General features: G+C 52.8%; 46 protein-coding genes (2 of these 46 cut by a window edge). 21 read left to right on the forward strand and 25 right to left on the reverse strand.

Translation table 11 applies throughout. The annotated features are described in order from the left end of the window. From EDI29_RS10545 to EDI29_RS10580, 8 genes are all read right to left on the reverse strand, one after another. On the reverse strand, positions 1-292 hold the start of the coding sequence (locus tag EDI29_RS10545) for a beta-galactosidase (protein ID WP_137740874.1). It extends 2831 nt beyond the left edge of the window; 292 of the gene's 3123 nt are visible here — the first part of the coding sequence; the start codon lies at positions 290-292; the stop codon falls past the left edge of the window. Positions 293-605: 313 nt separating this feature from the next. Continuing rightward, positions 606-1682, reverse strand: coding sequence for a LacI family DNA-binding transcriptional regulator (locus EDI29_RS10550; RefSeq protein WP_137740875.1), 1077 nt, complete (start codon positions 1680-1682; stop codon positions 606-608). A gap of 205 nt (positions 1683-1887) precedes the next feature. Next, a complete protein-coding gene (gene fbpC / locus EDI29_RS10555) occupies positions 1888-2946 on the reverse strand; it encodes a ferric ABC transporter ATP-binding protein (RefSeq protein ID WP_193555656.1) in 1059 nt (352 codons plus the stop codon). A gap of 5 nt (positions 2947-2951) precedes the next feature. After that, complete coding sequence (locus tag EDI29_RS10560) at positions 2952-5030, reverse strand: ABC transporter permease (protein ID WP_137740877.1); 2079 nt, start codon at positions 5028-5030, stop codon at positions 2952-2954. A 186-nt stretch (positions 5031-5216) separates the two neighbouring features. Continuing rightward, the gene (locus EDI29_RS10565) at positions 5217-6251 is read right to left on the reverse strand and encodes an ABC transporter substrate-binding protein (protein WP_137740878.1); all 1035 of its coding nucleotides are present in this window, start codon (positions 6249-6251) and stop codon (positions 5217-5219) included. A gap of 37 nt (positions 6252-6288) precedes the next feature. After that, positions 6289-7614, reverse strand: a complete 1326-nt coding sequence (uhpC, locus tag EDI29_RS10570; protein WP_010307031.1) for an MFS transporter family glucose-6-phosphate receptor UhpC — start codon at positions 7612-7614, stop codon at positions 6289-6291. Between the two features lie 89 nt (positions 7615-7703). Further along, complete coding sequence (locus EDI29_RS10575; RefSeq protein WP_137740879.1) at positions 7704-9281, reverse strand: MASE1 domain-containing sensor histidine kinase; 1578 nt, start codon at positions 9279-9281, stop codon at positions 7704-7706. A gap of 3 nt (positions 9282-9284) precedes the next feature. Further along, positions 9285-9914 (reverse strand): response regulator transcription factor, encoded by a 630-nt coding sequence (locus tag EDI29_RS10580; RefSeq protein ID WP_010285873.1) that lies wholly within the window; start codon positions 9912-9914, stop codon positions 9285-9287. Positions 9915-10410: 496 nt separating this feature from the next. On the opposite strand from EDI29_RS10580, the gene EDI29_RS10585 reads away from it, so the two are divergent. Then, complete coding sequence (locus EDI29_RS10585) at positions 10411-11226, forward strand: MetQ/NlpA family lipoprotein (protein WP_137740880.1); 816 nt, start codon at positions 10411-10413, stop codon at positions 11224-11226. Between the two features lie 225 nt (positions 11227-11451). Next, positions 11452-12396, forward strand: a complete 945-nt coding sequence (locus EDI29_RS10590; RefSeq protein WP_137740881.1) for a pectate lyase family protein — start codon at positions 11452-11454, stop codon at positions 12394-12396. Positions 12397-12565: 169 nt separating this feature from the next. Here EDI29_RS10590 and cuyB (EDI29_RS10595) read toward each other — a convergent pair whose 3' ends face one another. After that, a complete protein-coding gene (gene cuyB, locus EDI29_RS10595; RefSeq protein ID WP_137740882.1) occupies positions 12566-13282 on the reverse strand; it encodes a cysteate racemase in 717 nt (238 codons plus the stop codon). A 222-nt stretch (positions 13283-13504) separates the two neighbouring features. Here cuyB (EDI29_RS10595) and hypT point away from each other — a divergent pair, with 222 nt between their 5' ends. Then, on the forward strand, positions 13505-14404 hold the full coding sequence (gene hypT / locus EDI29_RS10600) for a hypochlorite stress DNA-binding transcriptional regulator HypT (protein ID WP_137740883.1): 900 nt from the start codon (positions 13505-13507) through the stop codon (positions 14402-14404). A 74-nt stretch (positions 14405-14478) separates the two neighbouring features. Here hypT and EDI29_RS10605 read toward each other — a convergent pair whose 3' ends face one another. Both EDI29_RS10605 and fdhF read right to left on the reverse strand, forming a co-directional pair. Beyond that, positions 14479-15786 (reverse strand): dicarboxylate/amino acid:cation symporter, encoded by a 1308-nt coding sequence (locus EDI29_RS10605; RefSeq protein WP_137740884.1) that lies wholly within the window; start codon positions 15784-15786, stop codon positions 14479-14481. A gap of 926 nt (positions 15787-16712) precedes the next feature. Continuing rightward, entirely contained in the window at positions 16713-18863 is a 2151-nt protein-coding gene (gene fdhF, locus EDI29_RS10610) for a formate dehydrogenase subunit alpha (RefSeq protein WP_137740885.1), read from the reverse strand. A gap of 537 nt (positions 18864-19400) precedes the next feature. On the opposite strand from fdhF, the gene EDI29_RS10615 reads away from it, so the two are divergent. The 8 genes from EDI29_RS10615 (at position 19401) to EDI29_RS10650 (ending at position 29386) form a co-directional block, all read left to right on the forward strand. After that, positions 19401-21080 carry a methyl-accepting chemotaxis protein gene (locus EDI29_RS10615; RefSeq protein ID WP_137740886.1) on the forward strand — a complete coding sequence of 560 codons (1680 nt, stop codon included), beginning with the start codon at positions 19401-19403 and terminating at the stop codon, positions 21078-21080. 549 nt (positions 21081-21629) lie between these two features. Further along, positions 21630-23534: an FTR1 family iron permease gene (locus tag EDI29_RS10620; RefSeq protein ID WP_137740887.1), complete on the forward strand. Its 1905-nt coding sequence runs from the start codon at positions 21630-21632 to the stop codon at positions 23532-23534. 123 nt (positions 23535-23657) lie between these two features. Continuing rightward, positions 23658-24185, forward strand: a complete 528-nt coding sequence (locus EDI29_RS10625) for an iron transporter (protein WP_025918878.1) — start codon at positions 23658-23660, stop codon at positions 24183-24185. Between the two features lie 177 nt (positions 24186-24362). After that, complete coding sequence (locus EDI29_RS10630) at positions 24363-25760, forward strand: Fe-S-containing protein (RefSeq protein WP_137740888.1); 1398 nt, start codon at positions 24363-24365, stop codon at positions 25758-25760. 2 nt (positions 25761-25762) lie between these two features. Continuing rightward, the gene (locus EDI29_RS10635; protein WP_137740889.1) at positions 25763-27052 is read left to right on the forward strand and encodes an ABC transporter permease; all 1290 of its coding nucleotides are present in this window, start codon (positions 25763-25765) and stop codon (positions 27050-27052) included. Then, entirely contained in the window at positions 27042-28181 is a 1140-nt protein-coding gene (locus EDI29_RS10640; protein WP_167494500.1) for an FtsX-like permease family protein, read from the forward strand. Before EDI29_RS10635 ends, EDI29_RS10640 begins: the two co-directional genes overlap by 11 nt. 4 nt (positions 28182-28185) lie before the next feature. Beyond that, positions 28186-28902 (forward strand): ABC transporter ATP-binding protein, encoded by a 717-nt coding sequence (locus EDI29_RS10645; RefSeq protein ID WP_137740890.1) that lies wholly within the window; start codon positions 28186-28188, stop codon positions 28900-28902. After that, entirely contained in the window at positions 28889-29386 is a 498-nt protein-coding gene (locus EDI29_RS10650) for a TlpA family protein disulfide reductase (RefSeq protein ID WP_137740891.1), read from the forward strand. The genes EDI29_RS10645 and EDI29_RS10650 overlap by 14 nt, the downstream gene beginning before the upstream one ends. A gap of 31 nt (positions 29387-29417) precedes the next feature. Here EDI29_RS10650 and EDI29_RS10655 read toward each other — a convergent pair whose 3' ends face one another. Together EDI29_RS10655 and EDI29_RS10660 are read right to left on the reverse strand one after the other, a co-directional pair. After that, positions 29418-30395 carry a DMT family transporter gene (locus EDI29_RS10655; RefSeq protein ID WP_137740892.1) on the reverse strand — a complete coding sequence of 326 codons (978 nt, stop codon included), beginning with the start codon at positions 30393-30395 and terminating at the stop codon, positions 29418-29420. Positions 30396-30491: 96 nt separating this feature from the next. Beyond that, on the reverse strand, positions 30492-31325 hold the full coding sequence (locus tag EDI29_RS10660; protein ID WP_137740893.1) for an AraC family transcriptional regulator: 834 nt from the start codon (positions 31323-31325) through the stop codon (positions 30492-30494). A 360-nt stretch (positions 31326-31685) separates the two neighbouring features. On the opposite strand from EDI29_RS10660, the gene cbl reads away from it, so the two are divergent. Continuing rightward, positions 31686-32639 carry an HTH-type transcriptional regulator Cbl gene (cbl, locus tag EDI29_RS10665; RefSeq protein WP_137740894.1) on the forward strand — a complete coding sequence of 318 codons (954 nt, stop codon included), beginning with the start codon at positions 31686-31688 and terminating at the stop codon, positions 32637-32639. Between the two features lie 423 nt (positions 32640-33062). After that, on the forward strand, positions 33063-34379 hold the full coding sequence (gltP, locus tag EDI29_RS10670) for a glutamate/aspartate:proton symporter GltP (RefSeq protein ID WP_137740895.1): 1317 nt from the start codon (positions 33063-33065) through the stop codon (positions 34377-34379). A gap of 92 nt (positions 34380-34471) precedes the next feature. Here gltP and EDI29_RS10675 read toward each other — a convergent pair whose 3' ends face one another. From EDI29_RS10675 to EDI29_RS10690, 4 genes are all read right to left on the reverse strand, one after another. Beyond that, positions 34472-35575: an iron-containing alcohol dehydrogenase family protein gene (locus tag EDI29_RS10675; protein WP_137740896.1), complete on the reverse strand. Its 1104-nt coding sequence runs from the start codon at positions 35573-35575 to the stop codon at positions 34472-34474. 128 nt (positions 35576-35703) lie between these two features. Further along, a complete protein-coding gene (locus EDI29_RS10680) occupies positions 35704-36570 on the reverse strand; it encodes an ABC transporter permease (protein WP_010298413.1) in 867 nt (288 codons plus the stop codon). After that, positions 36530-37396 (reverse strand): ABC transporter ATP-binding protein, encoded by an 867-nt coding sequence (locus EDI29_RS10685; protein ID WP_130621994.1) that lies wholly within the window; start codon positions 37394-37396, stop codon positions 36530-36532. The genes EDI29_RS10680 and EDI29_RS10685 overlap by 41 nt, the downstream gene beginning before the upstream one ends. A gap of 56 nt (positions 37397-37452) precedes the next feature. After that, the gene (locus tag EDI29_RS10690) at positions 37453-38475 is read right to left on the reverse strand and encodes an ABC transporter substrate-binding protein (protein ID WP_137740897.1); all 1023 of its coding nucleotides are present in this window, start codon (positions 38473-38475) and stop codon (positions 37453-37455) included. 319 nt (positions 38476-38794) lie between these two features. On the opposite strand from EDI29_RS10690, the gene EDI29_RS10695 reads away from it, so the two are divergent. From EDI29_RS10695 to cuyB (EDI29_RS10720), 6 genes are all read left to right on the forward strand, one after another. Continuing rightward, positions 38795-39817: a malate/lactate/ureidoglycolate dehydrogenase gene (locus EDI29_RS10695; RefSeq protein WP_137740898.1), complete on the forward strand. Its 1023-nt coding sequence runs from the start codon at positions 38795-38797 to the stop codon at positions 39815-39817. 65 nt (positions 39818-39882) lie between these two features. Next, on the forward strand, positions 39883-40896 hold the full coding sequence (locus tag EDI29_RS10700) for a taurine ABC transporter substrate-binding protein (RefSeq protein WP_039540783.1): 1014 nt from the start codon (positions 39883-39885) through the stop codon (positions 40894-40896). A 6-nt stretch (positions 40897-40902) separates the two neighbouring features. Next, complete coding sequence (locus tag EDI29_RS10705) at positions 40903-41676, forward strand: ABC transporter permease (protein ID WP_137740899.1); 774 nt, start codon at positions 40903-40905, stop codon at positions 41674-41676. Next, entirely contained in the window at positions 41673-42476 is an 804-nt protein-coding gene (locus EDI29_RS10710; RefSeq protein ID WP_137740900.1) for an ABC transporter ATP-binding protein, read from the forward strand. The genes EDI29_RS10705 and EDI29_RS10710 overlap by 4 nt, the downstream gene beginning before the upstream one ends. A 21-nt stretch (positions 42477-42497) precedes the next feature. Next, positions 42498-43511 carry a D-cysteate sulfo-lyase gene (gene cuyA, locus EDI29_RS10715; protein ID WP_130621990.1) on the forward strand — a complete coding sequence of 338 codons (1014 nt, stop codon included), beginning with the start codon at positions 42498-42500 and terminating at the stop codon, positions 43509-43511. Beyond that, positions 43508-44224 carry a cysteate racemase gene (gene cuyB, locus EDI29_RS10720; RefSeq protein WP_137740901.1) on the forward strand — a complete coding sequence of 239 codons (717 nt, stop codon included), beginning with the start codon at positions 43508-43510 and terminating at the stop codon, positions 44222-44224. Before cuyA ends, cuyB (EDI29_RS10720) begins: the two co-directional genes overlap by 4 nt. A gap of 43 nt (positions 44225-44267) precedes the next feature. On the opposite strand, the gene EDI29_RS10725 is transcribed toward cuyB (EDI29_RS10720), so the two are convergent. The 8 genes from EDI29_RS10725 to EDI29_RS10760 all read right to left on the reverse strand — a co-directional run bounded on the left by EDI29_RS10725 (position 44268) and on the right by EDI29_RS10760 (position 56477). After that, the gene (locus EDI29_RS10725; protein ID WP_137740902.1) at positions 44268-45608 is read right to left on the reverse strand and encodes an anaerobic C4-dicarboxylate transporter; all 1341 of its coding nucleotides are present in this window, start codon (positions 45606-45608) and stop codon (positions 44268-44270) included. Between the two features lie 738 nt (positions 45609-46346). Further along, positions 46347-47702, reverse strand: coding sequence for a TolC family outer membrane protein (locus EDI29_RS10730; RefSeq protein WP_137740903.1), 1356 nt, complete (start codon positions 47700-47702; stop codon positions 46347-46349). Between the two features lie 2 nt (positions 47703-47704). Further along, positions 47705-49063 carry an HlyD family type I secretion periplasmic adaptor subunit gene (locus tag EDI29_RS10735; RefSeq protein WP_137740904.1) on the reverse strand — a complete coding sequence of 453 codons (1359 nt, stop codon included), beginning with the start codon at positions 49061-49063 and terminating at the stop codon, positions 47705-47707. 64 nt (positions 49064-49127) lie between these two features. Further along, on the reverse strand, positions 49128-50966 hold the full coding sequence (locus tag EDI29_RS10740; protein WP_137740905.1) for a type I secretion system permease/ATPase: 1839 nt from the start codon (positions 50964-50966) through the stop codon (positions 49128-49130). A 258-nt stretch (positions 50967-51224) separates the two neighbouring features. Next, entirely contained in the window at positions 51225-51842 is a 618-nt protein-coding gene (locus tag EDI29_RS10745) for a heme acquisition protein HasA (protein ID WP_137740906.1), read from the reverse strand. A gap of 117 nt (positions 51843-51959) precedes the next feature. Beyond that, on the reverse strand, positions 51960-54638 hold the full coding sequence (locus tag EDI29_RS10750; RefSeq protein WP_137740907.1) for a TonB-dependent receptor: 2679 nt from the start codon (positions 54636-54638) through the stop codon (positions 51960-51962). 276 nt (positions 54639-54914) lie between these two features. Next, positions 54915-55868, reverse strand: a complete 954-nt coding sequence (locus tag EDI29_RS10755; RefSeq protein ID WP_137740908.1) for a FecR family protein — start codon at positions 55866-55868, stop codon at positions 54915-54917. 99 nt (positions 55869-55967) lie between these two features. Then, positions 55968-56477, reverse strand: coding sequence for an RNA polymerase sigma factor (locus EDI29_RS10760; protein ID WP_137740909.1), 510 nt, complete (start codon positions 56475-56477; stop codon positions 55968-55970). A gap of 501 nt (positions 56478-56978) precedes the next feature. Here EDI29_RS10760 and EDI29_RS22740 point away from each other — a divergent pair. Further along, positions 56979-57140: a hypothetical protein gene (locus EDI29_RS22740; protein ID WP_167494501.1), complete on the forward strand. Its 162-nt coding sequence runs from the start codon at positions 56979-56981 to the stop codon at positions 57138-57140. Positions 57141-57260: 120 nt separating this feature from the next. Further along, positions 57261-57671: the start of an aminobutyraldehyde dehydrogenase gene (gene patD / locus EDI29_RS10765; protein ID WP_137740910.1), read on the forward strand. 1014 nt of this gene lie beyond the right edge of the window; only the first 411 of its 1425 coding nucleotides appear in the window; it begins with the start codon at positions 57261-57263; its stop codon lies beyond the right edge, outside the window.

The following is a 57671-nucleotide window of genomic DNA, read 5'->3' on the forward strand; positions in this document are numbered from 1 at the left end:
TGGCAGGCACCGGAATGGTGTCTGAATCAGGCAGATCCTGCTGTAACCAGCTTTCTGGTACGGCTTCCGGGCGGGTGAAATAGCTAAACGTCCATTCGCCATTCAGACGACGCAGCCGCTGAGAAGGCTCATCTTGCTGTGCGGCAGCCACGCTGCGCCAGCTGTTGAACGGTGGGTGAGCAGGGAGCCGCTGATAGTGAGTACAGGCTGGGTTTTCCCAATCACGTCGGGCAAGAATTTCTTGCAGCGTGGCGCGATGGCGTGCTGGATACGGTAAAACGGTATCGCTCATGATGGCTTGGCTCCTGAACGTCTTGAGTCTGTTTCTGTGATTGGATATTTAAATTGTTATCCGCTCACAATTTATGTTGCTCATAACATATCGACTCGTTATGGCGAGTAAAGTGGCATGTGATAATAAAGTGGAAGCGATCACAAAGATCGTTTGTAAAATGAATGGGAATACATTGAATTTGGAAAGCGCTGCGCAATAAATCAACGAGAGATGATAAATAACTTATTGTTTATCATCTTATTTTGTTAGGGTTTGGCATCGGTGGTGAAAAAGATGCTGTTGTGTAATGGGTTACAAAAAATGTAAAGGGCTACAGCCTTTGTAGCTGGCGTGTAATGTCCAACAGGTTTTTGGTGAGTTCTTGCAGGGAGGCATGGGTTGATGAATGTACGGCGGTGCTATGGCGTACGATCAGTTCGGTGGGTAATAGCAGTGAGGTGCTTTGGGCAGGATCGCGCAGCGTGGCGAGCAAACGAGTGACGCCCTCTTTACCTAATAGCCTGAAATCCTGGCGAATGGTCGTTAGCGGTGGGGTGTAATACGCGCTGTCCTGAGTATCGTCAAAGCCGATCACTGACATCTGCTCCGGTACGCGAAGGCCATATTCGTGCAGCGCGCGCAGGACGCCAAGCGCCATTTGATCGTTCGCCACAACAATGGCGGAGACGCGCAGAGATTGTCCGAGTAGTGCCAGCGTTTGATGGTAACCGGATGCGGCGCTCCAGTCACCGTGTAGCACCGAAGCGGGGGGGAACTGCTGTTTCTCCAGCTCGGCCAACCAGCCTTCATAACGCAGGCGGGCGGAGATCGACGTCATTGGTCCGGTCAACAGGGCGATGTGTCGATGCCCCAACTGTACCAGATGCGTGATGGCTAAACGTGCGCCGTGCTCGGGGTCGAACATAACGTTGAGTATGTCGGTATGCGGATCGGCATCCATAAACAGGACGGGCGTGTCGGCACAGGTTTGGCTAATGTGGGCGACGTCATCCGTGGAGAGCGGAACGTTCACGATAACGCCGCTGACACGCTGAGAAAGCAGGTCGTTAACCGCGTTATTGCAGGTGTTGACATCTGGGCTGCTCAGCATGGACATCACGATGTTAATGCCTAGCTGACTGGCGGTGCTCTTAATTGCCGCGGCAATTTGTGAAGGCGCGTGCAGAGAAAGATCGGTAGTGACCAGCCCCAGCGTGGTGATGGTTTTCCCTGCCAGCTGCTGGGCGACGCGATTAGGCGTGTAGCTAAGCGCCGCCATCGCCTGTTCCACTTTACTGCGAGTACGGGATGAAACATGAGGCGCTTGGTTCAACACGCGGGAAACCGTCTGATAGGAAACCCCAGCGTACTCAGCGACATCGTTTAAGGTTATGGGTTTCTGTTTCATCGCGGCGATTCCGTGCGTGATTATGTACTTGAAAGAGCATTATCATAACAAATCGCGCAGGGAATCCGTAATCGGTGTGCGTATTCCGGCGTAATCAACGCAGGCCGAAGAGAAACTGACGCTTGTCGGCTTTTTAGGTGTTTGTAGAAAGTAAAATCGGGAGCAAGCGCTCCCGGTTTGTGGTGGATAGTGAGTTATCCGATGTTTACTGCTCGGACAACACAAACATGCCGTAAGGGTGAATTTGCAGATAGTAGCTGTCGCCCGGATTCGGCTGAAGCTGGGTTGCGTTAACCTGCAACAGCATCGACTGACCGTGCCAGTCCACCTGCACTTCATACTGTGGCCCCATGTAGGCAACCTGCGTGATGGTGCAGCGCTGGCTTTCGTCACCCTGATGGCTGAGCGTAATGGCTTCCGGGCGAATACCGACGACGGATTCGCTTAATCCGGCAGCAAAACCCTGCGGACGTGGAATGAGGTAGCCGTAGATATTCACGCTATCAGCCGTGAAGGTGGCAGGGAAAATGTTGGCATCCCCCATAAAGCTAGCCATGAAGCGGGAGGCTGGCTGGCGATAAAGCTCCTGCGGTGCACCCAACTGCATGATTTTGCCTTTGTTCATTACCAGAACCATGTCGGACACCGCAAAGGCTTCGCTCTGATCGTGCGTCACATACAGCGAGGTGATGTTGAACTGCTGCTGAAGCTCACGGATTTTCTCACGCATGCTGCGGCGCAGGTTGGCATCAAGGTTACTCAGCGGCTCATCGAACAGCAGAACTTTAGGTTTGAGGATCAGCGCACGCGCCAGAGCGACACGCTGTTGCTGTCCACCAGAAATCTGGTCGACGTAACGATCTTCAAACCCTTCCAAATCGACCAGCGCCAGCGCTTCTTTTACGCGTTGATTGATTTCCGCCTTCGGGCGACCGAGCATTTTCAGCCCGTAGCCGATGTTTTCCCCCAGCGACATGTGCGGGAAGAGGGCGTAAGACTGGAACACCATGCAGATATCACGCTGTTGAATCGAGCGCTCGGTGACGTCTTCGCCATCGATGAAAATTTGACCTTCCGTTGGTTTTTCCAGACCGGCAACGGCGCGGAGTACCGTGGTTTTACCGCAGCCAGATGGCCCCAGCAGCGTGACCATTTTTCCCTGTGGGATCGCCAGATTCAAATCATCAATGACGGTGTTGTTGCCGAAACGTTTAGTGACGTGCTTCAGTTCAACAAAGTTTTTTTCAGTATTCAAGGTAATCACTCCGCTTAGTCACTATTCTTGGCTTTGGTGCGAGAAACCCGCGCTTCACCGACCAGATAATCGAACAGGAAAATAATGGCCAGCATGACCACAATCAGGATGGAACCGTAGGCAATCGCCATACCGTATTCACCGTCTTCCACGCGGTTAAGAATGTAAGACGTGGCGACGCGAGTATCTGGCGTAACCAGGAAGATAATGGCGCTGACGGTGGTAATGGCACGCACGAAGCTGTAAATCAGCGCAGACAAAATGGCTGGACGCAGCAGCGGGAGCAGAATATAGAACACCGTTCGCATCGAACCTGCGCGCAGGCTGAGCGACGCCTCATCAAGTGATTTATCCAACTGTCCCAGTCCGGCAATACCCGCACGGATACCAACCGGCACGTTACGCATGACCATCGACATGATGACAATCACCGCTGTTCCCGTTAAGTAAACCGGCGCGCTGTTAAAGGCCAGAATGTAAGACACACCGGCAACCGTGCCCGGTACCGCAAAGCACAGCATGGTGGTGAACTCGATAGCCTTCTTGCCGTAGAACTGCTGGCGCACCACGATGTAGGCGATAAGCAGCCCGAACAGTGCCGTAATTGGTGCGGCGATGCCCGCGAACAACAGCGTATCCAGCAGGGAAGGCCAGGCGCCGTCGCTAAAGCCTTGTCCGAACAGTTTGCTGAAGTTATCCAGCGTCAGGGTGTAATCCACGCCCCAGTTAACGGTAAAGCTGCCGTAGAAAATGCTGCCGTACAGCAGAACGTTAAACGCAATCCAGACATAGAGCAGGATGCTGACGATCCACACCAGTGAAACAGGCAGCGGCTGCACATCACCCCGGTAGGATTTACCGGAAATCGTGACGTAGGAACGTTTACCGATCCACAGATATTGCACGCAGAACACAGCCAGTGAGAACACCAGTAGGACAACGCCGAGCGTACTGGCTGACTGGTAATCCAACTGTGCGCCAGTAATGTAGAAGTAAATCTGGGTCGCGAGTACGTCGAAGTTGCCGCCTAGCACCAGTGGGTTACTGAAGTCGGCCAGCGACTGGACGATCACGATCAGGAACGAGTTGGCGAGCGCTGGTTTCAGCAAGGGCAGGAAAACCCGCTGAAAGGTTTGATAGCGGTTGGCACGCAGAGTGTACGACGCTTCTTCCAGCGACGGATGAATCGTCTTCATCGCGCCTTCCAGAATCATAAACGACATTGGTGTGAAGGCGAGCACCTGCGCCAGCCAGATACCGGTGAAACCGTACAGCCAGTTGGTGTTGGTCAGTCCGAACCAATCCACCATTAGCTCGGTCATGTAACCGGAGCGGCCCATCATCAGCGTCACGCCTAGCCCAACGACAAACGGGGGGGTAACGATAGGCAGAATGGAGAAGATACGGCCGATAATCGCAGAGCGGCGGGCGATACGCGAGGTGTAAATCGCCAGCACCATGCCGAAGAAGGTGCAGCCGATACCGACGGCAACCGACAGCAGGAATGAGTTCCAGATCACCCGTAAGATATGCGCCTGACCCAAAATCTGCATAAATGACAGCGGCGCGAACTCACCGCTGTCGTTGGTGAACATCGGGATGAAGATGGCGATGCTGGGGTAAAGGATAAAGACGCCAATCAGCGCGATGATGCTGATGAGCGAGCCGATGACGAAGCGATCGCCACCCAGCCAGTCCAGTCTGGATAGCGCCAGCGTAATAATCGCACTCAGCGCGACAAACAGCGCGATAGTGCCATAGCCCATTCCGCGTCCTTCAACCGTGGCACTGATGACCACGAAAAGGGCACAGAACAACGCGTAAGCTGCATCAAAACGGTGGCGGCCACGCTGTTCCCGACCGGGCGTCAGCAGCGGACGCGCCAGCAACCCTACTGGGAGCAGGAACCACAGCAGGCTGATATTCAGGCTCGACCAGCTGTAGGCCGCCAGCAGTTCATCGCGTGAGGCATCCAACAGGCCGTAATCCAGGCTCCACGCTGGCAGCAGCAAAAAGGTTGCTGCAATCAGCGCCAGCCACAGGAAAACGGGGTCCCGCTTAGGCGTTGGTGAAAGAGTTAGTGTGTGTGACATGATGGTTCCCTGGTGCGTGCAAGTTTTATAAAGTTGTTTTATGAGATTGAATCGTCACAGGTATTGGTTGGTGAGTAATATTGAGTAATGGTTAATTAGCGATGCTGAGAACACGGCGTTAGGCGAGTAAGCTTTGTCGCCGTGTTCCCGTTATTTTTGCAATCAATGAAGGTCAATGAATCGAGATTATTGGCCCATTTTGACTTCGTTAACCCACTTGGAAATCAGCTCTTTACGCACGTCTGCCGCGCCGTATTTGTCCATGTCGTAGTTGATCAGTTTCAGATCCTGCAACTTCAGCGACAGCGGAGAGGCTTCGGCGGTGGTGTTGGTCAGAATCTGGTAGGACTGGCCTTTCTTCCAGGAGAGTTCCTGTGCTTCTTTTGACAGCGCCCAGTCAACGAACAGCTTGGCGTTATCCATATTGCGCGCGCCTTTCAGGATGCTGACGCCGCCAATTTCATAGCCGGTGCCTTCACACGGGGAGATCAGCGTCAGCGGTGCGCCTTTCTCTTTTTCCAGCGAGTAGTCATGCAGGAAGCCGATGCCGATAGCGGTTTCGCCACGTGCGGCGTTACGTGCCGGGGCAATACCGGACTTGGTGTACTGCGACACGTTGGCATTCAGTTTTTTCAGGTAATCAAAGGCCTGATCCTGACCCCACAACTGGGAGAAGGTCGCCAGTGCGGTATAGGCCGTACCGGAACTTTGTGGGTCAGCAATCTGAATTTCGCCTTTGTAGACCGGATTGGTCAGATCTTTCCAGCACTGTGGCACTGGCAGGTTTTTCTCTTTCAGGCGATCGGTGTTAACGCCGAAGCCGAGGATGCCGACGTAAATGGCAGACGAGTAGTTGCCTTTACGTTTGGCCGGATCGCGGAACTGCGGCATGATCTGCTCAAGGTTTTTAGACTGATAGGGCTCCAGTAATTCCATTTCACCTGCTTGGGATTGCGGGTCCAGCGTGCCGCCGTACCAGACGTCAGCCTGTGGGTTCTTTCTCTCCGCATCGATTTTTGCCAGCGTGCTGCCTGCACTGTTGCGGAGGAATGAGACTTTGACGTTGTGTTTTTCGCCGAAGGCTTTCGTCTCTTCCTCGCAGAAGGTGTTGGTTGCACCACAGTAAACCACTAACCGCCCTTCGGCCCGAGCAGTGGTGGTGGTGACGGCAGCAACGGTCAGTCCAGCGGCGATGAGGGTCGTTAAGGTACTCAGTTTCATGATGTGTTCCTTTATAGGTGTCTATCTGTTGTTATTGCTATTTTGATGTCATCAAACGTTCCCGGCGGCTGACACCTGCCATCAGCAGCGGCATCAGTAACAGTCCGATGCAGGCTGAAGCCAACGCCAGCAGGGTAAAAAATCCCGACCATCCGTAGTGTTGCAGCACTTGTGCTAGCGGCCAGCCCGCCAGCGCTGCCCCCAGATAGGCAAACAACGCCAGAAAACCTGTCACCGTGCCTGCGGCATCCTTATGGCTGTATTCCGTCGCAGCCAGACCAATCAACATCTGTGGTCCAAAAACAAAAAAACCGATACTGAAGAAACAGGCCGCGAGCAGTGAATAGTGGTGAATCGGTGCCAGCCACAGCGCGGTCATGGTTAAAAACAGCCCTAATGCAAACAGCAAAATCATCGGTGCGCGTTGACCACGAAACAGCAGGTCTGAACCCCAGCCGGCAAACAGCGCCCCCATCAATCCGCCCAGTTCAAACAGCGACAGCGTGGCATTCGCGCTAAGCAGGTTGAAACCGTGACTCTCCGACAGCCAGATGTTCCCCCAGTCATTCAGTGCGATGCGAATCAGGTACACCAGAATGTAGGAAACCCCAAGCAGCCAGATGGTACGGTTCCGCAAAATCGCATCGCGCAGAATCTGGCGCATCGGCATCGGTGGGCTCTGTTGCTCCTGACGCAACTCCAGCGCATCGCGCCGCCACTGGCCGACACTTGGCAACCCCTGTTGCTGCGGCTTGTCGCACAGCTGCCAGCACAGCCACAGACCAATCACAATACCGATGATGCCCGGCACCAGCAGCGCCGCCTGCCATCCCCATTCGGAGGCCAGATAGCCCGCCAGCAGGGGAACCGCCGCACCGCCGATGTTGATCGACGTATTCCAGCATCCCCACCAGAGGCCGCGTTCATTACGTGAATACCAACTGCTCAGCAGTCTGGCGCAAGGCGGCCAACCCCAGCCCTGAAAGAACCCATTCAGCGCCCAGACAATCAGCAAACCTGTGAGCGACTGGCAGTACATGAACAGAATGTTCAGCACGCCGGTAATCATCAGCCCGACGCCCATAAACCAGCGCACCTGACTGCGATCGCACACGATGCCGGAAATAAATTTGGATGCGCCGTAACAGAGATAAAACAGCGTCCCCAGCAGACCGATATCACCTTTGCTTAACCCTAATTCCAACTGCATCACCGGCATGACGAAGTTGATGCTTTTACGCGTTAGGTAAAACGTGGCGTACCCGATGACCATGGAAATCAGCAACCGTGGTCGCCAGTAGCGATAACGTTGGCTGATTTGTGTTGGTGAAAGCTGTCCCGGTGGAAACATGGGTGCCTGCATGGGGTTCTCCGTCGCGTTGAGAGAAGAGTAGGGGGATGTGAATTAAAAAGGATGAGACAAGGTTTTAGGTGGCTAGGAATAATTCCTAGCTAATCGTCTTTTTGTTTAAATTTTGTGGGCAGGTTAACAATTATGTGCGTACCGCGCGGCGTGGCAGATTCGCTAAGGATGGCAGCTTTTACCAGCCAGTGACCGCCCAGCGCCTGTACACGCTCCTCGATACCTCGCAGGCCGAAACCACCGCCTGTTGGATTCGGACTGTCTTTTTGTGCGATGCCCACACCGTTATCAATGACGTCGAGCGTAATCAGGTCATCCTGCTGGGAAAGCCGAACGGTAATTTGCGTGGCGCTGGCGTGCTTGTTGATATTGTTAAGCAGTTCCTGCACCAGCCGATAAAGCGTGAAAACCACCACGTCATCATGTGGCGGCGTGGGAAGCTGATAATCCAGTTGAAACTGGATGCCGCGAGCCGAGAAGGCAAACTCATCCGCCAGATGATGCAGCGCTTTATCTAACACCATTTCATCCAGCACCGGCGGGCGCAGCTGGCGCAGCAATTGGCGCGTGGTGTGATGGATACGCCGCGACAGCTCACTGATTTGCCCGGCGGCATGCTGGGCGGCATCGGCAGGTGCGCTGTGTTTCACCAGCATGGCCTGAATCTGAATCGCGGTGATGTTTTGGCCGATGTCATCGTGCAGTTCGCGCGCGATATCTTTGCGTACCGCCTCTTCGGTGTGGATGATGCGTTCCATAAGTCGCCGCCGGGTTTTCAACTCCTGCTCCAACTGGTGGCGGTAGCGCTGGAGCCGCTGTGCCAGCTGTTGCTGACGGCTTATCGCGATCCCCAGCCCAATGCCGAGTAGCGCCTGCGTGGAGAGAAAGAGTTCCAGTTCGCGCAGATCGTCGAAAGCACCGCTTACCTGACGCGTGACGGCAATCATCAGGCTGCCGAGCACGGCGGAAAGCACGCCGCCTTGCCAGCCGAATTTATACGCCATCACCACGTTGGGCAGAAAAACGAAGATCAACAGCAGCCGTTCCATCTCAGGTGTGAACGTCATTTGCAGGCAAACGCCGATAGAAAAAAACAGCGAGCACCAAATCAGCAGCGAGGTACGCAGCGGCGGATCGGGGATCTCCTGTGCCAGCAGCGTCTGCAAGTGCTGCTGCTTGATGTATTCGTACAGCAAATAGATGAACGGAATCAGCAGGACGCCGCCGGTAAAGGTCGCCAGCAGCGTTTGTGTCAGCTGCGAATGTAGCCAGGGGCCGATAGCGATGCCATGCAGAATGGTATTGAGCGTCAGTGCAGCCAGTAATAGCAGGAGTCGCTGCCAATAAAGCGTATAGCGATACCAAATTTTATGCGTGATGATGGCCGGAATCAGGCTAAGGAATGGGGAAAGTAGCAGCAACGAACGCGTCATGAGCTGTTCGCTGATAAGCCAGCTCTGGATGGCGATTTCCGCAAGTAGCAAGGTCGGCCAGTATTTGCGCGGCAGCAAAATCATCAGCGCCAAGCGCAGCCCTTGTGGTAACAGCAGAGCGGCCTGCTGGCCGTTGTTGCTCAAATAGAAACTGATGGTCCACAGCGCCAGCCAAATCAGGCTATAGAAAAAGGCCAGAAACAGCGTCATGCCGATGACGTGCAGGCGGCGCATGATTTATTTTCCAGCCAGCAGTTGGTGTTGCAGCGCAAAGTGCACCAGCTCTACCGTGGATTCACACTGTAATTTACTGAGAATATTGGCGCGGTGAACGTGAACGGTCTTATGGCTGAGTTCGAGCTGTTCAGCGATGCTTTTCACACTAATCCCGTTGATCAGCAGGCTGAATATTTCCCGCTCGCGTGGGGTCAGCGCCAGTAGCTCTTTCGGTGGCTGCTGTTGATGGCGAATGGCGTGCAGTGCATCGGCGCAGAGATAAAGGCCGCCACTGCTGACCACGCGAACCGCCTGCACTAACTCTTCAGGGCCGCAGCGCTTCGTGAGATAGCCGCCCGCGCCCGCGTCCAGCGCGCTTTGTACAAACGCCGTGGTGTCATAGATGCTCAGAATAATGGCGCGAAAATTGGGGCGCTGTTGACGCAAACGAGTTAATAACGACAGGCCGCTTTCGTCCGGCATGGCGATATCAATCACGGCCACATCAATCGGCTGTTTGAGTAGATGGGGCCACGCCTGCGCCGCCGAAGCATATTGTCCAACGACCTGAATATCATTCTCTAATGTCAGAAGTTGTGCAAAGCCAGACCGTACAACGATGTGATCGTCAACCAAAGCCACATTAATCATGGTTTCGCCGTGTGAATTCAAAGTCATCAAAACGTCATAATGCGGGGGAATGCAGAGGCGAGCAATAGCAGATAAGCAAAATGGAATCGGCTTAACAGATATATCCGTCATACTTCAAGCTGCTTGTGCGTTGGCAATACTCGGCTCCTCTCTGAGCCTCGCCCTGAAGGGCCGCCGTAAACGGCGTTCAAATTGGCTGAGCCAATTTGTCCTTACTCACCCCAGTCACTTACTTGTGTAAGCTCCTGGGGATTCGTGCGGTTGCCGCGTTACAAGGCTATAAATGAGCCTCGCCCTAAAGGGCCAACGCTCTGCGTTGTTCAAAACGCTAACGTTTTGTCACGCAACTCGAATTATTTAGGATATATATCACTCTTTATTGATTGAATAATGAAATGCATATTCATAGAACGCGGAGTTATTTGACTCGGTGAATTATGGAGCGTTACTGTTTTTCTCTTTAAATCAATACAGTTACGATATCAGGTAAACCAGAATGATGAAGAAATGGCGTATAGCGCTGGTGGCGGGAATGGTCACAGCGGCGATGGCATTGACTGCGTGTGATAATGCAGGCAATTCTGCTAATCATATTAAAGTCGGTGTGATTAATGGCGCGGAACAGGACGTTGCTGACGTCGCGAAGAAAGTGGCAAAAGAAAAATATAATCTTGAGGTTGAGCTGGTGGGGTTCAGCGGTTCACTCTTGCCGAACGAGGCGACGGATAAAAGCGATCTGGATGCGAACGTCTTTCAGCATCGTCCTTTCCTCGAACAGCAAAATCGCGAACACGGTTATAAGCTAGTGGCGGTAGGAAATACCTTCGTTTTCCCGATGGCGGGTTATTCGAAGAAAATTAAAAATATCAACGATTTGAAAGACGGCGATACCATTGCGATTCCTTTTGACCCAACCAATCTGGGGCGAGCGTTGCTGCTACTGCAAAAGACCGGATTAATTACTCTAAAACCTGACACGGGCTTATTGCCGACGGTGCTGGATATCACGACGAATCCACACAACCTGCGTATTATGGAAGTGGAAGGGGCACAGTTGCCGCGTTTGTTAGACGACCCGCAAGTGACGGTAGCCATTATTAGTACGACCTATATTCAGCAAACAGGCTTAACGCCAACGAAAGACGGTATTTTTATTGAAGATAAAGAATCACCGTATGTGAATATTATTGTGACGCGTGAAAATAACAAAGAGGCGGAAAACGTCAAAAAGTTTATTCAGGCCTATCAGTCTGATGAAGTTGAACAGGCTGCAAACCGTATTTTCAATGGTGGTGCGGTAAAAGGTTGGTAATGATAATAATGTGATAATTATAACGCCGCCATTTTTGCTAAAAGATGGCAGCGTATTAATTGAAGGTTGAATTATTCGCAAGGTTGTTTTTTTATTAAACTCGATTAATAAGCATAATGAAATCCTTTATATACAATTTTTAATTGTCGGAGGCACCTTATTTAGTCTCGATTAAATAAGACGCTGGAAGACATTATTATTCACTCATTGTAAAAAGGAATATTTATGGCTTATCCAACAACGAATCTTACTGGGATTATTGGTTTTGCAAAAGCAGCGAATGTTACTGGAGGAACAGGTGGTAAAGTTGTGACGGTAAATTCTCTGGCAGATTTTAAATCAGCTGTGAGCGGTTCCACAAAAACCATCGTAGTGCTGGGTGCATCGTTGAAAGCATCAGCATTAACCAAAGTCGTATTTGGCAGTAATAAAACCATTGTCGGTTCTTTCGGTGGGGCTAATGTGCTGACCAATATCCACCTGCGTGCTGATAGCAGCTCGGCTAACGTCATTTTCCAGAATCTGGTTTTTAAACATGATGTCTCCATCAAGGATAATGATGATATTCAACTGTATTTGAACTACGGTAAAGGCTATTGGGTGGATCACTGCTCATGGCCGGGACATTCGTGGAGTGATAGTGATGGCAGCCTCGATAAACTGATTTATATCGGTGAGAAAGCGGATTACGTCACGATCAGTAACTGCTTATTCTCAAATCATAAATATGGTTGTATTTTTGGCCATCCGGCAGATGACAATAATAGCGCATACAATGGCTACCCACGTTTGACCATCTGCCACAACTATTACGAAAATATTCAGGTTCGTGCACCTGGCCTGATGCGTTATGGTTATTTCCATGTCTTCAACAACTACGTCAACAAATTCAACCTGGCCTTTACGGTCGCGCAGAATGCTAATGTAATTTCTGAGCGTAACGTATTTGGTACTGGTGCGGAAAAGAAAGGCATGGTTGATGATAAAGGCAACGGCTCAACCTTTACGGATAATGGCAGTTCCCCGGCGGCCGTAGCGAGCAAATCACCTGCGGCGAAATGGACGGCATCATCTAACTATTCATACAGTTTGATGACCACCGCGGCGGCTAAATCCTGGGTTGTTTCTAATGCGGGAGCGCAAAATAGTGCGCTCAAATTTCCATCGTAATCGTTGAACGTATATTGAATGACGTTCCAGTATGCGCAGTATTTCACTGTGAAGTGAAATGCATTAAATACTGAGTCTATCGCACTATGCCACTCGGCGAATTTGTTAATGCCGAGTGGCATAGTTATTGGTTAATGTTCAACGCAATATAATAGGTTCGTTCAAAAAATTAAGCGGCGATATTATTTCTCGTATTGTGAGTAAAATACCACTCGACTGTTTTCTTAATTAACTCTTCCGTTGCATCGACATAGTGTTGCGGTGATGTTCTGACTTCCTGCTCCAGAATCAAGGGAAGCTCGGTACAACCCAGAATAATTTTCTCTACGCCTGCCTGCAACAGGCGATCTTTTACCGGTGACAGCATACGATAGGCTCCAGCAATATCACCGGATTTATAGGCATAGATACTTTCCATGACCTGGTGTTGGTCAGCTTCATCCGGTGTGTAGCACTCAATATTATCGGCGTTCAGGTTATCCTGATAAATTCTCGCTTTGACCGTCGCCGTCGTCGCTAATAAGCCGACACGTGTGGTATTGGCGTTCCTAATTGCCTGACAGGTCACATCAATAATGCTGATCATTTCCGCACGACATTGTTGTTTTAATTCATTGAACCAATAATGTGCGGTATTGCACGGAATAATGATGCATTCAGCGCCTGCGTTTTCGAGAATTTTCATATATTGCAGCATCTTACCCAGCGGTGACGCGCTGTGCTGGAGAATGCACTGTGTTCTGTCAGGGATATCAGGAATAGAAACCGCAATCATCGGAATATGGTCTTGGTCCCGATACGCTGGCGTGTTTTTGATCAGTTTTTGCATCGCATCGACGGTGGCACCCGGCCCCATACCGCCAAGAATTCCCACGAGACTGTTCATGCTGTTAACCCTGTAGCATTATGAAATTAAAAGGATAATCGCACACTGATGGGCAATGTGGATTGCTAAATTCCCATCTGCTATGTATGATTTGCATAACTATTAGCATCTCTATGCTTTTACTGGGTTTAACGGCGTGCCGTGGACAAAATCTTTGTTGATGATGTAAAGCGCGGGTGTAGAGAACGAGAGTATAGCGCTGAGCGTCTTGAGTGAGGGGTGATGCTAAACAATATCGAAACCAAGTGGCTCTATGACTTTATCGTGCTTGAAGAGCACCGGAGTTTTACGCTGGCTGCTGAGAAGAGAAATATCTCTCAATCTTCATTTAGTCGGCGTATTCAGGCGCTGGAAGCGGCCGTCGGGTTTGATATTTTCGACCGTAGCGCGCTGCCGCTGCAATTAACTGAGCAGGGTCGCGTGTTTCACGCCTATATCCGCAATACGCTGGACGATTTGGAGTATCAGCTCAATAAGCTGCACGGCGGGGATAATTACAAGAATAAAATCACCATCGCCGCGGCGCATTCGCTGTCGGTATTCATCATGCCGGAGCTGTTAAAAGACGTGCCGGACCCGCAGGAAAAAATCTTTTATGTCGAATCGATTGATGTCGATGAGGCGGTGCTGAATCTTAAAGAAGGGCGCAGCGACTTCATTTTCTCGTTTTACAATGAGGATCTGATGGGGGAGCCTTTTATGCACGAGAAGATACTGGAGTCCCGGCTTTATCCGGTCTGCGCGTGTGATAGCGCAGGGAGGCCGCTGTTTGATGTCAGTGCCTCATCGGTGCCGCTACTCAACTATACCGAGACCAGCTACATGGGACGTCAGGTCAGCCGTTACTTATCCAGCGTCGACAGCGATAAGTTCACGGTTAATTTTGTTTCTTCCATGAGCGACTTGCTCAAGCGCATGACAAAGAAAGGTTATGGCATTGCCTGGCTACCGGACTATTCCATTCAGGAAGAGCTGAAAAACAAAGAGCTGACGATCCTGAGCATGGAAAATGCCGTGATCCGCATGGGGGTTTATCTGTATCGGCTTGATGCGCGTCTGAATGTGGCTTCCGAGAAGTTTTGGCGCTATATGAAAGGGCTGTCATCGGCGTCTGGGCTATAAACCTCGTATAGACCGAGAGATAAAAAAATAGCGGCCCGAAGGCCGCTCTAGATGACATATTCACTTACTCAGCATTAGCTATTTTGCGTAGCCTGCTGAGGTTCCTTATAGGCGACGACTTCGTCGGCAGCTTCTTCCTCATCATCATCGCGGACGTCTTTTTCCAGACTGGCCACAACGGCGGTAGAGATACTGTTACCGATGACGTTAGTTGCGGTACGGCCCATATCCAGGAACTGGTCGATACCGATAATCAGCAGGATACCGGCTTCCGGCAGGCTGAACATTGGCAGCGTTGCGGCAACCACCACGATAGAGGCACGCGCTACGCCCGCCATCCCTTTACTGGTGATCATCAGCGTCAGCAGAATCAGGATTTGTTCAGTAACGCTCAGGTCGATGTTGTAAGCCTGTGCGATAAACAGAATCGCAAAGGACTGGTACATCATAGAACCGTCGAGGTTGAACGAGTAACCGAGCGGCAGCACAAAGCTGGTGACTTTTTTCGGCACGCCGAATTTGGTCAGCGCTTCCATGGTTTTCGGATAAGCAGATTCACTGCTCGCCGTGGCGAAAGCCAGCATGGTCGGTTCACGAATCAGTTTCGCCAGTCTAACGATGCCTTTGCCCAGGAACAGGTAGCCAACCAGGAACAGAACGCCCCACAGTACGGCCAGACCGAGGTAGAACTCACCGATCAGTTTACCGAAGTCGTAAAGCAGACCCAGACCTTGCGTGGTAATCGCGGAAGCGATTGCGGCAAAGACAGCAATAGGGGCCAGCGCCATCACGTAGTCGGTCACGCGGAACATCACTTTGGTCAGTTCTTCGATCATGGAAATGATCGTGGTCGCGTGCTTGTTGTGGCCTTTTACATAGGCAAGCGCGGAGCCGAAGAACAGAGAGAACACCAGAATTTGCAGGATCTCATTGTTCGCCATCGCTTCTACGATACTTTTCGGGAAGATATGGCTGATGAATCTCTTAAGCGTAAAGCTGTCGGTATTTAGGCCTGTCGCAACATGCTGAGCTGGGATCTCGAGATTCATGCCTGCACCAGGTTGGAACAGGTTAGCGAAGAGCATACCGATGAGCAGGGAAATAAATGATGCGCTGACAAACCAGATCATGGCTTTCATACCGATACGGCCAACGGCAGAAGAGTTTCCTCCCATGCTTGCCAGGCCAGAAACCAGCGTAGCGAAGACCAGCGGTGCGATGATCATTTTAATCAGGCGCAGGAAGATATCGGTAACCATGTTGAAATAAGACGCAACTTCTTTTGCCCGACCGCCATCAAGATATTGATGGCAGGCCCATCCGATTAATATCCCCAGGACGATAGCCAAGACTATCTGTACAAGTAACTTCTGCCTTTGCATATAAACCTCATGTTGATGAATTGATTCAGACAACACAATATTATTGCCGCGTGATGGCTGATGCTTTCCCTGAATACACCAAGCCCTCACCCGAATCTGTTATTGGGGTGTTGTGTCTGCCCGCCGATATTACAACGATTCTTGCTTTTTACATTTTTTTTCTGCGGATTGTTATGTAATTGTGATCTTTGTCATGCGAAAAATGCATGTCCATACCGCTTGTAATGATTAATGAGGATGTGGGGGGCAGATCGAGAAAAAGGCATTATTTTAATTAACGTTTTATTAAACAGTGCTTTAGGTGTGTTTTTTGTTAGTGAGATTCGGTGGGGTAAAGTGTTGAATTAGTGTTGCTAATGATGCTGTGGGTTACATCAATAAAATACATGGTCAATTGGTTAAAAATTAGGTAGTAATAAAAAAACAATCAATGAAAGAATGATATATATCGCATTTTTTGATTACATTAGTTTTTTAATTATTTTAACTATGACTTGCTTTAATTAATCATGTAGCCGATAACATTATGCCAAATAAAGTGTAATTATTAATCAAAGTGTTTCTGTTTTGTAATATTTACAGTGTTGCGGTTATTTAAAATAGCGTTTTTGCTGCCCCAATGACTGTTATCAATTATTTAAAATAATGTTATTAACTTATTTCATTGAAAAAACCGCTATACCCTAAATAATTCGAGTTGCGTGGCAAAACGTTAGCGTTTTGAACAGCGCTTTGTGTTGACCCTTTAGGGCGAGGCTCAGAGATGAATCGAGTATTGCCAACGCACAAGCAGCTTGAAGTATGACGGATATATTTACTCTCGGTGTTCTGACCAAGCCGAAACAGCCCTACATCGAAAAGGATGAAACCACCACGTAAAAGCGCGTTATGCCAACATTATCGTGGTGGTTCAGTAGGGCTATTGGTTAGTTGACGTTTTCTGCCGTGGAGCGCAGGCGATCTTTCAACTGGCTGTACTCGTGCTGCACATAGGTTTCCGCTGCCTGCTGATCGTCAATGGCTTCTAGCCTAACGGCGCAGTGCTTGTATTCTGGCGTTTTGGACACGGGATCGAGATGATCCAGCGTGAGTTCGTTACAGGCACCAATCCACCATTGGTAGGTCATATACACGGCACCTTGATTGATACGTTCGCTAACGGCGACACGAGAGATAACCTTGCCTCGTCGTGAGGAAATCCAGACCAGTTGCTGATCGCGTATCCCTAAACGCTCGGCGTCATGAAGGCTAATCTGCACATAACCGGGTTCATCCGCTAACGTTTGTAGCGCGGTGCAGTTACCCGTCATGGAGCGGCAGGAATAGTGACCGACTTCACGCACGGTGCACAGCACCAGCGGGTAATCTTCATCCACCAATTCCATCGGCGGCCGCCATTCTGCCGTTGACAGCAGGCCTTTCCCTCCGGGGCGATCGAAGCGGTTGCCCGCGTATAGCCACGGTGTTCCAGGGCTGTCTTCGCTCGGACATGGCCACGGCACATAGCCTAGTCCAGCCATTTTCTCGTAGGTCGCGCCGTAATACAGCGGGCAGAGCTGTCGTAGTTCGTCCCAGATTTCCTGCGTGTTGTTATAGTGCATCGGATAACCGAGGGCTGTCGCCATCAGGCTGATGATTTCCCAGTCTGGTTTGACATCGCCTTGAGGTTCCACCGCTTTATAAAAGCGTTGGAACCCGCGGTCAGCGGCGGTATAGACCCCTTCATGCTCGCCCCAAGAGGTTGCAGGTAAGATGACATCGGCAATCGCGGCGGTTTTGGTCATGAAGATATCTTGTACGATCAGCAGATCCAGCTCGTTAAAGGCATCACGCAGCATCGACAGATCTGGCTCGGTTTGCAACGGGTCTTCGCCCATCACATAATTGGCTCTGATTTTTCCTTCTTTTATTTTGTGTGGCAGATCGGTCAGCGAGTAGCCAATTTTATCAGAGAGTTCGGGCACGCCCCAGGCATCGGCAAATTTTGCCAGTATGGCCTTATCCGTGACGTTTTGATAACCGGGAAACATATTAGGCAGCGCGCCCATATCGCATGCGCCCTGCACATTATTTTGGCCCCGCACCGGCCCGACGCCAACGTTCGGACGTCCTAAATTCCCCGTTAGCAGTGCCAGACCGGATAGCCCTTTGACGACATCAACGCCTTGACCCCACTGTGTTACGCCCATTCCCCATAGAATGGTAGCGGACGGCGCAGCGGCATACATACGCATCGCCTCTCGAATCCATTTCGGTGATAAGCCGGTAATATCGGCGACATACTCCGGCGTGTATTTTGCGACGGTCTTACTGAATTCTTCGAAGCCTTCGGTATGGCGGGCGACGTAGGATTTATCGTAGCGGCCTTCATTAATCAATACGTTAGCAAATGCGTTGACCAGTGCCATGTTGGAGCCATTTTTTAATGGCAGCCACAGATCGGCGATGCGCGCGGTTTCGATGCGGCGCGGATCGCATACGATGATTTTTGCCCCGCGCGCTTTGGCTTTCAGTATCCGGCGTGCCACGATGGGGTGCGAGTCTGCGGCGTTGTAGCCAAAAATCAGAATGCAGTCGGTTTTTTCAATTTCGCAAATGGAGTTACTCATCGCGCCATTGCCCAGCGTAACCTGTAACCCGGCAACGGAAGGGCCGTGGCAGAGCCGAGCGCAACAGTCGACGTTGTTATTGCCGGTTACCGCCCGGGCAAATTTCTGCATCACGTAATTGGTTTCATTGCCGGGGCCGCGTGACGAGCCGGTGTGCATAATCGACTCGGCACCGTATTGCTCTTTAATGGCTTTCAGTCGGGAACTGGCGAAGCCGATGGCTTCATCCCAGGAGACGGCTTCAAAGGGGGCGCCTTTCTGACGTCGGATCAACGGCTGTTTCAAACGCGGAGTGAGGATTTTGGTGTCGTTGAGAAAATCCCAGCCATAGTAACCTTTCAGGCATAGTTCACCTTCGTTGGTGACGCCGTTTGCCCCTTCCGCACCAACCACTTTGCCATTCTCTACCAGCAGGTTAATTTTGCAGCCTGACCCGCAATACGGGCAGACGGTAAGCACTTTCTGCATGATTGTTCTCCAAAGCCGAGTCTTGGATCGTAAGAACTGCATTCTTGTCGCGGGGTATTGATGCAGTTGTCTAACCTTCGATAATCACCGATAAAGAAAATTAATTTACTGATCGTGGTCATGCTCAGCGCGTGACAAATTGTCCTAACGCCTTGAGCGCCACCGCCTTTTTCCATAAGACATTTGTCTGGAAAATAACGTGGTAGCGCATTCATCCTCTTTATCCGTTAATGCCTATACTGTTTTTGACGATACTAACTCTATGTGCCACCGGCCAGGCTGATGTATTCATGCCTGTCGGCTGTTTAAAACAACGGAAACTGGCCTCTCAAGGAAGATAACGCATTCTGTTCGTTAATTTTTTGAGCTTAACTTCCCAGCTAATGGGTAATGAATCAGGGAATTCCAGAACGTCTGTCAGATCGCGCGGGATAAAGGGCGTGATACGACGGACGGCACCGTCATGAGCAAAAAAGTAAATACTTTTCCGACAGCGTGTGCGGGCGGGAAATATTTGTTAACGTCGCGGAGTGCATTATGGAATTTCTAAGAAATGTCAGCATAAAAATAATGGTGCTGCTCATAGTGGCTTCCCTGCTAGTGGCGTGGGGAGTAGCATCAGGATTCAGTCTTTACTCGCTTTATCAGGTCACCAATTTGCTTGATAAAAGTGAGACTCAGCGAAAAACCTATTCCCATTTGGTCTATGGAACCGATCAATATTTTCGGGCCGTCACTCGCATGGAAAGAACGATGGATTATTTGCAGCGTAACGAGCCAGAAAACGCCAGAAAGACGTTGGAAATGGCACAGGTTGCGCTGAAAAATACCAAGGATTCGCTAGAGAAGTTCCAGGCCGCGGAGCACGTTGGTGTTGAGTCAGCGACGGTGGATGCGGTAAATAAAACATGGACTACCCTGATTGCTACCGCGATCGACCCGATGAATGCGGCGCTACAACGGAATGATTACGAAGGATTTCGACAGATATTCCGCTCCATTTACCCACCGATTAGTCTGACGTTTGGTGAAGATATTAAACGCTATTCTGACGGCATTACCGCCTCGTCGTTGATTCCAAGCGTGAATGAGCACAATACCCAAAACCGTAATGCGCTTATTGCCGTGATGGTTATTGGCCTTATTGTGTTGATTTTCACCGAATATTACTTGAGGAACTATCTGGTTATCCCGATTTCAGTGCTTAAATCCCATTTGGCACAGCTAACGGCGGGGCGGTTGGGATGCGAACTGGTTGAGTTCGGTCGAAATTGTGCGGGAAGGTTGATTCCCGATATCAAAAAATTGCAGAAAAGTTTGCGCGATACGGTAACCGTTATCCGGCAGAGCACATCAGAAATCAATAGTGGGACGTCCAGTATTAAGGATGGCAATGATAATCTCTCTAGCCGCACAGAAGAGCAGGCGGCGGCATTGCAGCAGACGGCTGCAAGCATGGAAGAGATTAGCTCAACGATACGGCAAACGACCGATCATGTGCATCAAGTGCGTAAGCTGGCGCAGGATGCGGCTGACATGGCGCAAAAAGGCGGAAATATCAGTACCAACGTGATGGCGACGATGGATGGTATTAGCGCCAGTTCGCGGCAAATTTCCGATATTACTTCCGTCATTAACAGCATTGCATTCCAGACCAATATCTTGGCACTGAATGCGGCAGTTGAAGCGGCGCGAGCGGGGGAGCAAGGACGAGGGTTTGCCGTGGTAGCAGGAGAAGTGCGTACGCTGGCGCAGCGCAGTGCGCAGGCTGCAAAAGAGATTGAGGCACTGATTGCGGAATCCGTCTCGCGGGTTAAAACCGGTGCTGGACAAGTGAGGCAATCTGGCGAGGCGATGACGGCCATTATCGCTTCCATCGCGCATGTGAACGATCTGATTGGTGAAATTGCGGCGGCAACGGATGAACAAACACGCGGTATTACGCAAATTAGCCAAGCGGTGCATGAAATGGATAGCGTCACACAGCAGAATGCGTTGTTGGTGACACAATCGGCAGAGGCCGCTGCCCGGTTGGATGAACAAACCAGCGAGCTGTCTGCCGTTGTCGATGTGTTCAGCCTGGATTCGAACAGCGATCTGCAACCTGCCTTTTCGCGCCCGGCATTGTCCGCACCCGCTCATCGGGCTATCGGGCAGAGCGCCACACCGCTGCTGTCGGTACAGGGTCGCCACGGCGAGGGATGGGAAAAATTCTGATCCGCAGTGGGGTTAACGTATGGCCGTTGTGGAACACCAGTATGCGGTGAGTTTGAGATAGTCAGCCAATGAGGCTGGGATGAACCTGCGGAAAGGACTCTGCCTGGTTCCCTTGCTTGTCGCCTAAAGGCTATTTGGTCATTGCCTAAAAACGTGAGTGAAAAGCGTTAACGTCAACGTGTGTAACATCTTGGATTACCGTGGTAAAACGGAGTTTTTCTGTAAATCTGACTGTGGTAACGTAAAGAAATATCATATTGAGACGGGTGTCTCTAGGATTTTGGTTGGTTAATTTAACCAAATGGCACACTTATTGCTTAATAAATTGTGGTGGTTTAAGTGGTGCTTTTGCCGTTTTTGCGATCAAAAAAACCGTGTTTGCCCTATGGATTAGAAAGATAGAGGTTTTTGGGGCGAAAAATAAGCAATGTAACTTTTTGTTACATACTAAATCCCTCATTGCTCATGTTTTCGTGACGTAAATCAAGACAGATGGTGACTTCAAAGTGATAATAAGAATAAATATCATTTGTGATTCATCACTCGCTTATGTCTATCTGGCAAAAAACGCTTCTGTTGTTGTGTTGGCTGTTTAGTTGTTCAGTGGCTGTTGCCGCGACCGATTACGCCTCATTCATTCACGATATCGAAACCAGGCTGGATAAAACGGCTCAGCTCTATGAGCAGCAAAAGCCGGATGACGCCCGCACTGAAGTTCAGATGGCCTATTTTGAGGTATTTGAAAACCTCGAAGGCCCTATCCGCATCAACATTTCCGCGCAAAAAAGCTATCAGCTAGAAGCAACCTTCGGTGAAATTCGCCGCATGATTGGCGAAGGAAAACCGCAGGTTGAAGTGCAGGCAAAAATCTCATGGCTGAAAGGTGAGCTGGATGCCGTTTTGCCCGTGCTGTCTGAAGGGCACAAGCTGGTCGCGCAGGAGCAGCACGGTGCCTATGACAATGCCGAGATCGCGCCGTACTGGCAGCAGAGTTTTAAAATCATCGATGACCAACTCGCGCAGGCCGTAACGGAGTACCAGGCTGGCGATTACAAAAAAGCTAGCCAGAGCGTACAGCAGGCACATTATCAGGGTTTTAAAAATTCTGAGATGGAAATGTCGGTCAGACAGAATCGCTCGGCACAGCAGGCCGCTTCGATTAATCAACAATTCTCCGCACTGATTACCTTAGCCAGCCAACCCGATCAGCTGACAGACGTTGCTTATCGGGTCACCACACTGTTGCAGGACATTGAAGATGTCTTACCGGGGTTACCGACAACGCGCGATAGCCAGCAGACGACGGTAACGACTGCTGCGAACGCCGATACCGGTGCCGTGCCGGATGCGAACTGGGCGAAAGTTGCTGACGATATCAATCAGGCGATTGCTGCTGCGATCGCGCAGTACCGTCAAGGCCAGGTCAAACCCGCCATCATGGCGGTGCAGGACACCTATTTCGATCTGTTTGAAGCCACCGGTATGGAGAACAAGGTGGGTTCTCGTGATGCCGCGTTCAAATCTACGCTGGAAGGCTATTTCACCCGTCTGGTGAGCATGATGAACGCCAGGCAGCCTGTGGAACAATTGCAAGGGCAGGCCGACGCGTTGCAGCAGGAACTGGCGAAGGCGGTCACCATGTTGGGTGACGGCGGTGAAACGCACTGGAGTCTGTTGATATACAGCCTGCTGATTATTGTGCGTGAAGGGTTGGAAGCCCTGCTAATTGTGGCAGCGATCGTGGCCTATCTGGTGAAAAATCATCAGCAGGACAAACTGCCGCTGATTCGCCAGTCGGTTTACGTTGCGCTGCTGTGTAGCGTGATTACCGCAGTCATTTTCCAACTCGTGTTCACCAATTCCGGTGCCAGCCGTGAGTTGCTGGAAGGTATTACGATGCTGATCGCGGTGGTGATGCTGTTCTTCATGAGCTACTGGCTGTTGTCCAAAGTAGAGGCGCGGCACTGGAAGGCTTACCTGGAAGGCAAACTGTCCCATTCGCTGAGCAGCGGCTCCATGATTGGGTTGTGGTTAACCAGCTTTCTGGCGGTGTACCGCGAAGGGGCGGAGACGGTGTTGTTCTACTACGCGTTGGTGGGGGATGCCAACAATATGGCGGGGCACCTCTCCATTCTGGCTGGGTTTGCCATCGGCTGTGTGATTCTGCTGATCGCTTACTTCGTGATGCGCTACACCATCGTCAAATTACCGCTTAAGCCGTTCTTCATGTTTACCGGCTGCTTTATGTATCTGATGGCATTTGTGTTTGCAGGAAAAGGTGTGTTGGAGCTGATCGAGGGCAAGCTGTTTGAACCGACGTTGCTGACTCGCGTGCCGGAAATCAGCTGGCTGGGTATTTATCCTTATGTGGAAACGTTAATACCACAGGGTGTGCTGGTTGCGGCAGCGTTGATCGCTCTGTGGGTGATGCGGCGCAGAGCGTCCGCCGTCTGATAAATAATAACTCTGATGTAACTGTAATACTGAAAGCAATAAGAGCAGAACATAACCATAACAACCCTACTCGTTTAGCAAATTAAGCGAATAGGGACGACTGAGATGATGAGGATGGGTTTGATGAATATGCAAAAAAGTCTGATTGCGGGTGCCGTTATTGCCGGTATTTTCACTGCACCTGCCGCACTGGCGTTTAAAGAATATCCAGCGGGTGAGCCGGTTTCCTTGAACGAAATGGAAATTGCCGCCGTTTATCTGCAACCTATCGATATGGAACCGCGTGGGATGGGTCTGCCAGCCGCGAAAGCGGATATCCATTTGGAAGCGGATATTCACGCTGCTGAAGGTAACAAGAATGGTTTTGGTGCGGGTGAATGGATGCCGTTCCTGACCATCGCGTACACCCTGACTAACACCGATACCGGTGCGAAGCAGGAAGGAACCTTTATGCCGATGGTTGCCAGCGATGGTCCACACTACGGCGCGAACATCAAAATGATGGGCGTGGGTAACTACAAAGTGACTTACCACATCGATCCACCATCAAAAGCCGGTATGCACCGTCATACCGACGGTGAAACAGGCGTTGGCCGCTGGTGGAAACCGTTTGATGTCAGCTTTGACTTCAAATACGTCGGCTTAGAATAAGGTCTGCTGTCCGCGACGTGCTGTCGCGGCCATATTTACGTCGCTGTGGGTTTGCTATTGCAGCCCACAGAGGCGGTGATTTTTCGGTCAGCGTGCTGATGCCACCACACATCATGCCCAACTGACACACCTGCAAAACGCAGTCAACGCACATGTAACGTGAAGTGTGACGAGCCTATGAGTTATTTCTTTATCACGACCCTCCAATCCTTCCTGCCGATAGCGCTATTGCTAGGGCTAAGTTGGAGCCATCGTTCCACGCCGACAGTCAAATCGCTGGGTTGGATCACGCTGCTGTCGCTGTTTGCCGGGACGTTTATTGGCGTGCATTTTCCTAACGGCCAGGCGTTTCTGCTGGGGTTTACGGCGCTCCAAGCGCTTGCCTTGATCCTGTTTCTGGCCTGCCAGTATTTTTCCCACCCGCGTCTTGGCTATCTGTGGCAGGCGCTGTTGGTGGCGGGAGCGGCGGTGCAGTGGGGCAGCGATCCCAATCTGACTGCGTTGACCTCTACCCATGTGGTGAATACCGATCTGCTGCTGAATTTCAGCGCGGTGCTGCTGGCGTTTGGCTGGCTGGTGTTCTGTGCCGCGCTGTGCGGCATGATTGTGCACCGCATTCGTTTACTGCGCTGGCCGCTGCTGACGCTGTTGGTTGCACTTCTGCTGTTGCCGATAAGCGGTAATCTGCTGCTGCTGTTGATGAAATTACAGGCGCTGGGGCTCACCAAGCCACGTCTGAGCTATGTGGCGCACGTCACCAACAGCGCGTATTTATTAAACTATCTCAGCGCATTGTTCATGGCGGCGTTGGCTGCCGGGCTGGTTTGGCCGCTGCGGCATGCGCGTCGCCAGATACTGGCCACGCATGAGGCGATTGAAAAGCGTAAAGCGACAGCAGGCTATCTCACGCTGCGTCGCACGCTGCTGGCGACGGTCACGGCACTGCTGGTTGTCGTTTTCGTTCAGCTCTACTGGGATAAGGTGGCGTCGCAGCCGCCTCGTCTGTCGGAAGCACAGCCGGTGACGTTAGCGGCCGATGGCAAAGTACATATTCCGATTGAACAGGTGCGCGATGGCAAGCTGCATCGCTTTGTGTGGATTGCCGATGACGGCAAGGCCGTGCGCTTTTTCATCATTAACCGCTATCCCGATCGTCTGCGTCTAGGCGTGGTGTTTGATGCCTGCCTGCTGTGCGGCGATCAGGGCTACGTGATGGAAGGCAATCAGGTGATTTGTGTTGCCTGCGGTGTGCATATTTTCATTCCTTCCATCGGGAAAGCGGGTGGCTGCAATCCGGTGCCGATTGAAGGATGGAGCAACGACGATAACGAACTGGTGATTGGACGCGCTTCACTGGTGGCGGGTACTAACTACTTCTCGACGGTGGTGTCGATGGACGTGATCGATCCGGTTGATGGTTCCAAGCTGACCAACGTGAATGCGGAGCATAAATATCGCTACGGCGGTAAAACCTACTTCTTCTCGTCGGAAGCGAACTATAACCGCTTCCGCGAAAGTCCCGCGAAATTTGCTACGGCCAAAGCGGCAGCTGGCGAACCCGCGGAGGAGGAATAATTATGCTGTGGCGACTGTTACGCCAGTCCTGGCGCAGAAATATTCGGCGCAAATCGCTGGCTGTACTGACCGTGTTTTTGGCGGCAGGGTTGATCTCCGCGCTGCTGGCGGTGTCCATCGATATCGGTGACAAGATGGCGCGTGAGCTGAAGTCCTACGGCGCGAATATTTTGATTGAGCCCGCAGGTCAGGCGGCGCTGCCCGCGCTGTTTGGCGAGCGCAGTAATCCGCTGGAAGGGCAAGATTTCCTCGATGAAGCCGAGCTGCCGAACATCAAAGACATCTTCTGGCGCAATAACATTGTCGGCTTTGCGCCGCTGTTGAGCGGTGATGTCGAGATCAAGGGTCAGCCGATTGCCGTATTGGGGACCTTCTTTTCCCAGCCGGTCGCCGTGCCGGATGAGGAGGACTATCGCACGGGACAAATGACCGTTAGTCCTTACTGGCAGGTGGCCGGGCAGTGGCCGCAGGAACCGGTGACGACGGAAAATGTGGCACAAGCACTGGTGGGAAAACAGCTGGCGACGCAAACGGGCTGGAAAGTCGGGGATAAACTCGCATTACACGGCGCAAAAGGGGACGCAACGGTAGAGATTAGCGGCATTCTGAGCAGCGGCGGCGATGAAGAAGGTCGGCTGGTGATGCCGCTGGCAACGGTGCAATCGCTGCTAGGACTGGCGGGCAAAATTCAGGCGATTCGCGTGTCGGCGCTCACCGTGCCGGAAAATGAGCTGTCGCGGCGGGCGCGTGAAAATCTGGAAGCGCTCAATGCCGAAGAATATGACCTCTGGTACTGCACGGCGTATGTGTCTTCGATTGCACACCAGTTGGAAGAGGCGATTTCCGGTTCGGTGGTACGTCCTATCTGGCAGGTGGCGGCGTCGGAAGGCGTGGTGATCGACAAGATTCAACTGTTACTGGCGGTGGTGACCTTCGCGGCGCTGGTGGCTTCTGCAATGGGGATCGCCTCGCTGATGACCAGCACCATCATGGAGCGTGCCAAAGAAATTGGGCTGATGAAAGCACTGGGTGCACGTCAGTGGCAGATCATGCTGCTGTTTTATCTCGAAGCGGCGCTGAGCGGGCTGGCAGGCGGTATCGCGGGCTGTGTCGCAGGTTGGGGGCTGGCAAAAGCGATTGGCCTGATGCTGTTTGGCGTACCGTTGAGTTTCGCGTGGATCGTCATCCCCTGTGTGCTGGTGATATCGATGCTTATCGCCATCATCGGAACGTGGTTCCCGGCGAGACGCATTGCCAAACTGTATCCGGTGGAGGTGCTGTATGGGCGCTAATGGCTGGATGAACAGCATGTTCTGGCGTCTGGTGTTTCGTGCGCTGCGGCTGCGGATGCAGCGCGTCAGCGTCGTGTTTGCTGCGCTGATGGTCGGGGCGGCGATTGTGACGGCAATGTCCGCCGTTTATTTCGATATCAATGCCAAGATGAGTCAGGAACTGCGCACCTTCGGCGCGAATTTTTATATTGGTCCGGCGCGGGGAAATTCACTGCCACAAAGCACGTTCCAGCCGATTATCGACAACGCGCCAGCTGGCTTGATCAATGCGTCCAGCCCTTATCTGTATGGTATGGCGCGTACGGAGCTGGAGAAAGTGGTGCTGATGGGCGTGTGGTTTGAATCGCTGCGGCAACTGGCACCGTACTGGCAGGTCACGGGTAACTGGATTGGTGTCAGCTTCGATGACCGTAATGCCATGATTGGGGTGAAGCTGGCGGAACGGCTGAACGTCAACGTCGGCGACAGCATCACGCTGGTGGGCGACGGCGGAAAGCAGCGGTTGCAGATCAAAGGCATCGTGGAATCTGGCGATGCGACAGACAACATGCTGATCGTGAATCTGGAACTGGCACAAAAGTGGCTGGATAAAGAAGGTGCAATCAGTAATGCCCTGCTGAGCGTCAGTAACGATCTGGGGCAGGTCGATCGCTTTGCCACACAGCTCCAGCAGCAGTATCCGCAGTTGGAGATCCGCCCGATCCTGAAAGTGTCGGCGTCGGAAGGTCAGGTGCTGAATAAAATCAAAGGGCTGATGGGGCTGGTATCGGCGGTGATCCTCGTGCTGTCTTCCCTGTGTGTAAACACGACGCTGATGGCGATTGTCGGCGAACGTGCCCGCGAATTTGCGCTACAGAAAGCGCTGGGCGCGAGCGGACGAGACATCATCCGGCAGATGCTGGCAGAAACTGGCATCATCGCGCTGGCGGCCGTGGTGTGCGGTTCGCTGCTGGGGTACTTGTTGGCACAGGTGCTAGGTATGGCGGTATTCAACGCGACCATTTCTCTGCGCTTGCCAGTGTTCCCGCTCACGCTGGTGCTGTCTTTGCTGGTGGCGGCGGTTGCCGCTGTCGTTCCTACCCGGCGGGCGATTTATGTCGAACCGGCCAAAGTTTTGAAAGGAGAGTAGGTCGATGTCTGTAGAAGTAAACGTGCAGGAAAGGACGCAGGCAGCGGAGGCGGTGATTGAAACTCGCCAGCTCTATAAACGCTTTGGTCAGGTTACCGCGCTGGAAGATATTAATATCCGCATCGCACGCGGCGAGTTTGTCGCCATCATGGGTGCGTCGGGTTCGGGTAAAACCACGCTGATGAATATTCTTACCTGTCTGGATACGGTGAGTGAAGGGCAGGTGTTGTTGGACGGCGTCGATGCCGCTGGGCTGGATGAAGAAGGGCGACGTCAGTTCCGGGCTGATAAGATTGGGCTGGTCTTTCAGCAGTTCCACCTGATTCCGTTTTTGACCGCGCTGGAGAATGTGATGCTGGCGCAGCATTACCACAGTGTGGTGGATGAAGCTGCGGCGCAGCGCGTACTTGAGCAGGTTGGGCTGGCGCATCGCATCGATCACTTACCAAGCCAGCTTTCCGGCGGTGAGCAGCAGCGCGTGTGTATCGCTCGCGCGCTGGTGAATGAACCTCCCGTCATTTTCGCTGATGAACCGACGGGGAATCTGGATGAAGAGAACGAGCGACGGGTGTTGGATCTGTTGAAAGATCTGCATCGGCAGGGGCGCACCATTGTGATGGTGACGCACAATCCTGAGTTAGGTCGGTTTGCTGACCGCATTATCCGCCTGCAACACGGCAAATATTTTGGTGAAGAGGTGAATCATCATGAAATGGCGTAACGCGATTACCGCGCTGTGTCTGCTGGGCGCAGCGGCGCTGAGCGGCTGTAAGGAAGAACAGGTTAGCGTCGGGGCGCAGGCACCGGCGCTGGCGGCCTACGATCTGGCGGGGCAGCAGGTGGATCTGTCGCGCTGGCAGGGGAAAAGCGTGTACCTGAATTTCTGGTCGTCGGGCTGTGGCGGCTGTATGGTTGAAATGGGCGCGTTGGAGAAGCTGAGCAAGGAGTACGGCGATAAAGTGGTCGTTGTGGCAGTGAACACCGACCCTGACGGCGTAGATATCACCTCGATGTTGGCGCACCATAACGTGACCTATCCGGTGGTACGCGATCAGTTGGGTATTACCAAAGAGCGCTATCAGGTCAGCGGTACGCCGACCTCATTTATTATTGATGCTAACGGCACGGTGACCGACCAGCATCAGGGCGCAAGGGATGAAGCGCAACTGACCGAGCTGTTTCAGAAACTGGCAAGCCGGACATAACAACCGACTTGCCTTATTATCTCACTGGCTTTCACTCTGCTCGTGAAACCGGCACCTGCACCTCTACCACGATAGGTTCCGGTTTCACTCGCATGGCGTAGATTACACCGATAATCAGGCAGGCGATGCCGCAGAGCGTCAACAGCGGCGGCCAGGATTGCCGAATCATAAAGGCATAGGCCAGCCCCGCCAGCGTTTCAAATACAATCAACGGCCCGACCAACACCGTCGGCAGGCGTTGGCTCGCCTCATTCCAGAATAGTGTGCCGACCCACGAACAAAACAGCCCGATCGCAATCATCAGCGGGATGAAAACCTCAGGCCGTGGGCCGAACGGTTGCGTAAACGACTCATCCGTCAGCGCCAGATGACCGCACACCAGTATATAACCCAACAGCGCCAGCGGTAGCGTGACCAGACCTTGTGCGGTGGCCCAGGTAAGCGGCGTATGGGTTTTGTGGTCGCGCAGCCAGCGGGCGTTACGCAGCGGATACCAGGTCCAGCAAATAACCGCGCAAAATGCCATCGCAATACCGCTGACGTAACGCCATAAATCGAATTCGATAGTGGTTCCTTTCAGCTCCGCAATATTCACGCAAACCAGTCCGGCGGCAATCAGCAGTAGCGAGGGGAGAAGTCGACGCCAGGCCACGCGGCCGTCATGCTTGCTGTACAGCACATTCGCGGTGACGGAAATCACGACGGGCAGCGTGCCAATAATCATCGTCGATATTGGTGCTCCCGTGCGTTGAATCGCACTAGCGAGCAGAAAATAGTACAGCAGGTTGCCGATAACGGTGAGCTTGGTGGCTTCCAACCAATCGCTGCGGGTTAACTGGCGCAGGCGACGGCGATCGAGCCACGCCAGCGGTAAGGCGATCAGCCCAAAAGCCAGATAGCGTCCAGTGGACTGCAAGGCCGCAGAGTAATCCGGTACGATCAAGGGGCCAACGAAAATCAGTCCCCACATTAGCCCGGCGGCAAGCGCAAATAAAACACCAATCAGCATGATAAACCTATTTGTTCACAATATTTCATCGCGCCAGTCTAGGGAGAGTCGGCGACGAATTATTGTAGGATATTGCTGTTTATTATCGGAAGAGGACTAGCGTTGAGTTGGATACACCTGCTTTTGGTAGCGGATGGGCGTGACGCCATAGCGCTGGGCAAACGTGCGGGTCAGATGCGCCTGATCGGCCAGCCCGACGGCGACGGCGACATGGGCGGCCGCCATACCGCGCGTCAGCATCTGCTTGGCCTCATACAGCCGAATTGCCATCAGCATTTGGTGCGGCGTCACGTGAAACTGGGCTTTGAACTGGCGCAGGAAATGATATGGACTCAGGGAAACCAGCTCCGCCAGCTCTTTTAAGGTAATGGTGTGGGCGAAGTTTTCCCGTAAGTAAGCCTTCACCACATCAAAGCGGTGGAACGGTTCAATAATCTGACGCTGTGCAACACGCGCATGGGGGCGGAAAAGCGCAATCAGCGACAGCAGCAAACTCTCACTCGCCAAGGGATCGGTTGTCTGCCACATGGCGGCGAGCGTCATCGCCAGCTGGCGTGCGGTCGCGGGATCGTGGCGCACGACGTCGGTAAACCACCAGCCTTTCTCGCCGGAGACGTTTTCCAGCACATCGGGCGGGATATAGATCATGCGATAGCGCCAGCCGTCTTCCGTGGCGGACTCCCCCGTGTGTAATTCATCAGGGTTCATCAACACTAACGAATCGACAGGCGCAATGTGTTTGGCACCACGATAGCGGAATCGCTCCGCACCCGCGTCAATGGTGCCGATGCCAAACGCTTCATGCGTGTGTGGTTCAAAGGCATAGCGGCAAACATGCGCGTGGTAAAGCTCGATGCCTGGCAGCGTCGGCACGTGCCGAAACTGGGCATAGTCTCTTTCATCGGTAAAGTGTTCCGGTACGCCCTGCATGCTGCCACCTTTTCTTTGATTCTGACCGCCATCATAGCAGTGATAGCACATCAGCTTGAAGTCGTGTGTCCTATTTAGCTTGAGAAGAAATACGGGGAAGGAGAAGAAAAGCGCTGAGATAAATAGACCAGAAAAGCATAAATCATAGCGAAATGGTTGATTGACGCGGCGTGTAACATAAAAGGGTTTTTATTTAACCTTTTGATTTTAATGTTTATGTCTATTCCTTGTTAGGTAAGCTGTCCCGGTAGACATACCGTTAGTATAAAAAAATATAATCAACTCCATTTGCTTATTTGTTCTGCCTCTCATTCCTTGGATCAATGTTGTTATCTGTAATAAAGAGCAAGGGAGTGAAAGGTGAACTTTCAGCAACTGAAGATTATTCGTGAATCAGCACGGTGCAACTACAACCTGACCGAGGTAGCGAATACGCTGTTTACCTCTCAATCCGGCGTGAGCCGTCATATCCGCGAGCTGGAAGAAGAGCTGGGGATTGAAATTTTTATCCGTCGTGGTAAACGCTTGTTAGGGATGACCGAACCGGGGAAAGAGCTACTGGTGGTGGCGGAGCGCATTCTGAATGACGCCAGCAACATTCGTCGGTTAGCGAATGTTTTTACTAACAATGACACCGGGCAACTGGTGATCGCGACCACGCATACGCAGGCACGTTACAGCCTGCCGCCGGTGATTAAAGCCTTCCGTTCTTTGTATCCACAGGTGCGTCTGGTACTGAATCAGGGCACGCCGGATGAAATCGTGGCGATGCTCCATTCCGGCGAGGCCGACATCGGCATTGCCAGCGAACAGCTGATTAACGATCCCTCGCTGGCGGCATTTTCCTACTACCGCTGGCACCATTCGGTGATTGTGCCTGAGCACCATCCGCTGACACAGGAGCCGGTTATTACGCTGGAAATGCTCAATGCGGAGCCGCTGATTACCTATCGTCAGGGGATTACGGGGCGCTCGCGCTTGGATCGTGCGTTTCAGGCGGTGGGCATGTCGCCAGATATTACGCTCAGTGCGCAGGATTCAGATGTGATTAAAACTTATGTTGAGTTGGGGCTCGGTGTTGGGATTGTGGCCGATATGTCATTCGATCCCGCGCGTGACAAAGGGCTGGTACGGTTGAATGCCGAGCACCTGTTTGAAGCTAACACGGTCTGGCTGGGGCTGAAAAAGGGTCAGTTACAGCGTAACTATGCCTGGAAATTTATTCAGCTGTGTAATACAGAGCTGTCGCTGGATGATATTAAAGACAAGGTCTTCTCGGATAGCGATGAAGCGGTGATTGACTACCAAATCTGAGTCGCGACACACTTTCCTAACCTGATGCCCAGCCAGCATTTTTTCTAGCTGGGCGGACGTTTTCCTTTCTGCATCGTTGCGATTTCTTGCTACGCGCCGCCAGCCGTTTTCTGTTCTCGATTCAGCATAAATATGGTTTATCGTGTCGATAATCTGCTTGATATGATCGTGGTGGAATAGTAGCATTCCTGTCATAACAATAACTTATATGTTTGTTTTTGTTAAGCGATACAAATAGTTGTGCATTTTTATTGAATAATTATGTTAACGATTTTTGTGTCGCAGTAGAAAAATAACGATAGCAACCAATCATATATTCTTACTAGTCAATCACCTCCACGTTGATTTTTTCGGTTCGTATTGCGCCGGAGTCGCGCTAGCGCCATGTTTGTGATGGCGGGGAGTTTAAAATGGAAAATGACGATGAAAACACAAAAAATCAGCCTTGCCTGGCAAATCCTTATTGCGTTGGTTCTGGGTATTGCACTTGGTGCCGTGCTGCATGAACAGCAGGAAAGTCGCCAGTGGCTCATCAGCAATATTCTCAGCCCTGCGGGCGATATCTTTATCCGCCTGATTAAAATGATTGTTGTCCCTATTGTTATCGCCACCCTGATCGTCGGGATTGCGGGCGTAGGGGATGCCAAAAAACTTGGGCGTATCGGCTTTAAAACTATCCTCTATTTTGAAATCATCACGACAGTGGCGATTATCCTGGGCATCACGCTGGCCAACATCTTCCAACCAGGTCATGGCATTGACATGTCGACGCTGACTGCCGTTGATATCTCGCAGTATCAAAAGACAACGGAACAGGTGCAGAGTGGTTCGCATAGTCTGGTGGGGACGGTGCTGTCGCTGATTCCGCCGAATATCTTCGCGGCGATGGCGCGCGGCGACATGTTGCCGATCATCTTCTTCTCGGTGCTGTTTGGTTTGGGCTTGTCTTCGTTGCCTAAAGAACATCGCGATCCACTGCTGAACGTCTTTCGTGGCGTATCGGAAACGATGTTTAAAGTGACGCACATGATCATGCGTTACGCGCCGGTTGGGGTGTTTGCGTTAATTTCCGTTACGGTGGCTAACTTCGGTTTCGCTTCACTGTGGCCACTGGCTAAGCTGGTGATGCTGGTTTATGCGGCGATTTTCTTCTTCGGGCTGGTGGTGCTCGGTGCGGTGGCACGGTTGTGTAAGCTGCGTATCACGGTGTTGATTCGTATTCTGAAAGATGAGCTGATCCTCGCATATTCCACCGCCAGCTCAGAAACTGTGCTGCCACGCATCATCGAAAAAATGGAAGCCTATGGTGCGCCAAAATCGATAACCAGCTTCGTGGTGCCGACGGGCTACTCCTTTAACCTCGATGGTTCGACGCTGTACCAGAGTATTGCGGCGATCTTCATCGCACAGCTGTACGGTATCGATCTGTCGATTGGGCAGGAAATCGTGCTGGTATTGACGCTGATGCTGACGTCTAAAGGCATTGCCGGTGTACCGGGCGTGTCGTTTGTTGTGCTGCTCGCCACGCTGGGCAGCGTCGGTATTCCGCTGGAAGGTCTGGCATTTATTGCGGGCGTTGACCGCATTCTCGATATGGCGAGAACCGCGCTCAACGTGGTGGGAAATGCGCTGGCGGTGCTGGTGATTGCCAAGTGGGAACACCAGTTCGATGAAAAGAAAGCGCTGGCCTATGAGCGTGAACTTAACGGAATCAGTACGCAGCCGGCTCAGCAGGGATAGTTCTGGCAACAAAAAGCTGGCAAGAAAAAGAGAAACGGGCGCATCGATTATTCGATGCGCCCGTTTCCATTTTGAATGAATGCCGATGATCACTATGCCGCATGGCTGTTGAACGTATTCTCTTCCAGCGTTTGTGTGCGCCATAGCGCCTGCTGAATACGTTCGGCATCCGTTGCAAAAGGCAGACGGGCGGCAATTTTCGGCGCGATCTTTACGTTTTGCGCGATGCTTTCAACCAGTTGTGGACGTTCGTTCAGGCCGAGGGCACTTAGCGTGATCGGGCTACCGTAGCGGCGCAGTTGAGCGAACAGCTCTTCGCGGTCAACTGCGTTATCGTGTTCCAGAAACGCCTGTGCAGCCAGCCCAAAACCTACTTTTTCCCCATGTAGCCAGTCATGCAGTTCTGGCAGGCGCGTCATGCTGTTGTGAATCGCATGGGCAACACCAATACGCGGCACCTCATCCTTCATGCTGTTCGCCAGACCCGCTAGTGCGATAACGGCGTCGATCACGCTGCGCAGGGCCGGCGTGACCAGACCTTGTTCATTATCTGCGATGGCCTGCTCGCCATACGTATTAAATGTCTCTACGGCCAGCCGTGCGGCCTGCGCTTTTAGCGCCAATGCCAATCCGCTATCGCCGTGACGCAGATAGGGTTGAAATTCGTACCATTTCGCCAGTGCATCCACGATACCGGCTTTGAGGTAGCGTGAGGGGCTATGGGCGATGATCTCGCTGTCTACCAGCACCCACACCGGTAAGCGCGTTAGCGGAAATGCCCCGTTGTGCGCGCCGCTGTCACTGTATATCACGCTGATCGGTGACCACGCGGCGCAGGTGGCAGCAATGGTGGGGACAGTGATGACGGGGAGTTGCCCCAGAATATCGCCAACGGCTTTCGCGGCATCGAGTACGCGCCCGCCGCCAATGCCTAAAATCAGTTCCGCACCGAGTGCACGCGCCTGCGTGGTCAGCGCTTCTATTGCCGGTTTGGTGCAATCACCCGACAAAAATTCAACCTGATACCGTAGGCCATACTCATTGAGACTGTGCTCGACGGCATCCGACGTCGTTTTCCATGCCTGTGGGCTGGTAATAATCAATACTGTGCTGGCGTAGGGCGCTGCATATTCGCCGACAGAACGAATGACGCCATCACGATTCAGATAGGTTTGTGGCGCTTGTATTGCAATCATGTTCGCGATCTCTCATCTCTGTGGGAAAAGATAAATCAGTTGTAGCAGCGATGCAGAACGCCGCAAAAGAACAATTCTGGCTATGAATGGACAGATTTCGCATAACCAGAATGGGTATAACGTGTAAGCTAGCGCTGCATTCCCCAGCGTTTTACCGTGACCTTTTCGATAGTGGAAAACACCAGCCCTTCAACCAGCAGCCCGATGATGATGACGGAAGCCAGCCCGGCAAAGACGCGGTCGGTGTAAAGCTCGTTACGGTTCTGGAAGATGTACCAGCCCAAACCGCCGTTGCCGCTGGATGCGCCAAACACCAGTTCAGCGGCAATCAGGGTACGCCAGGCAAACGCCCAACCGATCTTGAGGCCGGAGATAATCGACGGCAGCGCGGCAGGTATCAGGATCGCGCTAATGTAGCGAAAGCCGGTCAGGCCGTAGTTGCGGCCTGCCATACGCAGCGTTTCCGAAACGCCGAGAAAGCCGGAGTAGGTGTTCAGCGCCATCGGCCACATCACGGAATGGACGAGTACGAATACCAGACTCTTCTCTCCCAGCCCAAACCACAGCAGCGCCAACGGCAGTAACGCAATCGCAGGCAGCGGATTGAACATGGAGGTTAATGTGCCTAAGAGATCGCGTCCGAAACGGGTGGAAACCGCCAACGCGCTGAGGGCGAGTGCCAGCAGGCTGCCAATGACATAGCCTTTCAACAGCGTGCCGAGTGAAACCACCATTTTCTGCGGCAGTTCACCGCTGGCGAGATCGTCGCGAAAAGCCTGAAAGGTTTGCAGGAAGCTCGGCAGCATCAGGTCATTGTTTTGCCAGCGCGCGGCGAACTCCCACAGGATAAGCAGCCCAGCCAGCAGCACCAGCTTGCGCAGCCAGGTCTGATTCCATAGGCGCGTCGTCAGCGGCAGAGGCTGGGTAAGAGTAAAATCTTTCAGCGGTGTCAGTTCACGCTGATACTCGGGCCGCACGGGGGGCTGAATGCTCATAGGGTTTACCTTGCGTGGATGTGACGGGTGAAGGCGCGTCAACATCGGTTGGAAAAAGAAGATGGTGAATGCGTTGCGCGGTGCTCTGAAAGGCTTCGCTGCCCTGATCGTTTAGCGCAAACTGATGGCAGTTGATTTCCGCCCGCACGCGACCTGGATGCGGTGAGAGCAGCAAAACCCGGCTGCCGACGATCAGTGCTTCCTCAATCGAGTGGGTGACAAACAGCAGCGTGAAGCGCACCTCTTCCCACAGCGCCAGCAATTCTTCCTGCATTTTGCGGCGGGTCAACGCATCCAACGCGGCGAACGGCTCATCCATTAGCAGCACTTTCGGCTGCATGGTCAGCGCCCGCGCGATGGCGACGCGCTGCTTCATCCCGCCGGATAACGTATGCGGATAGGCATCGGCAAATTTCGCCAGCCCGACCTTATCGAGAAAATAGCGGGCGCGTTCTTCTGCTTCGGCTCGCGTCGCCTGACGGCTGGCAACCAGCGGAAACAGCGTATTCTCCAGCACGGTTTTCCACGGTGGCAACTGGTCAAATTCCTGAAAGACCATGATGCGATCCGGCCCCGGTTTGGTGACGCGCTGGCCGTCGAGGCGGATTTCACCGTCTACCGGCGACAGAAAGCCGCCGATAGATTTGAGCAAGCTGGATTTACCACAGCCGGAAGGCCCTAATAGCACAAAGCGCTCGGCGGGAAAGACGTCAAAACTCACATCATGGGTGGCGCGAACCAGACTGCGCCGCGTTCGGTATTCCAGTCCGACGCCGTCAACCTGCAACAGCGGCTGGTCAATCGTGTCGTGAATGTGGTGTGTCATGCTTGTTCTCCTGCGTAGCGCCGAGGTTCTCGTCGAATGAGCGCAACTCTGAGCATTCAACTGCCCGGCTGTTCGTGAATTTCTGCAAAGAAATAGTCTTTCCAGGAGGCGGCTTTGTTTTTCAGTACGCCAAGCTGGTGCAGCTTTTCGGCATAAACGTAGGTGCGTTCAGGAGTGATCGTGAAGTCGATCTCGGGATCGGCGACGATGCGTTTCACCAGTTCAGGATCTAGTTTCGATTTCTCTACCCGAATGTAGGTGTCGGCTGCCGCAGCTTTATCTGCTTTGACGATCTGCGAGGCTTCCTTCAGTGCGTCGTAGAAGGCACGGTAGGTTTTTGGGTTCTCATCATGAAATTTCTGCGTGGTATAAAGCACGTTGAACGTTGCCTGACCGCCTAGCACGTCATAAGAACTCAGAATTTTGTGCACATTGGCATGTTCTAACGCCTGATATTGGAAAGGCGGGCTGGAGAAGTGGGCGTTGATCTCGGAGCCGCCAGCGATAAGGGCTGCGCTGGCATCGGGATGCGGCAGGCTGACGGAAATCTTGTCGAAGCGTTTAAAATCCTCCGCGCCGTAGAGCTTTGCGGTTTCGATTTGCAGCGTGCGTGACTGGAAGCCAACGCCAGCAGCAGGCACGGCGATACGATCTTTATCGCTCAGGTCACGGACGGATTTCACCGCCGGGTTATTGCTGAGCAAATAGTTGGGCATGGAGCCGAGTGAGGCAATGGCTTTCACATTTTGGCGGCCCTGCGTGCGGTCCCACACGGTCAGCATCGGCGGAACACCGGCGGAGGCCACATCCAGCGCACCGGACAGCAGTGCTTCGTTGATCGCTGTCGCGCCAGAAAGCGTGCGCCAGTCTACCTTGATATCCAACCCTTGCTGCTTACCGTGCTTCTCTATCAGGTTTTGGTCGCGCACCACATCCAGAATCAGGTAACCGATGCCAAACTGTTGCGCAATGCTGATGGTGCCTTCCGCATTCGCGCCAAATGCCGTTAACGTCAGGCCAATCATGGCGGCAAGGCGTGTGAAACGCGTCGATTTTTTTGCGGGTAGTGAGGGATTCATTATCGTTGTCTCATTATTAATAGTAATAGGGTCGGCAATAAAATAGAGAATAATCACAGGGTATTATTTCAATAAATTATTTGTCGTAAATAATGTATTAAAGAAGGCATCCTATTTTCTTAGCGCGTTGCGGCTAAAGTGTTTTTTGGAATAAGTTAGAATAAATGAGATTTTAAATAGCCATGCGTGCGATAAAACAAGTAAATAACCGCTTTAGCTAAATATTCGCTATGGATAGTCTTATTTGTCAGTTATGGATAAAAATCTGCGCGTTATAGTGGGCAATATATAAATGTCTATTGTGGTATACAGAGAAAATATGCCTGTTTTTACTCATCATTATTTACGTGATTATTTACGCGATCGGTTGACAGAGAATGACGTGGACACGTCAATTGCAGAGATTGTGGCGGATAACCTCGTCGAATCCAGCCTGAAAGGGCATGACTCGCACGGTGTGAGCATGCTGCCGCGCTATATCGATGCGATTCGGGAAGGTGGACTTTCACCCCACGCACAGGCGGAAAAAACGCTGGATTTCGGCCCGCTGATTTCGTTCGACGGCCAGCAGGGTTTTGGTCAGGTAGTGGCAAAACAGGCCGTGGCAGAAGGTATTGCGCGTGCACAAACGCATGGTCTGGCGGTGGTGAGTTTAGCTAATGCTCACCATCTGGGACGCATCGGCGCGTGGGCAGAACAGGCCGCGGAGGTCGGGTTGGTGTCGCTGCATTTTGCCAATGTGTATACCAAACCGGTGGTGCTGCCGTGGCAGGGCCAGCAGGCGCGTTTCGGGACGAATCCATTCTGCGCCGGTATTCCGGTTGAGCACGACGATCCGGTGATTCTGGATTTTGCTACTAGCGTGATTGCTGGTAACAAAGCCCGTATTGCGTGGAATGAGGGTAAACAGGTTGCACCCGGCTGTATCGTTGATAACGAAGGCAATCCGACGGTGGACCCCCGCTGGCTGATGGAACAACCTTTGGGGGCGCTACTGCCGTTTGGCGAACATAAGGGATCGGGGCTTTCGCTGGTTTGCTCGTTGCTTGGTGCGGCGCTGACCGGTGGGAAAACCGAACGCACGGCGAAAGGCGAGGGTAAGCAGATTATTAACAGCATGCTGTCGATTTTAATCGATCCGCAGAAATTAGGCGGTGCGGCAACCTATCAGCAGGAAATTCCGGCCTTATTAGAATGGGTGCGCCAATCCCGTGATGACGACGCGTTATTGCTGCCCGGCGATAAAGAAAAGCAAACTTATCGTCAGCGGCTGGAGAACGGTATTTTTGTCGATGATGTCAGTTGGGGGCAGTTATCTTATTTAAATAACAAAGTGGCCTGAGGAATTAATTAATCATTTATTAACTTATTTAACTGATCTTTTATTTATCACCATAGGGTAAAACGATGAAAAATATATTGAGTGCAGTGGGTGTCGGTGGGCTGTTATTAATGACGACATCCGTGCTGGCGGCAGAAAAACATCCTGATGAAGTTCGTGTGGCCTACAGCGGCGGCTCACAGGTATTGGTCTTAGCCAAAGCCGACGGTTCGCTACAAAAAGCGCTGGGTGCGCCAGTAAAGTGGGTACAGTTTGCTTCTGGCGCTGATGCGCTGAATTATTTCGCCAGTAATGCGATAGACATCGCCAACTTTGGTTCCAGCCCGGCGACGGCTGGTATTGTCAGAAAGCTTCCGGTGGAGATTGTTGGCGTATCTGGCGTGATCGCCACCTATGAGCGGCTGATTGCAAAATCTGGCATCACCACGCTGAAAGATATCGAAGGTAAGCGCGTCGCTTATCCGCCAAATTCAACGGCGCAGTACGCGCTAGAAGCGGCCATCGCGGTGAATAAACTCGACCGCAGCAAAATTACCCTCATTCCGCTACGTCCGGCTGAGATGGTGGCCGCATGGAAGCGTGGCGATATCGATGCAGGCTACGTCTGGGCACCGTTCGCACAAGAGCTGGAAGCCTCCGCCGGACACGCCATTTTTGCGACCAAAGATCTGCAAAAAGATGGCTACCTGATTTACAACAACTATGTGGTCAGAAAGGCCTTTGCCCAACAGTATCCAGAAACGGTGGCGCGCTTCCTGCGGGTACACCAGCAGAAAGTTGATGAGTTCCGTCAGGACCCGGAAAAAGCAGCGGCGATTGTGGCAAAAGAGGTGGGTGCGCCGGTCACAACGGCAACCAATACGCTGTCAGGGCTGGAATACCCAACGCTGGAACAGCAGGCGACGGCGCAATGGCTGGGTGATGGTAATCACACGGATCGGAGCGGCATCGGTCAGGCCGTCGCTAAAACGGCGCATTTTCTGGAGAGTATCGGCGAAGTTCGCCAGCGTGATATTCCCGCTTCGTTCGCCGATTCCATTAATTCCTCCTATTTGAAGCAGGCGGCGAAAGGGAATTAACGGGTCGTGAAAAGAACGTCTTATGTGTTATTGAGCATCACGTCCGTGACGGCGGTGCTCGCCTTGTGGCAGTGGGCGGGGGCGCAGCAGTGGGTTGATCCGCTGCTGCTACCGCCGCTGTCGGATATCATCTTGACCGCCGGAGAGCTGGCGCAGGACGGCTATCGGCAGGTATCGCTGTGGGAACATATTGCCGTCAGCGTCGCTCGGGCGCTGAGCGCCTTCAGCGTCGCGATTATCCTTGGTGTCCCGCTTGGCCTGTTGATGGGACTATCGCCTCCAATTGCTGCCGTTTTTAATCCTTTCGTTCAGTTTCTACGACCGTTGCCTAAAATCGCACTCATCCCGCTGGCGGTGGTCTGGCTGGGAATTGGTGAGGCATCCAAATTCTTCCTGATCTTTATCGCGACTTTTCTCAGCGTCGTGGTTGGTGCCTGTGCCGCCGTTGAGCGCGTGGAACGTTCCCGTATCCGCGTCGCACAAACGCTCGGGGCCAGCCGTCGACAGATTTTTTTCCGTGTCGTGTTGCCCGATACGCTGCCGGAGCTGTTTACCACGGTGCGGCTGGCTATCGGTATCGGTTGGACATCCCTGATTGCGGCGGAAATGGTCGCTGCCACCTCGGGCATCGGCTGGATGGTGATGAATGCCAGCGCCTACCTGCGTACCGATATTGTGATGTTGGGCATCTTATTATTAGGCAGTATCGGCTATGCGCTCGATCTGCTGTTGGTCGGTGCACAGCGAGTCTTCGTGCCGTGGGCGGGGAAATCATCATGACCGAACATTCTCAGCCTGATGCGCCACACATTGTCGTTGAGCGCGTGAGCCTCACGTTTCCGTCAAAAAGCGGTTCTCTCACGGTGCTGGATGACATTTCTCTCCAGATTGCTAAAGGCGAATTCGTGGTGTTGCTGGGCCCTTCCGGCTGCGGCAAATCGACCATTCTCAACATGATTGCTGGCTTTGAATCCGCCGGTAAGGGGCGCGTGCTGTGCGGTGGGGAGCCTGTTCGTCGTCCGGGGCCCTCGCGCGGCATGGTATTTCAGCAGGCCAATTTATTCCCGTGGCTCACCGTGCTGGAAAACGTGACGTTTGGCCCACGGATGCAGGGAGCGAATAAAGCTCAGCTTCAGCGTGACGCGGAAAACTATCTTGCCTTGGTTGGGCTGGAAGGGTTCCAGCAGCACTATCCCTGGCAACTCTCTGGCGGAATGAAACAGCGGGTGGCGCTGGCGCGCGCCTGGTTGCCGAACCCCGAGGTGCTGCTGATGGACGAACCGTTTGGTGCGTTGGATGCACAAACTCGTTTGATGATGCAGGAACTGCTGCTATCTGCCTGGCAGAAAACCGGCACCACGCTGTTATTTGTCACGCATGACGTGGACGAAGCGCTGTTTTTAGCCGATCGGGTACTGGTGATGTCCGCACGTCCCGGTCGTATTGCAGAGACGATCCCGCTGCCGTTTGGCCGCGAGAGAGAAATTGAAACCTTGGCACAGCATCCTGACTACGCCGCACTGAAGCAGCGTATTTTACATCGCGTTCGTGAAGAAGCGCGTCGTCACCTCAATCTGTAATCCGTATTTCAGGAGAATATTATGCACCTTGCTCGATTCCCCCGTTTATCACTGGGCCATTTTCCCACGCCGCTGGAGGCGTTACCGAACCTGTCTGCCTATCTGGGCGGTCCGACGATTTACATCAAACGTGACGACGCCACAGGGCTGGCGACCGGCGGCAATAAAACCCGCAAGCTGGAGTTCCTGCTTGCCGATGCGCAGCAGCAGGGCGCGGATGTCATCATCACGCAGGGCGCGACGCAGTCTAACCATGTGCGACAAACCATTGCGGCGGCGGCAAAGCTGGGCTTGAAAACCAAGGTGCTGCTGGAAAAACGCGTGGAGGACTACGGTGAAGACTACCAGCGCTCCGGTAACGTGCTGCTGGATAACCTGCTCGGCGGTGAAATTATCGATCATCTGCCCGCCGGCACAGATATGCAGCAGGCGATGGAAACGTTAGCGGAATCACTGCGCAAAGAAGGATTGAAGCCTTATGTCATCCCCGGCGGCGGCTCTAGCCCGGTAGGCGCGTTGGGCTATGTTGCCTGTGCGGAAGAGCTGTTATTTCAGTCCAGCCAGCAGCGTCTGCGTATTGATCATATTGTTCACGCGACGGGCAGCACCGGCACGCAGGCCGGATTGGTGACCGGGTTGGTGGCGACGAACAGCCAGATTCCACTATTAGGCATCAGCGTCAGAGCGCCGAAAGCGAAGCAGGAAGAGAATGTTTACGCGTTAGCACAGCGTACCTGGCAGCTGCTGGGGATTCCGGGCGAACTGCCGCGTAGCGCGGTGCAGGTGAACAGCGACTATGTCGGTAAAGGGTACGGCATTCCAACCGAAGGAACGCTGGAAGCGCTCAGGCTATTGGCACAGTTGGAAGGGATTTTGCTCGATCCGGTCTATTCCGGCAAAGGAATGGCGGGGCTGATCGATTTGATTCGCCAAGGACATTTTCGCGCCGATGAAAACATTGTTTTCATCCATACCGGCGGTTCGGCGGGGTTGTTTGGCTACCGTCAACTGTTCGAACAAACGGCCGCGCAATGAGTACGCCACTGATTGGCGTGCTGGGCGGGATGGGGCCGCTGGCGACGGTCGATCTGTTGCATAAAATTGTGGAAGAAACGCCCGCCAGTCGCGATCAGGATCATGTGCCGGTGGTGGTCTGGAACGTGCCGCAGATTCCCGATCGCCAGCAGGCGCTGGCAGGCACCGGTGAATCGCCGCTGCCGGCGCTGTTGCACGCTATCCGGCAGCTTAATCGCCTGTCGGTCAGTCATATTGTGGTGCCGTGCAATACGGCGCACCACTGGTTTGACGCGTTGACGGAGGCCAGTGATGCACCGCTGCTGCATATTGCCGATGCCACGCTGCACGCGCTGACACAGGCCGATAAGGCAAAGGCATCACCGCGTAAAATCGGGCTGATTGCGACTCACGGGACGCTTAATGCAGGATGGTATCAGCAGCGTTTTGCCGCACAGTTAGGTGCGGAAACCGTGGTGCCGAACGAACAAGAAATGACAACGCTCTTCGTGCCGGGGTGCTATGCGGTAAAGCGTGGCGAGCTACAACATGGTGGGCGGTTGCTGGATCAGTTAGCGGCACAGTTGGTGGAACGGGGAGCAGAACGTCTGGTGCTGGCCTGCACGGAAGTCCCGCCTGCGCTGGAGGCGGTGTCGTCACGCTGGCGAAATATCAGTATCGATCCGACACGTGCGCTGGCGCAGGCCTGCGTTCGTATCTGGCAACAGAAATAAAAGCCGTCCATTGCTGGACGGCTTTTAGGTATAGATAACTGAATTACAGGAAACCGTACATTGCGGCGAACACCCAGCCAAAGACGCAAGAGGTGCTTACACCGATCAAACCAGGAAGAATAAAGCTGTGGTTGATAACGAAACGGCCGATTTTAGTGGTGCCAGAGCGGTCAAACTGGATAGCAGCCAGATCGCTTGGGTAGGTCGGCAGAATATAGTAACCGTAGCAGGCAGGTGCTGACGCCACGATATACGCCGGGTCAACCCCGATAGCCAGCGCAACAGGGACAATCGCAGCCAGTGCCGCTGCCTGTGAGTTAACGAATTTGGACACGATCAGCAGGATAATGGCGTAAGCCCAGGGATAAACTTTCACCAACGAACCAAGCGTGGCTTTGATCTCTTCCAGATGTGCGCCGAACATGGTTTCCGCCATCCAGGCGATACCGTATACCGCGACGATGGCAATCATCCCTGAACGGAACACTTCGTTTTTCGAGATCGATGATGGATTGGTTTTGGTGGCGATAATGATGATGGCGCCGGAGAGCAGCATAAACATCTGAATGACCAGCACCATCGACAGCGGCTTACCAGCGAAAACCGGACGCAGCTCTTCAACCGCCCCTAGAATTGCCACTGCACCGATAGTTGCCAGAAAAATCCACATGGCAACCCAGTTACTGCGCGGCAGTTTTCTGTCCAGCAGCGTGGCAGTATCGCCATACACATACTGTTTGTTTTCTGGATCGGCGATGAATTTCTGGAAATCGGCATCTTTGTCGAGATCCTTCCCGCGGAACCAACTGAAAATCCCTATCGCCAGAATACCCAACAGGGTAGAGGGGATGGTAATAGACAGCAGGTCGAGGAATCCCAGATGCTTACCCTGGAAGGTGAAATTAGCCAGCATGGCAACCAGTGAAACGACGGCAACGGAAACCGGGCTGGCAATAATCCCCATCTGTGCGCCGATTGAACTGGCAGCCATTGGCCTTTCAGGACGAATATTATTCTTGATGGCGACATCATAAATAATTGGCAGAATGGTATACACCACGTGGCCTGTACCGCACAGGATCGTCAGAATACAGGTGACAAACGGCGCGATAATCGAAACGTATTTCGGGTTACGTCGCAGCATACGCTCTGCGAGTTGCAGCATGACATCCAGCCCGCCCGATGCCTGAAGCGTTGCCGAGGCGGCCACCACGGCAATGATGACCAGCATGACGTCAACGGGTGGTTTACCCGGTTGCAATTTAAAGATAAAGACCAGAATAACAAGTCCGACCCCGCCTAATAAACCCAGCGCGATCCCGCCTTTTCTTGCCCCGTAAAAAAGGCAGATCAGGACAATGACTAATTGAATGATGAAGTCCATAGTAGCCCCATTGCATTGCTCAATATAATGAACTGATTAGTTAGAATTAAAATAAGTGAGTTTTTACTGCGGGTACTATATGGACGTGTTGTTGTTTATTTTCTTGATCTAAATCTATTAATTTTTATCTTTACCCTATTTCCTGAAAATAAAAGATCTTGCTCGCAATAATTAAATTTCTTTGATTTATTTAGTTTTTTAAGTGTAATTTTAGTTTATTAATAGATAATGTAAGCGCCACTTGGCGAGGTTGTTAATAATCAGTGGGGTAATATTAAAATTAATTCAACATTTGTTCTTGTTTTGTTGTGGTTTGTGTTGTTTTATTTTTTATTTTCGTTAACGTTTACCACAAAAAATCACACTTCGATGTTAACTGATCTACCACTAATGGGGTATTTATTTATATTCCATTGTTTTTAAATGATTAATGTAAAAAGTGAAAAATGAACCCCTGTTTAGTAGTGAAGTCAATATCAGCCTATTACGGTATGGTAGGAAAATAAAAATAGGACGTTGCCGCTATTCACTTCAGGAATATAGCTGACGTGTTTTTTTATGTTTATCTTAGAGGCGAAGGGTAATAATTTTTATAGTGTGATTGGTTATTAATATAAAATTTCTATAAGTTTTTTAGAATATCGCGATACTGGATATTTTCCTTCCAAAGAAAAATATGGCCGAATATCGGTACGTCAGCGGCCATTCCCCTGTTTCGAACGACATCACTTTATGCGGCTAACGATGCACGAAATAGGCCGCTAACTGGCGTAATGTCTGCTCATCCAGCGTGCCAGCGTAGTAACGCAGCTGTAGCCAGGCCGTCAGCCACGTATAACGTGCTTCGGTCAGGTCGCGCCGTGCGCCGTAAAGCAGTTGTTCAGCATTCAGCACATCAAGATTCACGCGCTCCCCACCCTGAACGCTCTTTTGGGTCGCGGTGACCAACGCCAGCGCTGATTTTTCCGCCAATTCATAGGCGCGGATTTTTGCCTGACTGCTGGTGACCAAATTAAACTGGCGACGCAGTTCCGTCTGGATTGTCGCCGTCTGTTCGTCCTTTTCCCGCGCGGTTTGCTGATAGCGCTCCTGTGCCTGACGCGTCGCGGCAGAGACACCACCGCCTGCAAAAATCGGTACGCTGACGCGAATACCAATCGAGCGCGTATCGTATTTCTGGTTGTAGCTGTTTTCGGTATCCGACTGCGTATTGCGCGTGCTGGCAACCAGCGTGACCTGTGGCAGGTGGCCTGCCCGATTGCGCTCAATGCTGTATTTCGCCACGGCGAGCGATTGATTCAGCGCCAGTAGCTGCGCGTTGTGGCGGAGAGCCAGCGATTGCCAGTGCTGATAGACCGCAGGCTGAAGCGCCTGCGGCGTAAAGCGTGGCGTTAGCGCCGCAAGCTGATCCACGCCAACGGGCATCCCCAGCAGCGTTTCCAGTTCACGCAGGCTGATATCCAGGTTGTCCTGCGCTTCGATGAGCTGCGCTTCCGTCAGGTTGACCCGTGCCTCAGTTTCCAGCATATCGGTGCGGGTGCCTTCTCCCTGCTGGAAGAGGCGTTGATTCAGTTGATATTGTTCGCGATAGGCACGCTGTTGTGCCTGAACCAAGGCGATCTGCTCGCGGCTAAACAGCACGTTGGTGTAGGCTTGAAACAGGCGTATCAGCAGCTGTTGGCTGGCATCGCGCAGCTGTTCGTCTGCCAGTACGGCGCTGGCTTCACCCTGCTGATAGCGCGACCACGCCGCGTAGTCGATCAGCGGCTGTTGCACGGAAAAGCTGGAAGCGCGGCTAGTGTAATCCCGTTCTGACTGTTGGCTGCCCGCCGTAACGGTGGAATCGTTACGGGACTGGCTGTAGTCATAGGTGACTTTTGGCAGCAGTCCGGCACGTCCGATGTTCTTCTCTTCGCTGTCGGCATTACGCGCATGCACGGCGGCCTGAAAGGCCGGATCGTGCGTCAGCGCCTGCTGCCAGGCTTCCATGAGTCCCAGTGCCTGACTCGGAGCGCTGTAGATTAGCGTGAGAAAAAGCGGGACGGCATAACTGGAGCGGATCGCCGCGCGATAAACGGATGAAAGGCGCAGCATGATTACTCCTCGGTCAATGCCAAATGCAGGCGGTCGGAAAGCGGCTTGAACAGGTAGTTGAGCAGGGAGCGTTCACCGGTACGAATGAAGGCTTCCACTGGCATGCCGGGACGAACATCTAGCCCGGCAAGCTGCTGCTTACCCTGTTCATCGACGTGTATACGCAGGGCGTAATAGGGTTTTCCCGTCTGTTGCTCGACTAACTGGTCGGCACCGATCAGCGCGACCACACCGGAAATACGCGGCGTGGTGCTTTGATTAAAAGCGGAAAATAGCAGCTCGACCGGCAACCCGTTGCTGACTCTGTCCACCAGCTCGATAGGCAGCTGTGCGTCAATTAATAACGGTTGACCATCAGGAACAATCTCCATCAACATCTGCCCGCTATTCACCACGCCGCCTTCGGTATGCAGCGCCAGCCCGACCACCGTGCCGCTGGCAGGCGCGCGAATGTGCGTGTGCTGAAGTTCATACTCCGCCGTTTTCAGCCGCTGGGTGAGATCCTGAATGGAACGCTGGGTATCGGCGAGCTGGGCGCGTACTTCTTTTTGGTATTCGTTTTGGCGCTGCTGGATCTTTTGTTCCAATTCGACAACCTGCTGCTGGAGCTGTACCTGATTATTGCGTTCCTGTGCAATCGCCCCTGCCAGTTGGGCTGCCTGTCGTTCGACGTCCAGCAGGCGATTACGGGCGATATAACCTTCTTGTGCTAATGGACGCAGCCCGCGTAGCTGTTCGTTGACGATCTGGAATTGCGTTTGGCTGCTGGCAAGGAGCGCCTGTGACCCCTGCGATTGTGCCTTCGCCCCGATGATGGCGGCCTGCATCGCCGCGCGTTCCTGTTGCAGCGCGGCGCGACGGCTGGTGAACAGTTGCTGCTGGGCGATCTGGATTTGTTGCGTGACGGTACTGTACTGCTCTGTAGGGGCGGGGAAGGCAATCGTACTCAGATCGTCGCGCTCTGCCAGTAGGCGAGCTTCGCCCGCGTGCGCTTCTTGAAGCTGTGTGACGAGATTGTCACGCTGTGCCTGAGCGGGGGTTTGATCCAACGTGGCAAGAATTTGACCCGTCTGCACACGGTCACCATCCCGCACGGTGAGTGAGGCGATGCGTCCACTACCGAGCGGCTGTACCGCTTTACGGTTATCTGCAACGACGATCCGACCGGATACCGCGACGCCTTTATCCAGCGGTGCGATGCCGGCCCAGAGTAGCAGGCCACCAAATCCTGCCAGAACCAGCCAGAGGCCGTACTTCAAATAGCGTCCGGCGTCGGTGTGTAACGGCATCGTCGCGATATTATCCGCCACCTGAGGGAGGGGCGTTGTCGGCTGTGATATGACTTCGCGTAGCGCGGGCATGGTTATGCTCTTCCTTCCATGATGCTTTCCTGACGACGGGCATTGATGATCAATGTGTTGAACCTCATTTATCCGGTGCGGCACGGCGAGACGTCGGCGCGCTGTATACCATGCTCAGTCCGGCTGAACCTGGCTCTTTCGGGCTAAAGGCATTGGCTGATTTAACCGGTGCAGGTTTGGCGCTGGCGGATTGGGTAACAGATGTATTGGCGGGCTTAGCTCGCTGTAGTTCTTTCAGCACCTGCTCTGTCGCGCCGAAATACTGGATCTGCCCAGCGCGCAGGACTAATAGCTTATTGGCGCAGGACAGCAGAGCGGGTTTATGGGTGATTAATATCTGCGTGCTTTGGTTTTCCTGCTGGGCGGCAATCGCGGCCAATAAGGCTTTCTCGCCATCGTCATCCAGGCTGGCATTCGGTTCATCCATCACAATCAGGCGCGGCTGGTTGTAAATGGCTCTGGCGAGAGCGACACGCTGCTTTTGACCGCCGGATAATCCAGCACCGCTTTCACCTAACTGCGTATCATAGCCCTGTGGCAACCGTAGAATCATCTCGTGGACACCTGCCGCGATGGCGGCGGCGGCGATCTTTTCTGCATCCGGCTGAGTGAAGCGCGCGATGTTTTCGGCAATCGTCCCGTTAAAAAGCTGAACATCCTGCGGGAGATAGCCGATGAACCGACCCAGTTCGCCTTTGTCCCATTGGTGCATGTCTGCGCCATCTAGCCTGACTTTGCCGCCGAGGGCGGGCATGGCCGCAACCAGCAGGCGAGCGAGGGTGGATTTACCGGAACCGGAAGGGCCTAAGACGCCGAGTACATCGCCGGGGGCCAGTTCAAACGTAATATTGGCGAGTATGGGCGTTCGGGAGTTGGGGGCGTTGGCGCTGAGTTGCTCGACCTGGAGTCTCCCTGCTGGTGCGGGAAGCGCCATGCCGACAGGTCGTGCCGGGTGATTATCGAGCAAGATGTTGACACGTTGCCAGGCGAGACGTGCCTGCATCCACTGCTTCCAGACGCCAATGATTTGATCGATTGGGCTGAGAACGCGACTGACCAGAATGGAACCCGCGATCATCATACCCGGCGTGATATCGCCGTTGACGGCCAGCAGCGCGCCCAGACCCAGCATCAGCGACTGAAGTGCTAGCCGGGTGCTTTTCGTCAGCGACGTTATGTTGGCGCTTTTTTCGCTGGCAACATTCTGATAATAGAGAAAGGCTTTATGCTGCGTCAGCCAGCGCTCGCGCATGGCGGGCAGCATTCCCATGGCTTCGATAGCATCGGCGTTGCGCAGGTTAGCGTTAGCCTGCTGTGTTGCCTGAACCGTGTTTTGTGCGGCTAAGGCCAAGGGTTCGCGCGTGAGTTTTTGATTCAGCCAGGCCAGCACAATCAGGATGATCGCCCCCGCCAGCGCCATTGCGCCCAGCCAGGGATGAAGTAAGAAGATCACCAGAAGGTAAACTGGAAACCATGGCGCATCAAAGAAGGCAAACAGTGCGTTTCCGGTAGCGAACTGGCGCAGGGCGGTAAGATCGTTTAAGGCTTGTCCGGCTCCCGCCGTGCCATTCTTGAGATTGCTTTCAAACGCCGCATTGTAGATGCGCTGATTCAACCGCATATCCATCTGTGTACCGAGTCGGATCACCACGGCGCTGCGTATCCATTCCAGTAATCCCATCAATAAAAACAGGCCCAGCATCATGATCGTCAGCATCGCCAGCGTCATGGTGCTGCTGGAAGGCAGGACGCGGTCATAAACCTGGAGCATATAAATGGCTGGTGCCAGCATCAGCAGGTTGATGACGGCGCTGAACAGGCCAATTCCCCAGAACCCCCGACGATAGGCGGCCAGCGCGTCAATGATCTCCCGGCCTGATAGCGCCGGATGGAGTGCGGGCATGGGGTATTCCTTCTTCAATAAAATCGCCATGGTTCTCACTGCGGTGTATCTACAGCGTGGCAGAGGGGAATGCGGTTAGCCGTACCGCTATTGACGCGGTTTGCCAACGGTTATTACACTCAATAAACCGCCGCGGTGCCGTACCCACCATAATTCACGCTGCGTTCCTGCAACGCGCATTATTTAGGGTACATACTCTCTCCGTACCGCGACGGTGTTCACTCAAACGGCTAAAAGCGTCATCTTTTAGCCGTTTTCTTATGCCGCCAGCAGATCGGCGGTTTCGGCGACGCCAACCACGTCAACCACGGTATCGGCAGAAAGTGCCGCATCGGAGGTCGCTGTCGCGAAGCTCAGGCTATCCAGGCTAGCGTTGATATCAATGCCGGCATTAGCCAGTGCATCCAGCAGCGGTTGAACCTGACCGCCCATCAGACCGTAAATCACGTCATGTACCACGCCGCGATCGCTAACGTTCAGGTTGGCAATATCCGTGGAGAGATCTAATCCGCTGAAGGTGACTTCCGGCTCGACAAGAGAATAGGTCGTACCCGCCGTGGTGCCGCCTTGCAGGAGATTCCCGAATGACAGACTATCCAGATCGCCATACAGCGTATGGGCAGGAGGAGAGAAGAGGCTATAGGTCAGATCGCCACCCGCAATGAGTGCGGAGACATCGTTCTGCGTGCTGGTGATCGCATATTGAGTACCGTCTATAAAGGTATCGCCGCCGTAAAAGCCTCCGGTATTATTGCCACCGACTTGTGTATTCCCTGCGGTATGGTTAACGTCGCCAAAGGCTGCTGACCATTCCGTCAGGTAGCTGGCAATGCTGTAATTGGCATAGTAGGCATCGTAGGTAATTGCAAAACTCATAACAGACTCCTCATTAACTAACGATTAATAAACACGGCAATCCGTGTATGCCGTGAAAGAGGATGAGCCATCCCATCCCCTTTATTTTCCTGCCTCCTATGTTGGGAAGCAGAGAAATCAGAATCGGTATTCCACCCCAGCTTGCACCGTTCTTCCTCGGCTTGGCGTGTAGCCCAGTGATTCGCCATAGCTCACGATGTAAGTACGGTTAGCGATATTTTCGACGGAGCCGCGCAGCGTCAGGCTGTCAGTCAGGCGATAGCTGGCGTACAGATCGTAAACTTCATATTTGGGCCAGTCGGCTAAATAGGCAGAGTTGGCCGGTGCGGCGGTGTCCTGATAGCCCGGGGCAAAACGCATCGTGACCCCCATATCCAGTTTGCGATCGAAGACGCGCGTCCCCAGCGTGACGGAGCCGCGATCGCCAGGAAGATAGGCGGCGTTGCTGAACAACAGCGTTTTCTGGCAAGTGAAGTCACTGGCGGTGGTATCGACAGGCGTGGAGTAATAGTTGTTTCTGGACCCTCCAACGGTCGTAACGCCACCCATCCAGGCCATCGGCGCACAGAAATCGTTATTGCCGATCATGTGGGTATAGGTCGCATCGACGTACAGAAAGCCCGTGTCGTAATTAAGCTGGTATTCCATGCCGCGGAAGCGGCTTTTTACCAGATTGTTTTGGAATACAGAATTGCTGAGGGATTCGCCGTTATAACCCGGTTTTGTGCGGGCGCCGTTCAGGCTGATGTAGTTGTTTATCCGGGTGTCGAAGTAGGACACTTTGGTAACCAGCCTGTCGCCATCCATAAACAATTCGGGTTTCTGTATATTGAATCCGACCTCCCAGGCGCGTGATCGCTCCGGTTTGAGGTTAGGATTCGGATACAGGTAATAGTTGCCTGCGCTGTAGGTGCCGTTGGCGAAGGTTTCACTGACGGAAGGCGGCCGCCAGGATAGGCCATAGCTAGTGTACAGCTGTAGCCACTCAATGCCGGGTCGGACGCCAGCAAATAGCGTAGGGGACAGCTTGCCGTGTTCGTCATCGACATTCCAATTCTGCGTAGTGGTCGCGAATGGTTGGCAAAGTGCGATCGACCTTTCCCTACAGGGGGCTGTGATGGTATAGGGAATCTCCCGATAGCTAATGCTGGTGGTGCCGCGTAACCGATAACGATCGTAACGCAGGCCACCTTGTAGCGTTACCCACTCGTCGTAGGCGTAATTCAGATTCGCGAATAGGCTGGCCATCGCACGGTTTCCTTCCGGGGTGGCGTTACTGGCCGTGCTATTGGAGCTATCTGTTATGATCTTGTCGTAATAAAAATCTAATCCGTAATCGGCTTTCAGATCGTGCGCGCCCTGTTGCCACAGCGTCGAGGTGTTTTGCGCCTGCGCGCCGTAGGTGCGTAATCGGGTACGTTCCTGATAGGCACTGGTATTGGAGAGGGCATAGTTATCGGTGTTGTTATTGGTATCGGCGTAGTAAATCTTGGTTTTCAAATCCAGCCAGCGTTGGTTGTCTGGCTTCAGGCTGTAATCCAGTGCCGTACTGCGCGCCATAATATTGCTGTGCCCGCTGGCTCGCCACCCCAGATCGGTATTGGAGAGATTAGATAGCGTCCCGGCGTTTTCGGAAGAGGTTTGTGTCTGCATATAGCTGAGCTGGAAGCGCTGGTTGGCGGGGAGATTCCAGCCGATTTTCGCCAGCCGTGAGCGCATGGTGTAGGCCGCACTGCTCACTTTCTGGTGCTTTAAGTTATCCGCCCACGTTGCGTAATTACTCGAATTGCCGGGAATACGGATATTCCCGAGGTTGCCGTCGTTACCCGGCCAGTAGTCGCCGAGATGGCGCTCGCTGGCACCCACCAGAATATCGCCGCTTTCATTGCCCAGTGCGAGGAGGCCGCTGCCGATAAAATGTGTCCCGTTGTCGCCCGTGCTGGCGTGAAGTTTTCCGCCAAGCTCTTTACCTGGAGCCAGAAAATCGTGGGCGCTGGCGGTATTAAAGGTGGCGACGCCGCCCAATGTCCCTGCGCTGCCCATTACGTTTGTCGCGCCTTTTTCAATCGTTGCGCTGGTGAGCAATTCCGAGTCGATATACATCTGCCCGTTACGCTGGCCGTAGCCGGTTTTTTGAAAATTTTGCCGTACGCCATCAATATTCATATTCACGCGACCAAAATCCTGTATCCCGCGAATATTTACCGACAGCGAAGGGTCTTGCTGGCTGACGCTGGAGTACACTCCAGCAGATTGTTCCAACATATCGGCAGCGTGGCGAGCAGGGCGCTGATCCATCTGCTCGCGTGAAATCACGCTGATGGCGCGCGGTTGTTCGTAGATCCAGTCACCCGGATTGGCGACGGTAAATGCGCGAACTGTCATCACGTCGTCTATTTTTGCCGTATCGACGTTGACTGAACGAGGGCGCAGGGTAATCACGCCATTGCTACCGATCTGAAAGTCGACCGGGTTGGCACCGATCAACTGGCGCAGCCCTTGCTCTGGCGTGAAACGCCCTTGAAGCGCGGCGGCCTGCATATTTTCCAGTTTGACGTCAGCAAAAAAGACCTGTAGCCCGGCCTGCTCGGCGAAGCGGAGCAACGCGCTGCTCAAGGGTTGTGGATTAATGGAAAAGGTAACGCTTTGACGAGCGGCTTCCTGAACGTTGGCGGCCTGGGTTTCTGCTTGTGCATAGTGGTATGAACTCAGCAGTGAGAGTGCAATGCCGACGGCAAGAGAAAGAGGGTTAAGTTGTAACAAGCGTATATCTTGCTGTGGTGTTTTTTTAAACATGTTCGCCTGGTCTACCGTCAGTTAAATGACTAATAAGCATTAACAAACAAAGGGATGGTTAACCTCTTTGTTCTTAATGAAAATGATAATAAAAATCATTACCTAAGTATGAAGACGGTTGAGGGGGCAGAACCCGTAAAAAAATATTTAAATTTTTTTCACCGGTGAGTTGCGGCCTTGTAAACGTCGTGGTTCTTGATGAGCGCTCACCACTCCCGAACGGCGTGGCGGAAGCGGTAGCGAAAGGAAATATCGGGGGAGGAGAGTCGGTATAGATCAGTACAGAATAGTGACGCCGGGCAGAGCAACGGTTTTGGCACCCAGTTCAGCGGTCATGGTTTGCAGCGCGTTATCTAGCTCGTTCAGAGAAAAAATACCGCTAACCTGACGTTGGCGCAGCGCTGAACTCGGGATGACGATCGTACCAGAACGGTACTGATTGATACGCGCGATCACGATAGCAAGCGGCTGTTGATCAAATATCAGCAGTCCACGCCGCCAATCGCCACGCTCGCGGCTATTCCAACCGGGAAGACGCGTTATACCTTGATCGGTATAACGTGCAGCCTGTTCTTCATCAAGCCGCAGCACTTGACCGTTTGCCGTTACCTGAACGCTGTGTTCCACCACGCCGACAGTTGTTGTCTGTGACGAATGTTGCACAAGAAACTGTGTGCCCAATGCCTGTGTTGTGCCTGACGCCGAATCGACCAGGAAAGGACGTTTTTCCTGTGTATTTATCGGGGAAACGGTGAACCAGGCTGAACCTTGCAGCACTGTGACTCGTCGTTCTTGCGGCGTGTAAGCAAGAGCAATCGCGCTGCCTGCATCCATATCAACCTGGCTGCCGTCCGGTAGCGTAACCTGTTTAACCCGATGATCGGCATGATAATCCGAGCGCAGCGTTATAATACCGTCGGAAATCCACGTTGTGCCGAGACTGAAGCCTAACAGCAATAAGGCCGCGATTTTCCACTGTGTCGCACGGTTGATGCGTTTGACGGGCAATTTAACTACCGGCTGCGGTTGCAGCCGCTGTTTTTGCTCGACGCTGAGCGACCCTAACTCGTGCCAGAGCATCCCAGCCTGTTCCAAGGCATGGCGATGGCGAGAGTCCTGTGCCAGCCAGTGCTGAAATGTCAGTTCCTGTTCATCGTCCAGCGGCGCTTCGGCCAAACGTATGGCCCATCGTGCTGCTTGCTGATGGATGTCAGGGGGATAATCGTTCATGTTATAGGCCTGGAGTGTGTAGGGGCTCTAAGTAAGTAGACGTCTGACGGCAATAAACCCGTAAATAATTTGTGATTATTTCATTATTGCCGGCTATTTTCACGCAGAGCGGCTCGTCAGCATGGCATGCAGTGCCATCGCAAGATGCTTCTCAACGGTGCTGAGGGATATATCCAACTGCTGAGCAATTTGCGCCTGTGTCATGTGTTCAAACCGGTGTAAATGAAATATCTGCTGTGTACGCTCAGGCAGTGTCAGCAGCACGTTTGCCAGACGTTCCAGCTCCTGTTGGGCGATCGCTGCCCGATCGAGTTGGGGAGCGGCATCAGGCAGAGCGTCCAGCGTCGTATCCACGTCGTCAACACCCGTTGCCATCTGCCAACGCTGCTGGTGGCGGACATGGTCGAGCAGCAAATTATTGGCTGTTTTATAGAGATAGGCTTTCTTGTCATCTACATCATCTTGCTGTTCCAGTCGTTGTGCCAACCGTAAAAAACTCTCTTGCACCAGATCTGCCGCTGCCTGAGGGTCGCGCAGTTTATGATTGAGATAGCGTTCTAACCGTTCTGCATAGTGGTTGAACAGCATTCTGAGTTCAGACTCTGACATGCCAACGTCCCGTCAGGTGACCTTCCCGCCGACTCTGCGGCAACAGAACTCCTTTCCCTTGTTACGGTGCTAGTCCGCTGGCGGGTAAGGCCCTGAATAATATCCCGTCATACTTCAAGCTGCTTGTGCGTTGGCTGCGTTTAGTCACCCGAATCACTTACTTATGTAAGCTCATCGGATGAAATGAGAGACATCCTGTCTCTCACTGAAGGCCAGCCTTTGGCTGGTCAAATTCGTTCCCGACGAATTTGTCCCTCTCTTGCCGCGTTACGAGGCGCATAAATACGCCTCGTCCTAAAGGGCCAACACATTGTGTTGTTCAAAACGCTAACGTTTTGTCCTGCAACTCGAATTATTTAGGGGATAAATTTAATGTAATTGATAATTATTATCACATATGACGAGCGGGAAAGCAGAGTTAAATCTTCTTCAGATTGGCGGATTTTAGCCGTCGACTACACTTACCTTTGTTGACGTATCATTTGATTAAGAGGAATGACAATGACGACAAAGGACGATCCCAAAGACGTGACGGTCAGCGAAGGGCTGGCAAAGGTGCATGAGGCGTCAGGTCAACTGACGAAAGAAGAGATTGAGGCGCTGGCGGAGGAAGCACGACAGGCCGCGACGCAGACGCAGAAAGCGTCGGGTAACACGCCTTAGTCTGATGCCGCCTGTTGCAGAACGGATTGACGCTCAAACATAACGTGGCAGGTTTTTTGCACAGACATTTTGCAGATAGTGATGAAAAACACGATCGTTTTCTCTCTGTAAGGAAAATGTATGCATGACAAATTACTGATAGAAGGCAAGCTGGTCGCAGGAAAAGGCGAGGCATTGGCGATATTCAACCCTGCAACGGGAGAGCAAATTGCCGCCATTGCGCAGGCCGATCTGCACCAGGTTGATGCAGCCGTTCTGGCTGCCGAGTCCGCTTTTGCACACTGGGGACAAACCACGCCGAAAACACGCGCCACGCTGCTGCTACGGATTGCCGATGCCATTGAGGAAAACGCAGAGACGTTCGCCGAGCTGGAATCATTGAACTGCGGTAAACCTTACCATGCAGCGCTAAATGATGAAGTTCCTGCGGTGGCGGATGTCTTTCGTTTTTTTGCCGGCGCGGCGCGTTGCTTGAGCGGTTCAGCCGCGGGAGAATATCTGGAAGGGCACACCTCCATGATACGGCGCGAT

The sequence above is a fragment of the Pectobacterium polonicum genome (assembly GCF_005497185.1).
Lineage (GTDB): Bacteria > Pseudomonadota > Gammaproteobacteria > Enterobacterales > Enterobacteriaceae > Pectobacterium > Pectobacterium polonicum.

Bases quoted from the DNA above. Each gene is read 5' to 3' on its own strand.
- EDI29_RS10550 (WP_137740875.1), bottom strand. From the start codon at position 1,682: ATGAAACAGAAACCCATAACCTTAAACGATGTCGCTGAGTACGCTGGG.
- EDI29_RS10560 (WP_137740877.1), bottom strand. From the start codon at position 5,030: ATGTCACACACACTAACTCTTTCACCAACGCCTAAGCGGGACCCCGTT.
- EDI29_RS10565 (WP_137740878.1), bottom strand. From the start codon at position 6,251: ATGAAACTGAGTACCTTAACGACCCTCATCGCCGCTGGACTGACCGTT.
- uhpC (WP_010307031.1), bottom strand. From the start codon at position 7,614: ATGCAGGCACCCATGTTTCCACCGGGACAGCTTTCACCAACACAAATC.
- EDI29_RS10575 (WP_137740879.1), bottom strand. From the start codon at position 9,281: ATGCGCCGCCTGCACGTCATCGGCATGACGCTGTTTCTGGCCTTTTTC.
- EDI29_RS10580 (WP_010285873.1), bottom strand. From the start codon at position 9,914: ATGATTAATGTGGCTTTGGTTGACGATCACATCGTTGTACGGTCTGGC.
- EDI29_RS10585 (WP_137740880.1), top strand. From the start codon at position 10,411: ATGATGAAGAAATGGCGTATAGCGCTGGTGGCGGGAATGGTCACAGCG.
- EDI29_RS10590 (WP_137740881.1), top strand. From the start codon at position 11,452: ATGGCTTATCCAACAACGAATCTTACTGGGATTATTGGTTTTGCAAAA.
- cuyB (WP_137740882.1), bottom strand. From the start codon at position 13,282: ATGAACAGTCTCGTGGGAATTCTTGGCGGTATGGGGCCGGGTGCCACC.
- hypT (WP_137740883.1), top strand. From the start codon at position 13,505: ATGCTAAACAATATCGAAACCAAGTGGCTCTATGACTTTATCGTGCTT.
- EDI29_RS10605 (WP_137740884.1), bottom strand. From the start codon at position 15,786: ATGCAAAGGCAGAAGTTACTTGTACAGATAGTCTTGGCTATCGTCCTG.
- fdhF (WP_137740885.1), bottom strand. From the start codon at position 18,863: ATGCAGAAAGTGCTTACCGTCTGCCCGTATTGCGGGTCAGGCTGCAAA.
- EDI29_RS10615 (WP_137740886.1), top strand. From the start codon at position 19,401: ATGGAATTTCTAAGAAATGTCAGCATAAAAATAATGGTGCTGCTCATA.
- EDI29_RS10620 (WP_137740887.1), top strand. From the start codon at position 21,630: ATGTCTATCTGGCAAAAAACGCTTCTGTTGTTGTGTTGGCTGTTTAGT.
- EDI29_RS10625 (WP_025918878.1), top strand. From the start codon at position 23,658: ATGAATATGCAAAAAAGTCTGATTGCGGGTGCCGTTATTGCCGGTATT.
- EDI29_RS10630 (WP_137740888.1), top strand. From the start codon at position 24,363: ATGAGTTATTTCTTTATCACGACCCTCCAATCCTTCCTGCCGATAGCG.
- EDI29_RS10635 (WP_137740889.1), top strand. From the start codon at position 25,763: ATGCTGTGGCGACTGTTACGCCAGTCCTGGCGCAGAAATATTCGGCGC.
- EDI29_RS10640 (WP_167494500.1), top strand. From the start codon at position 27,042: ATGGGCGCTAATGGCTGGATGAACAGCATGTTCTGGCGTCTGGTGTTT.
- EDI29_RS10645 (WP_137740890.1), top strand. From the start codon at position 28,186: ATGTCTGTAGAAGTAAACGTGCAGGAAAGGACGCAGGCAGCGGAGGCG.
- EDI29_RS10650 (WP_137740891.1), top strand. From the start codon at position 28,889: ATGAAATGGCGTAACGCGATTACCGCGCTGTGTCTGCTGGGCGCAGCG.
- EDI29_RS10655 (WP_137740892.1), bottom strand. From the start codon at position 30,395: ATGCTGATTGGTGTTTTATTTGCGCTTGCCGCCGGGCTAATGTGGGGA.
- EDI29_RS10660 (WP_137740893.1), bottom strand. From the start codon at position 31,325: ATGCAGGGCGTACCGGAACACTTTACCGATGAAAGAGACTATGCCCAG.
- gltP (WP_137740895.1), top strand. From the start codon at position 33,063: ATGAAAACACAAAAAATCAGCCTTGCCTGGCAAATCCTTATTGCGTTG.
- EDI29_RS10675 (WP_137740896.1), bottom strand. From the start codon at position 35,575: ATGATTGCAATACAAGCGCCACAAACCTATCTGAATCGTGATGGCGTC.
- EDI29_RS10680 (WP_010298413.1), bottom strand. From the start codon at position 36,570: ATGAGCATTCAGCCCCCCGTGCGGCCCGAGTATCAGCGTGAACTGACA.
- EDI29_RS10685 (WP_130621994.1), bottom strand. From the start codon at position 37,396: ATGACACACCACATTCACGACACGATTGACCAGCCGCTGTTGCAGGTT.
- EDI29_RS10690 (WP_137740897.1), bottom strand. From the start codon at position 38,475: ATGAATCCCTCACTACCCGCAAAAAAATCGACGCGTTTCACACGCCTT.
- EDI29_RS10695 (WP_137740898.1), top strand. From the start codon at position 38,795: ATGCCTGTTTTTACTCATCATTATTTACGTGATTATTTACGCGATCGG.
- EDI29_RS10700 (WP_039540783.1), top strand. From the start codon at position 39,883: ATGAAAAATATATTGAGTGCAGTGGGTGTCGGTGGGCTGTTATTAATG.
- EDI29_RS10710 (WP_137740900.1), top strand. From the start codon at position 41,673: ATGACCGAACATTCTCAGCCTGATGCGCCACACATTGTCGTTGAGCGC.
- cuyA (WP_130621990.1), top strand. From the start codon at position 42,498: ATGCACCTTGCTCGATTCCCCCGTTTATCACTGGGCCATTTTCCCACG.
- cuyB (WP_137740901.1), top strand. From the start codon at position 43,508: ATGAGTACGCCACTGATTGGCGTGCTGGGCGGGATGGGGCCGCTGGCG.
- EDI29_RS10725 (WP_137740902.1), bottom strand. From the start codon at position 45,608: ATGGACTTCATCATTCAATTAGTCATTGTCCTGATCTGCCTTTTTTAC.
- EDI29_RS10730 (WP_137740903.1), bottom strand. From the start codon at position 47,702: ATGCTGCGCCTTTCATCCGTTTATCGCGCGGCGATCCGCTCCAGTTAT.
- EDI29_RS10735 (WP_137740904.1), bottom strand. From the start codon at position 49,063: ATGCCCGCGCTACGCGAAGTCATATCACAGCCGACAACGCCCCTCCCT.
- EDI29_RS10740 (WP_137740905.1), bottom strand. From the start codon at position 50,966: ATGCCCGCACTCCATCCGGCGCTATCAGGCCGGGAGATCATTGACGCG.
- EDI29_RS10745 (WP_137740906.1), bottom strand. From the start codon at position 51,842: ATGAGTTTTGCAATTACCTACGATGCCTACTATGCCAATTACAGCATT.
- EDI29_RS10750 (WP_137740907.1), bottom strand. From the start codon at position 54,638: ATGTTTAAAAAAACACCACAGCAAGATATACGCTTGTTACAACTTAAC.
- EDI29_RS10755 (WP_137740908.1), bottom strand. From the start codon at position 55,868: ATGAACGATTATCCCCCTGACATCCATCAGCAAGCAGCACGATGGGCC.
- EDI29_RS10760 (WP_137740909.1), bottom strand. From the start codon at position 56,477: ATGTCAGAGTCTGAACTCAGAATGCTGTTCAACCACTATGCAGAACGG.
- EDI29_RS22740 (WP_167494501.1), top strand. From the start codon at position 56,979: ATGACGACAAAGGACGATCCCAAAGACGTGACGGTCAGCGAAGGGCTG.